At 54.4% G+C, this 57,433-nt stretch carries 53 protein-coding genes and 1 pseudogene (1 of these 54 running past the window's edge); 43 read left to right on the top strand and 11 right to left on the bottom strand.

Going from position 1 to position 57,433, the window contains the following annotated elements:
- The 7 genes from FRY98_RS00520 to FRY98_RS00490 all read left to right on the top strand — a co-directional run.
- Nucleotides 1–323: the 3' end of a Gfo/Idh/MocA family protein gene (locus FRY98_RS00520; protein WP_148449691.1), read on the top strand. It extends 658 nt beyond the left edge of the window; the window shows 323 of its 981 coding nt (coding positions 659–981); the start codon falls outside the window, past its left edge; its stop codon occupies nucleotides 321–323.
- Nucleotides 310–1,182, top strand: coding sequence for a sugar phosphate isomerase/epimerase family protein (locus FRY98_RS00515; RefSeq protein ID WP_148449689.1), 873 nt, complete (start codon nucleotides 310–312; stop codon nucleotides 1,180–1,182). The genes FRY98_RS00520 and FRY98_RS00515 overlap by 14 nt, the downstream gene beginning before the upstream one ends.
- Nucleotides 1,183–1,199: 17 nt before the next feature.
- Nucleotides 1,200–2,537 carry a helix-turn-helix domain-containing protein gene (locus tag FRY98_RS00510; RefSeq protein ID WP_225040730.1) on the top strand — a complete coding sequence of 446 codons (1,338 nt, stop codon included), beginning with the start codon at nucleotides 1,200–1,202 and terminating at the stop codon, nucleotides 2,535–2,537.
- On the top strand, nucleotides 2,530–3,714 hold the full coding sequence (locus FRY98_RS00505; RefSeq protein ID WP_148449687.1) for a M20 metallopeptidase family protein: 1,185 nt from the start codon (nucleotides 2,530–2,532) through the stop codon (nucleotides 3,712–3,714). The genes FRY98_RS00510 and FRY98_RS00505 overlap by 8 nt, the downstream gene beginning before the upstream one ends.
- An 86-nt stretch (nucleotides 3,715–3,800) precedes the next feature.
- Nucleotides 3,801–5,114, top strand: coding sequence for a hypothetical protein (locus tag FRY98_RS00500; RefSeq protein ID WP_148449685.1), 1,314 nt, complete (start codon nucleotides 3,801–3,803; stop codon nucleotides 5,112–5,114).
- A gap of 85 nt (nucleotides 5,115–5,199) precedes the next feature.
- A complete protein-coding gene (locus FRY98_RS00495) occupies nucleotides 5,200–6,198 on the top strand; it encodes a dihydrodipicolinate synthase family protein (RefSeq protein WP_148449684.1) in 999 nt (332 codons plus the stop codon).
- Between the two features lie 79 nt (nucleotides 6,199–6,277).
- Nucleotides 6,278–7,120, top strand: coding sequence for an aldo/keto reductase (locus FRY98_RS00490; RefSeq protein WP_148449682.1), 843 nt, complete (start codon nucleotides 6,278–6,280; stop codon nucleotides 7,118–7,120).
- Between the two features lie 298 nt (nucleotides 7,121–7,418).
- Here FRY98_RS00490 and FRY98_RS28740 read toward each other — a convergent pair whose 3' ends face one another.
- Both FRY98_RS28740 and FRY98_RS00485 read right to left on the bottom strand, forming a co-directional pair.
- A complete protein-coding gene (locus tag FRY98_RS28740) occupies nucleotides 7,419–7,589 on the bottom strand; it encodes a hypothetical protein (RefSeq protein ID WP_249043370.1) in 171 nt (56 codons plus the stop codon).
- A 99-nt stretch (nucleotides 7,590–7,688) separates the two neighbouring features.
- Nucleotides 7,689–8,644, bottom strand: a pseudogene (locus tag FRY98_RS00485) (IS110 family RNA-guided transposase); the annotation flags it as partial.
- 322 nt (nucleotides 8,645–8,966) lie between these two features.
- Between FRY98_RS00485 and FRY98_RS00480 the strand changes: the two are divergent.
- The 4 genes from FRY98_RS00480 to FRY98_RS00465 all read left to right on the top strand — a co-directional run bounded on the left by FRY98_RS00480 (nucleotide 8,967) and on the right by FRY98_RS00465 (nucleotide 12,618).
- A complete protein-coding gene (locus tag FRY98_RS00480; protein ID WP_148449680.1) occupies nucleotides 8,967–10,184 on the top strand; it encodes an MFS transporter in 1,218 nt (405 codons plus the stop codon).
- 288 nt (nucleotides 10,185–10,472) lie between these two features.
- Complete coding sequence (locus FRY98_RS00475; RefSeq protein WP_148449678.1) at nucleotides 10,473–11,306, top strand: DUF817 domain-containing protein; 834 nt, start codon at nucleotides 10,473–10,475, stop codon at nucleotides 11,304–11,306.
- A complete protein-coding gene (locus tag FRY98_RS00470) occupies nucleotides 11,306–11,704 on the top strand; it encodes a hypothetical protein (RefSeq protein WP_148449676.1) in 399 nt (132 codons plus the stop codon). The genes FRY98_RS00475 and FRY98_RS00470 overlap by 1 nt, the downstream gene beginning before the upstream one ends.
- Before the next feature lie 29 nt (nucleotides 11,705–11,733).
- On the top strand, nucleotides 11,734–12,618 hold the full coding sequence (locus FRY98_RS00465; protein ID WP_148449675.1) for an NAD-dependent epimerase/dehydratase family protein: 885 nt from the start codon (nucleotides 11,734–11,736) through the stop codon (nucleotides 12,616–12,618).
- 37 nt (nucleotides 12,619–12,655) lie between these two features.
- On the opposite strand, the gene FRY98_RS00460 is transcribed toward FRY98_RS00465, so the two are convergent.
- Nucleotides 12,656–13,465, bottom strand: coding sequence for an alpha/beta fold hydrolase (locus FRY98_RS00460; protein WP_148449673.1), 810 nt, complete (start codon nucleotides 13,463–13,465; stop codon nucleotides 12,656–12,658).
- 742 nt (nucleotides 13,466–14,207) lie between these two features.
- Nucleotides 14,208–15,467 (bottom strand): chromate efflux transporter, encoded by a 1,260-nt coding sequence (chrA, locus tag FRY98_RS00450; RefSeq protein ID WP_148449669.1) that lies wholly within the window; start codon nucleotides 15,465–15,467, stop codon nucleotides 14,208–14,210.
- Between the two features lie 209 nt (nucleotides 15,468–15,676).
- On the opposite strand from chrA, the gene FRY98_RS00445 reads away from it, so the two are divergent.
- From FRY98_RS00445 to FRY98_RS00375, 15 genes are all read left to right on the top strand, one after another.
- Entirely contained in the window at nucleotides 15,677–16,939 is a 1,263-nt protein-coding gene (locus tag FRY98_RS00445; RefSeq protein ID WP_148449667.1) for an MFS transporter, read from the top strand.
- A 98-nt stretch (nucleotides 16,940–17,037) separates the two neighbouring features.
- A complete protein-coding gene (locus tag FRY98_RS00440) occupies nucleotides 17,038–18,330 on the top strand; it encodes an arsenic transporter (protein WP_148449665.1) in 1,293 nt (430 codons plus the stop codon).
- Nucleotides 18,331–18,594: 264 nt separating this feature from the next.
- The gene (locus tag FRY98_RS00435; RefSeq protein WP_148449663.1) at nucleotides 18,595–19,530 is read left to right on the top strand and encodes a Gfo/Idh/MocA family protein; all 936 of its coding nucleotides are present in this window, start codon (nucleotides 18,595–18,597) and stop codon (nucleotides 19,528–19,530) included.
- Between the two features lie 9 nt (nucleotides 19,531–19,539).
- A complete protein-coding gene (locus FRY98_RS00430; protein ID WP_148449661.1) occupies nucleotides 19,540–20,100 on the top strand; it encodes a hypothetical protein in 561 nt (186 codons plus the stop codon).
- 32 nt (nucleotides 20,101–20,132) lie between these two features.
- On the top strand, nucleotides 20,133–21,065 hold the full coding sequence (locus FRY98_RS00425) for a hypothetical protein (RefSeq protein WP_148449660.1): 933 nt from the start codon (nucleotides 20,133–20,135) through the stop codon (nucleotides 21,063–21,065).
- Between the two features lie 43 nt (nucleotides 21,066–21,108).
- A complete protein-coding gene (locus tag FRY98_RS00420) occupies nucleotides 21,109–22,896 on the top strand; it encodes a sensor histidine kinase (protein WP_148449658.1) in 1,788 nt (595 codons plus the stop codon).
- Nucleotides 22,871–24,109, top strand: a complete 1,239-nt coding sequence (locus FRY98_RS00415; protein WP_148449656.1) for a response regulator transcription factor — start codon at nucleotides 22,871–22,873, stop codon at nucleotides 24,107–24,109. Before FRY98_RS00420 ends, FRY98_RS00415 begins: the two co-directional genes overlap by 26 nt.
- A gap of 136 nt (nucleotides 24,110–24,245) precedes the next feature.
- Nucleotides 24,246–25,529: an ABC transporter substrate-binding protein gene (locus FRY98_RS00410; RefSeq protein WP_148449655.1), complete on the top strand. Its 1,284-nt coding sequence runs from the start codon at nucleotides 24,246–24,248 to the stop codon at nucleotides 25,527–25,529.
- Between the two features lie 48 nt (nucleotides 25,530–25,577).
- The gene (locus tag FRY98_RS00405) at nucleotides 25,578–26,480 is read left to right on the top strand and encodes a carbohydrate ABC transporter permease (protein ID WP_148449653.1); all 903 of its coding nucleotides are present in this window, start codon (nucleotides 25,578–25,580) and stop codon (nucleotides 26,478–26,480) included.
- Between the two features lie 2 nt (nucleotides 26,481–26,482).
- A complete protein-coding gene (locus tag FRY98_RS00400; protein ID WP_148449651.1) occupies nucleotides 26,483–27,325 on the top strand; it encodes a carbohydrate ABC transporter permease in 843 nt (280 codons plus the stop codon).
- 45 nt (nucleotides 27,326–27,370) lie between these two features.
- Nucleotides 27,371–28,519 carry a rhamnogalacturonan acetylesterase gene (locus FRY98_RS00395; RefSeq protein ID WP_148449649.1) on the top strand — a complete coding sequence of 383 codons (1,149 nt, stop codon included), beginning with the start codon at nucleotides 27,371–27,373 and terminating at the stop codon, nucleotides 28,517–28,519.
- 40 nt (nucleotides 28,520–28,559) lie between these two features.
- Entirely contained in the window at nucleotides 28,560–29,594 is a 1,035-nt protein-coding gene (locus tag FRY98_RS00390; protein ID WP_148449648.1) for a glycoside hydrolase family 88/105 protein, read from the top strand.
- Nucleotides 29,587–29,973: a sensory rhodopsin transducer gene (locus tag FRY98_RS00385; protein ID WP_148449646.1), complete on the top strand. Its 387-nt coding sequence runs from the start codon at nucleotides 29,587–29,589 to the stop codon at nucleotides 29,971–29,973. The genes FRY98_RS00390 and FRY98_RS00385 overlap by 8 nt, the downstream gene beginning before the upstream one ends.
- Before the next feature lie 168 nt (nucleotides 29,974–30,141).
- Entirely contained in the window at nucleotides 30,142–32,088 is a 1,947-nt protein-coding gene (locus tag FRY98_RS00380; RefSeq protein ID WP_148449644.1) for a BglG family transcription antiterminator, read from the top strand.
- A gap of 123 nt (nucleotides 32,089–32,211) precedes the next feature.
- Entirely contained in the window at nucleotides 32,212–34,176 is a 1,965-nt protein-coding gene (locus tag FRY98_RS00375) for a PTS fructose transporter subunit IIABC (protein WP_148449642.1), read from the top strand.
- 411 nt (nucleotides 34,177–34,587) lie between these two features.
- On the opposite strand, the gene FRY98_RS00370 is transcribed toward FRY98_RS00375, so the two are convergent.
- Nucleotides 34,588–34,905, bottom strand: a complete 318-nt coding sequence (locus FRY98_RS00370) for a DUF3021 domain-containing protein (protein ID WP_148449640.1) — start codon at nucleotides 34,903–34,905, stop codon at nucleotides 34,588–34,590.
- A 148-nt stretch (nucleotides 34,906–35,053) separates the two neighbouring features.
- On the opposite strand from FRY98_RS00370, the gene FRY98_RS00365 reads away from it, so the two are divergent.
- From FRY98_RS00365 to FRY98_RS00345, 5 genes are all read left to right on the top strand, one after another.
- Nucleotides 35,054–36,742, top strand: a complete 1,689-nt coding sequence (locus FRY98_RS00365) for a glycoside hydrolase family 13 protein (protein ID WP_148449639.1) — start codon at nucleotides 35,054–35,056, stop codon at nucleotides 36,740–36,742.
- A gap of 23 nt (nucleotides 36,743–36,765) precedes the next feature.
- Nucleotides 36,766–37,278: a metallophosphoesterase family protein gene (locus FRY98_RS00360; RefSeq protein WP_148449637.1), complete on the top strand. Its 513-nt coding sequence runs from the start codon at nucleotides 36,766–36,768 to the stop codon at nucleotides 37,276–37,278.
- Between the two features lie 180 nt (nucleotides 37,279–37,458).
- Entirely contained in the window at nucleotides 37,459–38,532 is a 1,074-nt protein-coding gene (locus FRY98_RS00355; RefSeq protein ID WP_148449635.1) for an ABC transporter substrate-binding protein, read from the top strand.
- Between the two features lie 38 nt (nucleotides 38,533–38,570).
- Complete coding sequence (locus tag FRY98_RS00350) at nucleotides 38,571–39,485, top strand: ABC transporter permease (protein ID WP_148449634.1); 915 nt, start codon at nucleotides 38,571–38,573, stop codon at nucleotides 39,483–39,485.
- Nucleotides 39,485–40,282, top strand: a complete 798-nt coding sequence (locus tag FRY98_RS00345; protein WP_148449632.1) for an ABC transporter ATP-binding protein — start codon at nucleotides 39,485–39,487, stop codon at nucleotides 40,280–40,282. Before FRY98_RS00350 ends, FRY98_RS00345 begins: the two co-directional genes overlap by 1 nt.
- Nucleotides 40,283–40,374: 92 nt before the next feature.
- On the opposite strand, the gene FRY98_RS00340 is transcribed toward FRY98_RS00345, so the two are convergent.
- On the bottom strand, nucleotides 40,375–40,731 hold the full coding sequence (locus FRY98_RS00340; RefSeq protein WP_148449630.1) for a DUF2512 family protein: 357 nt from the start codon (nucleotides 40,729–40,731) through the stop codon (nucleotides 40,375–40,377).
- Nucleotides 40,732–40,905: 174 nt separating this feature from the next.
- Here FRY98_RS00340 and FRY98_RS00335 point away from each other — a divergent pair, with 174 nt between their 5' ends.
- The 5 genes from FRY98_RS00335 to FRY98_RS00315 all read left to right on the top strand — a co-directional run bounded on the left by FRY98_RS00335 (nucleotide 40,906) and on the right by FRY98_RS00315 (nucleotide 44,629).
- The gene (locus FRY98_RS00335; protein ID WP_148449628.1) at nucleotides 40,906–41,805 is read left to right on the top strand and encodes an NAD(P)/FAD-dependent oxidoreductase; all 900 of its coding nucleotides are present in this window, start codon (nucleotides 40,906–40,908) and stop codon (nucleotides 41,803–41,805) included.
- Nucleotides 41,806–41,832: 27 nt separating this feature from the next.
- Nucleotides 41,833–42,126: an antibiotic biosynthesis monooxygenase family protein gene (locus FRY98_RS00330; protein ID WP_148449626.1), complete on the top strand. Its 294-nt coding sequence runs from the start codon at nucleotides 41,833–41,835 to the stop codon at nucleotides 42,124–42,126.
- Nucleotides 42,107–42,664: a GNAT family N-acetyltransferase gene (locus FRY98_RS00325; RefSeq protein WP_148449624.1), complete on the top strand. Its 558-nt coding sequence runs from the start codon at nucleotides 42,107–42,109 to the stop codon at nucleotides 42,662–42,664. The genes FRY98_RS00330 and FRY98_RS00325 overlap by 20 nt, the downstream gene beginning before the upstream one ends.
- The gene (locus tag FRY98_RS00320) at nucleotides 42,648–43,265 is read left to right on the top strand and encodes a TVP38/TMEM64 family protein (protein ID WP_148449623.1); all 618 of its coding nucleotides are present in this window, start codon (nucleotides 42,648–42,650) and stop codon (nucleotides 43,263–43,265) included. Before FRY98_RS00325 ends, FRY98_RS00320 begins: the two co-directional genes overlap by 17 nt.
- Nucleotides 43,266–43,402: 137 nt before the next feature.
- Nucleotides 43,403–44,629, top strand: coding sequence for an MFS transporter (locus FRY98_RS00315; protein ID WP_148449621.1), 1,227 nt, complete (start codon nucleotides 43,403–43,405; stop codon nucleotides 44,627–44,629).
- A 69-nt stretch (nucleotides 44,630–44,698) separates the two neighbouring features.
- Here the strand turns inward: FRY98_RS00315 and FRY98_RS00310 are convergent, their stop codons facing one another.
- The 3 genes from FRY98_RS00310 to FRY98_RS00300 form a co-directional block, all read right to left on the bottom strand.
- Nucleotides 44,699–45,394 carry a metal-dependent hydrolase gene (locus FRY98_RS00310; protein ID WP_148451131.1) on the bottom strand — a complete coding sequence of 232 codons (696 nt, stop codon included), beginning with the start codon at nucleotides 45,392–45,394 and terminating at the stop codon, nucleotides 44,699–44,701.
- 91 nt (nucleotides 45,395–45,485) lie between these two features.
- Complete coding sequence (locus FRY98_RS00305; RefSeq protein WP_170286987.1) at nucleotides 45,486–47,786, bottom strand: Ig-like domain-containing protein; 2,301 nt, start codon at nucleotides 47,784–47,786, stop codon at nucleotides 45,486–45,488.
- A 226-nt stretch (nucleotides 47,787–48,012) separates the two neighbouring features.
- Complete coding sequence (locus FRY98_RS00300; protein WP_148449619.1) at nucleotides 48,013–48,918, bottom strand: hypothetical protein; 906 nt, start codon at nucleotides 48,916–48,918, stop codon at nucleotides 48,013–48,015.
- Nucleotides 48,919–49,313: 395 nt separating this feature from the next.
- Here FRY98_RS00300 and FRY98_RS28335 point away from each other — a divergent pair, with 395 nt between their 5' ends.
- The 3 genes from FRY98_RS28335 to rpoD all read left to right on the top strand — a co-directional run bounded on the left by FRY98_RS28335 (nucleotide 49,314) and on the right by rpoD (nucleotide 51,335).
- Nucleotides 49,314–49,469 carry a hypothetical protein gene (locus tag FRY98_RS28335; protein WP_170286986.1) on the top strand — a complete coding sequence of 52 codons (156 nt, stop codon included), beginning with the start codon at nucleotides 49,314–49,316 and terminating at the stop codon, nucleotides 49,467–49,469.
- 63 nt (nucleotides 49,470–49,532) lie between these two features.
- Nucleotides 49,533–50,177 carry a DsbA family oxidoreductase gene (locus tag FRY98_RS00295; protein WP_148449617.1) on the top strand — a complete coding sequence of 215 codons (645 nt, stop codon included), beginning with the start codon at nucleotides 49,533–49,535 and terminating at the stop codon, nucleotides 50,175–50,177.
- A gap of 261 nt (nucleotides 50,178–50,438) precedes the next feature.
- Complete coding sequence (rpoD, locus tag FRY98_RS00290) at nucleotides 50,439–51,335, top strand: RNA polymerase sigma factor RpoD (protein WP_148449615.1); 897 nt, start codon at nucleotides 50,439–50,441, stop codon at nucleotides 51,333–51,335.
- A 57-nt stretch (nucleotides 51,336–51,392) separates the two neighbouring features.
- On the opposite strand, the gene FRY98_RS00285 is transcribed toward rpoD, so the two are convergent.
- Nucleotides 51,393–52,487 (bottom strand): chymotrypsin family serine protease, encoded by a 1,095-nt coding sequence (locus FRY98_RS00285; protein WP_148449613.1) that lies wholly within the window; start codon nucleotides 52,485–52,487, stop codon nucleotides 51,393–51,395.
- Nucleotides 52,488–52,648: 161 nt separating this feature from the next.
- Here FRY98_RS00285 and FRY98_RS00280 point away from each other — a divergent pair, with 161 nt between their 5' ends.
- The gene (locus FRY98_RS00280) at nucleotides 52,649–53,974 is read left to right on the top strand and encodes a voltage-gated chloride channel family protein (RefSeq protein ID WP_148449611.1); all 1,326 of its coding nucleotides are present in this window, start codon (nucleotides 52,649–52,651) and stop codon (nucleotides 53,972–53,974) included.
- Between the two features lie 68 nt (nucleotides 53,975–54,042).
- Here FRY98_RS00280 and FRY98_RS00275 read toward each other — a convergent pair whose 3' ends face one another.
- A complete protein-coding gene (locus FRY98_RS00275; protein ID WP_148449609.1) occupies nucleotides 54,043–54,456 on the bottom strand; it encodes a DUF4183 domain-containing protein in 414 nt (137 codons plus the stop codon).
- A 316-nt stretch (nucleotides 54,457–54,772) separates the two neighbouring features.
- Here FRY98_RS00275 and FRY98_RS29150 point away from each other — a divergent pair, with 316 nt between their 5' ends.
- From FRY98_RS29150 to FRY98_RS00260, 3 genes are all read left to right on the top strand, one after another.
- Nucleotides 54,773–55,735, top strand: coding sequence for a DUF4183 domain-containing protein (locus FRY98_RS29150; RefSeq protein ID WP_170286985.1), 963 nt, complete (start codon nucleotides 54,773–54,775; stop codon nucleotides 55,733–55,735).
- A 71-nt stretch (nucleotides 55,736–55,806) separates the two neighbouring features.
- On the top strand, nucleotides 55,807–56,226 hold the full coding sequence (gene fosB, locus FRY98_RS00265) for a metallothiol transferase FosB (protein WP_148449605.1): 420 nt from the start codon (nucleotides 55,807–55,809) through the stop codon (nucleotides 56,224–56,226).
- 102 nt (nucleotides 56,227–56,328) lie between these two features.
- Nucleotides 56,329–57,213, top strand: coding sequence for a radical SAM/SPASM domain-containing protein (locus FRY98_RS00260; protein WP_148449603.1), 885 nt, complete (start codon nucleotides 56,329–56,331; stop codon nucleotides 57,211–57,213).
- Nucleotides 57,214–57,433: the final 220 nt, after the last annotated feature.

The raw sequence follows: 57,433 nt of genomic DNA, 5'->3' as shown, positions 1-57,433 counted from the left end.
CGGACAGCGGCCTGTGCGCCGTCATCTTACAGTCGGGGTATGAGGGGGTGGCGCGGGACGAGACGGAGCTGATCTTTACCCGGGGGATGGCGAAGCTGGTTTCCTCCGAAGGACTTTGGGTGAGCGTAGGCGGGAAATACGAACAGGTGCAGCCTCTCCCTGAGGAAGACCCGTTTATATTGCAGTTCGAGGATTTGCTGCGGGCCATCGAACTGGGCGTGGAGCCGGACAGCAGCGGCGAATACGCCAGGTCCGTGATCGCGGCGTTGGAGGCCGTTTATACATCGGACCGGACGGGGGTGGAGCAGGATGTTGGACCATAGCGAGGCGGATGGCTGGAACCGGGGGAAAGAGCCGGACCTGAAGTTCAGCTTCTGTTCTACGGGGCTGAAAGAAGAACCCTTGGAAAACGTGCTGAACTTGGCGGAGGAAATCGGGCTGCAGGGGGTCGAACTTTGGGCCGGGCATATCCGGGGCTTCCTGGACGGCGGCGGTTCCCTCAGCCAACTGCGCACGCTGCTGGAACAGCGCCGGCTCCACGTTCCGGCGATTAGCGAATACACCTGTTTCTCCAAGGGGAAGCAAGAATCGGCAAGTGAGCTCAGACGTATCCGAACGGCCGCCGTCTGGGCGCGGGAGCTCGGCTGCCCGCGGATCCGGAGCTTCGCCGGACATCGGCCGTCCCGCTCCGTCCTCGCGGAGGAATGGGACGCGGTCGTCTCCGGCCTGACGGAAGCGGCCAAGATATGCCGCTCCGAGGGAGTCCGGCTCGCGGTGGAGATCCACAACAATACGCTGGCCGATACGGCCGAAAGCCTGGCGGCGCTCGTCCGCGACATCCCGGCTCCCGGCATCGAACTGATTTACGACGGATTTAATCTGTTCGTCGACCATCTGGACCCGGTGCCGGTCCTGAAGCGTTTTTTTACTGACATCGGCCATGTTCACTTCAAGGATTACCATTGGAATCATGAGGACTGGAGCCGGAGCGAGCCGGTGCCGATTTTTCAGGGAGACGCCGACCATAAAACGATTTTTCGGACGCTACTGGAATTGGGGTATGGCGGCTTTATTTCTTTCGAGTACATGGGAAACACGGACCAGGTGGTCAGCAACACGAAAAGGTCATTGGCCGAAATTCGACACTTTGCCATGGAGCAACAACCGGAACGGAACGGATAAGAAGCGGGAGGTGGCGGATGATGACGATCAAGCTGCGGGTCGCGGTGATCGGTCCCTTGGATTTGGTGGAAACGGTGTTGGAGTTCGGGTATTTTTTTGCGGAGCTGGCGATGTTTCCGGCCCCATACCGGCATGAACGGGAAACGCTCGAGATCATCGACCGGGTGAGGGACAAGGCGGATATTCTGCTGTTTACCGGGCCGATACCTTACCGGATCGCGCTCGCGGCCGCCCCCGATAAACCGATGGTGCATGTGTACTATTCCGGAACCGCCCTTTACAAGGTGCTGTTCGACTTATACCGGCACGGGGTTCAGGGGCTGGAAGACCAATTGCGTATCAGCGTGGACGTCCTGCAGCGCAAGGAGGTGGAGGAGCCGTTAAACGAACTCGGTCTGCCGGCCCGAGACCTGCACGTCATTCCGTATGAATTCGGCATGAGCAACGAAGAGCTGGTGGCTTATCATCACGGGCTGTGGGAACAGGGGCGGGTGTCGGCGACGGTCACCTGCGTAACCTCGGTCTATCACCGTTTAAAAGAGCTGGGTGTGCCGGCCTACCGGGTGGTACCGACCCATTCGGCGATCCGCGACTGTCTGAACCGGGCTCTTCTTGAGGGAAAAAGCCTGCGTTTTTGCAGTTCACAGATCGCCGTCGGCATTATGAATATCGACAATTTTGCCAAAGTGGCCAAGGAGGCTTCCTCCGAATACGAAATTCAGCGCAAGAAGATCATCCTTCAGCAAATTCTCGTGGACTTCGGGGAAGAGACGCAGTCGCTGATCAAATGGAGCGATTCGAATGAGGTTTCTTTCGTGACGACGCGAGGCATCATCGAGCAGGTGACCCGCAAATTTCAGGACGCCCCCCTGCTCCTGGAAATCCTGGAACGGCTGCAGTGGCATGCCAGCATCGGAATCGGGATCGGACGCACCGCAAACGAGGCCGAGGGGAAAGCGCGGGAAGCGCTGATGAAAGCCAAATCGGGAGGGGGCGGCAACTGCTACTTGATCATGCAGGACGGAATCGTATACGGTCCGATGGGTTCCGAAATGACGCTGGAATATTCGGCCCGTAGCGAGAACCCCGAGCTGATTTCGATGGCGAAAAAAGCCGGGCTCAGCGTCGGAACGATCAACAAGCTGATGTCGCTGTGCCGGCGTTTGGGAACGTCCACTTTCACGGCCTCGCAGCTTGCCGAGGGGTTCGGCATTACCCTTCGCAGCGCAAGGCGCATCATGGCCGCGCTGGAGCGGTATGAAATGGCCAGCATCGTCGGGGAGGAGCAGCCGGCGGGCCGGGGACGGCCTAGGCAGATTTATACTCTGAATCTGGAGGAAGCGCACTATGATTGAAAGTAATTTTCGAGAGCTGGCCGTCGCCCATAGGGATGAAATCATCTCGGTGCGCCGGCATCTGCACCAGTATCCCGAGCTGGGCTTCCGGGAACAGCTCACCTCCGCGTTCGTCGCCGACGCTTTGACGCGGCTGGGATTGAGCGTGCGGCAGGGCGTGGCCGGGACAGGGGTCGTCGCCCTGCTGGAAACGGGACGGCCGGGTCCCTGCCTCGCCGTGCGCGCCGATATGGATGCGCTTCCGTTAACGGAGGCGACGGGCCTGCCCTTTGCTTCGCAGCATGACGGCGTGATGCACGCCTGCTGCCATGACGGGCATATGGCCATGGTGCTCGGCGCGGCCCGGATGCTGACCGCCGCCCGGGAGGAGTTGTGCGGGACGGTCAAGTTCATCTTTCAGCCGGCCGAGGAAATGCTGGGCGGAGCCCGGCATATGGTCGAGGCCGGCGTGCTGGAGTCGCCGCGCGTGGACGGCATCGTCGGCCTCCATCTGTGGCCGGACCTGGCGACCGGGCGCTTCGGCGTCCGGCCCGGGACCGTGATGGCGAGCATGGACCATGTCGACATCACGGTCCACGGCAAAGCCGGGCACGGCGCCGCCCCGCATCAGGGCGTCGACGCCATTCTGGCGGCCGCGCATGTGCTCGCGGCGCTGCAGGCGCTGGTCAGCCGCGAGAGCGATCCCGCCGAGCCCGTGGTGCTCAGCATGGGCTCGATTCGCGGCGGCAGCCTGCCCAACATCATCGCGGATCGCGTCGAGATCCGCGGCACCGTGCGCGCCGTCAGCAGCGAAGCGCGCGAGCACATGCAGCGCCGGATCGCGGCGCTGGCCGAGGCGGTCGCCGGCGGGCTGAACGCCCGGGCCGAGGTCGCTTACGAGCTCGGCTACCCGCCGACCGTCAACGACCCCGGCCTGATCCGGCGCGCCGAAGCCTCCCTCCTGAACCTGTTCGGCCAGGAGGCGGTGGCCCCGCTGGACCGGTCCCCGATGACCAGCGAGGATATGGCGTTTTACATGGAGCAAGTGCCCGGCGCTTTTTTGCTCGTCGGCGCCAAAGGGGCGGGGGAAGGAAACTACCCGCTTCACCACCCGCAGATGACCATCGATGAGCGGGCGCTGGAGTACGGCGCGGCTTTTCTGGCGGAATTCGCCCGGGATTTTTTGCGGACCCGCTGAAAAAACGGGTCTTTCGGGCAGGACAGTTCCAAGCGGCTGTTGAATAAACTCTTCATGGGGAACCATCTCCAGGGAGGATGAGCCGCATGGGAGGGATGAAGATGCGCAACAGCCTGATACTGCCCGACCGTCCCTTGCTGGACAGCAGGGACGTTTCCCGGATCCGCGAGGACTACGAACGTTTCCGCGAGGGACTGCCGGAGCGGATCGAAACTTATTTGCTTGAAACCTATGGCCTGGACGTCTCTGCCCGCTACGGTCTCCGCGCGATTCGGAATCCGTTCGGCAAGGCGTCGGGCCAATTGTCGTTGAACGTCCGGCAGGTTCAGGAGGACTGCCGCGCCCGGCTCGGGTTTGTCGTACTCAAGACGGTCATCGCCGAGGATGCCGACGGAAGAAGGTCCATGGAAGAATGGGCCGTGAAAGAGACCCGGATGGTGGTCGGAAAGATCACCGGCAAGGAAACGGGGGAAACCGGCTGGAATGTCACCTGGCAAGGACGCGGGTGGCACGGCTCGTTCGGGGATTATCTCGCTTTTTTTCGCAAAGCTCTGGACATCGGGAGAGAGCATGGCACGGTGATCGTCCCCTCTTGCAAATACCATTTGCCCGGCGGAGAGGCGGAGGAATTCCGGCTGGAAGAGTACGAATATACGACCCGCCGGCTGCATGGCGTCTGGAGGGAATCCGGGGCGGAGGGGCCGCTGCAAATGGAAAAAGACTTTAGTCCGACGCTGGCCGGTTCGGGACGGGCCCGGCAGCAATGCGCGGTCCTCCGCTGGCTGCGCGAGGTGCCGGTCAAGATCAAATCGTCGCTTCCTCCGGGGGAGATCGTTCTCGGAATCAAGCTGATGAACGCGATGTTTGCCGACGAGTTCCAGATTGGGGCATTGCGAACCTTGATCGAGGGCAGCTTCACCCCGCCGGACTATATCATCTACGCAAACCGGCTGTACGATCAAACCCGTGAATTTGCCGGGAAAATCGGGGCCGCATACGGCGGACCCGACTTAAGCCGGAGAAATCTGCGGATGCTTACCCTGCTTCGCAAGCTGGAGCTTGCGGAGGGGCTCGCCCGCCCGATTCCGCCGCTGTCCGGTACGGGAAACGTCTGTACGGGAAAAATGGCGCTGGAATACGCGCTGCGCGGCGTAAAAAGCTTGCAGATGCACACGATCTTCCAAAAACCGGCCGGCGCTTACGGTATGCGCAAAGGCGCAAAAACAGAGCGTGCGCTGCATGATCTGTATTTTCACCCCGAACACGGGCTAGTCCCTTGGATGCTGCATTTGCGGCACGCGGAGGAGATTCGCAACCCGGAAGGAGTCACCTCCTTTATGGATATTACGGAATGGTACCGGGATCGGGGGAAAAACTGGTTTTTGGAGCAAGAGGGATAATTAAAATATGAGGAAAAGAGAGGGAAAATAGAAGGAAATAGAGCGAAAATAGAGGGAATACATAAACGGGAAAGGGGAAACGGGAATGACGGAGATCACGCACAAGGTTGTCCGGGTGAAAGAACGGCTGCATGGCGGCCTGGTTCCGGCGGTTCCGGTGACCAGATACCGGAATGGCGTCGTTCACGCCGAGGCTCAGCGCAGCTACGCGGCGTATCTGTGCGCCCAAAACATCGCGGGCGTTTCGGTATGGGTTCATACCGGCCGGGGACTGCATCTGTCACGGGATGAAAGGGCGATTGTCATCGATTCGTGGAAAGAGTTCTTGAAGCCGGATCAAATCCTGGTTGCCGGAGCCGGGGCACTACCCGACCCAACGCTCGCCGGGCCCCGCCGAAGGGAGGTTTGGCGGCGGGACAGCCGGCTTATGGCCGAAGAGGCAAGCCGGGCGGGAGCGGACGCGCTGCTGGTGTTCCCGCCGGTCATTTTTGGCGACCTGGGAGAACGGGAACGCAACGACGCGATTGTGGAGTACCATCGCGAGCTGGCGGAGGCGGGCTTGCCCCTGATTCTTTTTTATTTATACGAGGAAGCGGGGGGAGTCAGATATTCGGCCGAGGTGCTCCGGGAACTGCTGGCTTTGCCTCAGGTGGCCGGGATGAAAATGGCTGCGCTCGATAGCGTGATGACGCTGCAGGATGTGGCGTCTCTGATCCGACGCGAGTTCCCCGACAAATTGCTGATTACCGGGGAAGACCGGATGTTCGGTTATTCCCTGATGTGCGGAGCGGCCGGAGCGCTTGTCGGCTTGGGGGCGGCCTTTCCGAATATCCAGAGCGACATGATCACGGCTTACATGGCAAAGGAGTACGCGCGGTTCGTGGAGCTGAGCGCCAGAGTGGACGGGTACGCCCAGGCGGTCTTTACAGCCCCGATGGACAAATATGTGCTGCGGCTGCTGGCTTGCCTCGGATCGGAAGGCATCCTCCCGGAAGAGGCGGTCCACGATATCGCCGGCTTTGAAATGCGAGCGGACGAGATCGAGCGGCTGCGCTCGGCCATTCAACAATACGGAATATATTAAGCGGCTTTCCATTTGTAACAAAGTCATTCATAATATATAGTTGGAAAAACGAACCCAAAACCCAAGGAGGAAATGATCCATGCCCAAAAATTTGCAGGATACTGTAAAGCTTAATAATGGTGTGCATATGCCGTGGTTTGGTTTAGGGGTCTACAAAGCCCAAGAAGGCGATGAAGTCGTTTCGGCGGTCAAAGCGGCGATCCGCGCCGGTTACCGCAGCATCGACACCGCCGCAGCCTACAACAATGAAGAGGGCGTCGGACAAGCGGTAAGAGAAGCGATGGAAGAGAACGGCCTTCGCCGCGATCAATTGTTCATTACATCCAAAGTATGGAATTCGAATCAAGGGTATGAGACGACGCTGCAGGCGTTCGAAACGAGTTTGAACAAACTAAACCTGGAATATATCGACCTTTTCCTCGTTCATTGGCCTGTCAAAGGCAAGTATAAAGAAACCTGGCGCGCCCTCGAAAAGGTATATAAAGAAGGGAAGGTACGCGCCATCGGCGTCAGCAACTTCCAAATCCATCATTTGGAGGACCTGCTGTCGGAGGCCGAAGTGGTGCCCGCCGTCAACCAGGTGGAACTCCACCCGCAGCTGACGCAAAAAGAACTGCTGACCTACTGCCAGGGCAAAGGCATCCAGTTGGAGGCCTGGTCCCCGTTGGGGCAAGGCCATCTGCTTAAGAACGATACGCTGGTCTCCATCGGCAAAAAATACGGCAAAACCGCAGCCCAGGTCATTTTGCGCTGGGATTTGCAAGTCGGCGTCATCACAATTCCAAAGTCGGTCAACGAAGGGCGGATTATCGAAAACGCCGATATTTTCGATTTCGAGCTGAGCGCGGAAGATATCGCGGCCATCGATGGCTTGAATCAAAATAAACGCTTCGGTTCAGACCCGGATAATTTTAATTTTTAAAATTTCTAAGGTTATCGTATGAGATGGTTTTCTTAATTAACGGGAAAATCTCCCGTTATTTTACCGCTATAGGCCCATGGATCGGATTTAGCTGGAAAAACTCCATCTATTTCGCGGCGTTATTGCTAATATACTCAATTTCAGTCGAATTAGCGGGAGGTTCTCCAGCTAATTGGCCTCTACAGTAGCATACGTGCCAAATTTATACGAAAATGAATTTGTTGCTTCACAGCGCGAAATTAAAATTGACTTTAAAGCATCCCTTAAATGATTTTTGCCTTTTTTTAAAAACTAATATTTAAGCAGTCTCGGTTAGTTCGACGTGGTAACCTAGCTTTTGTAGCTTCTTCACAAGGGACTCTGCTACTTTTTTGTCGGAAACTAAATACTCGCGCCCTAATTCTTCATAAGGCACTTTATCACGAAGCATTACATAAATGATTCGTATCATCAAATGGGCGATCGCCATGTTAGCCTTCTGTGTGCCTGCCCTCTTTGCAATTCGGGAGTACACTGCTGTAAACCGGCTATCCTTCTTTTTTATCGCTGCCCATGCCGCTTGGCATAACACGGACTTTATATGCTTGTTTCCGCGGTTGTTCTTTTTTCTTTTTTTTTACCGGCACTCTCATGGTTGGCTGGACAAACGCCTGCCCAAGAGGCTAAGTGAGCTTCACTTGGGAAATGCGCCATATCGGTACCTATTTCCGCTACGATGCTCGCCGCAGCATCGAAGTCAATTCCCGGAATCGTATCGAGCAACTGTATTTCCCTCATGTGAGGCTCTACTGCCGATTCAATCTCAGCCTCGAGTTCCTGAATCTGCTTTTCTAAATAATGTATATGTTCCAAGTGCCGCTTGATCATGTTTCGGTGATGCAAGCGCAGGCGACCATTCAGTGCTTCAACCAGCAACGGGACCTTCATCTTCAGCCGGGTGTGTACCATTTTGCGTACCTCATGTACGTCAAGGACTTCCCCGTTGACGATGGATCCCAGTAAGGCACGTCCAGAAACACCGAACAGGTCCGAGATGAACGTGGTTAGTTTGATATTTGCATCCTGAAGAATTTTGTGGATTCGGTTTTTTTCCTGAGTAAGGTTTTGAATGAGTTTTCGACGGTAGCGAGTAAGATCCCGCAAATCTCGTATGGATTCATCCGGGACGAAGCTACCATCGATGAGCCCACAACGGTGTAATCCCGCAATCCATTCCGCATCGTTTACATCCGTCTTCTTGCCAGGAACGTTTTTGATATGTTGCGAATTTGCCAAGGTTAAAGTACAGGTGCCCTCAAGTATGTTCCACACCGGCTTCCAATAAACTCCTGTGCTTTCCATGGCAACCTCTGTGCATTCGTGCTTTACGAGCCAGTCTTGTAACCGCAAGAGCTCTCGTGTAGTGGTACCGAATGTTTCAATAACAGACTTGGGCTTCTTATGAAGCGGCCCGCTCAGCAGGCAAGCTACTACAGTTTCCTGGTGGACATCCAGTCCAGCACAACATTCGCGTATGGCGTCCATATTATCCCTCCAGTTGCAGTATGGGTGTGAATCATGCAACCTTTTGAGGAGAAAATTTATACACGTGCTCAAGGCAACACTCGGCGATCCTCATGGCTGCAGTTGGTCCGATTAACGGACGGGGTAGATCCCCAATATTTGGCCGACCTATGACTCACACTTTAAATGTAACAGAAAAGTAGGTGAATGACCGTACCATTTTCATTACTGGCGGTGGCCGCTAGGCCATGTTTGATTAACGGGAGAAATTCCCGTTAATTGCGTTAATAGGTGCCGGGCGCGACCGCGTTCAACTTATATAGAGACGGATGGGGAGATAAAAATGAGTCAAACAACAGCAGGCAAGTCCATACCGCGGACGGCAACGGTATTTCCCATTCTGTTTGCCATCAGCATGGTGCATTTGCTGAACGATACGATGCAGTCGGCCATTCCCGCCTTGTTTCCGATTTTGCGGGATTCGCTGACGCTCAGTTACGGACAGATCGGTTGGATTTCGTTCGCTATGAACATCACGGCATCCGTGTTTCAACCGCTGGTCGGACTGTATTCGGACATACGTCCGCGTCCCTACATCTTGCCCCTCGGGGTCTGTTTTACGCTCATCGGGATCGTCATGCTGGCTTTTGCGCCCGCTTACAGTATCATTCTGCTGGCGGTTACATGCATCGGGCTCGGCTCTTCGATCTTTCATCCGGAATCGTCCCGCGTCGCATACCTTGCGGCGGGGGAACGTCGGGGGCTGGCCCAGTCGATTTTTCAGGTCGGCGGGAATATCGGGACCTCGCTCGGACCGCTGATGACGGCGTTGATTTTTATCCCGCTCGGCCAGCATAGTGTCGTCTGGTTCGCTTTAGCGGCGATTGCGGCGATCGTGATCCAGTTTTATGTAGCCCGTTGGTATGCGTCGCTGGACATTCGCCCGCGGCCGCGGAAATCGGCGGTTCACCCCGGGGCGGAAGTAAGATCCGGTTTAAGCAGGGGGAAGATCGGCCTGGCAATCACGATTTTGGTGCTGCTGTTGTTTTCGAAAAATGTCTACTCCATCAGCATCTCCAGCTTTTATGCGTTCTTCATGATCGATCATTACGGCGTCGGCAAGAGCGCGGCGCAATGGTATGTGTTCGCGTTTCTCGCGGCGGCCGCCGTCGGCACGTTTTTCGGCGGACCGATGGCCGACCGGTACGGACGCAAAAATATTATCTGGCTGTCGATTCTCGGCGCGGCCCCATTCTCGCTGCTGCTGCCTTACGCCAACCTGTTCTGGTCCGGCGTGCTCGTCGTGTTGGCCGGCTTCATCATGTCTTCGTCGTTTTCGATTATCGTCGTCTACGCGCAGGAATTGCTCCCCGGCAAAGTGGGGCTGGTCTCCGGGCTGTTTTTCGGCCTTTCCTTCGGGCTTGGCGGACTCGGTTCGGCCTTGCTCGGCCACTTTGCCGACCAATGGGGAATCCGGTTCGTCATGCAGCTTTGCTCGTATTTGCCGCTGCTCGGTCTGTTGACCGTGCTGCTACCGAAGGATGAGGCGCTGAGGGCTTGAGTCAAGTAGAGAGTTAAGCGCGGAGAGTCAAGGAACCAAAGAGTCACACATGCTGTGGCTCTTTTTGCTGTATGATAGCAGCCTAATGATGTAACTGAGCCAGCCGGTTACGCAATTGAGGTTACGGCAGAGCCCCTTGTTCACAGACCGGAGTGTTTTTCTGAAGCGGGGTTAATGACAAAGCCTGGTTAGAGATAGGTCTCGTCTTACCCTGCTATAGTCGCTTGCGGCGAAGATATGATATCTTAGAAAAAGAACCGCGAGCTTAGCGGAATACGGGGAGGTCCTATGCGTTTCATCCGCAGTTTGCTGCAATTCGCCTGGCTTCAGGCGCTGTCGTGCATTTTTCCGGTCATTATTTTCGGGACTCTCGGTTTAACCAAAATCGTGGAAATTCCCGGCGTGCCCCGTTATGACTTGATTCTGGTCGTGTGCCTGCTGGCTCAAGTCGGTATGGTCGCCTTTAAATTGGAGACGATCGATGAGCTGAAGGTCATCTGCGTGTTTCACTTGATCGGATTGGCTCTCGAACTCTACAAAGTTCATATGGGTTCGTGGTCTTATCCCGGGGAAGGCTGGAGCAAAGTGTTCGGCGTTCCGCTTTACAGCGGGTTCATGTACGCCAGTGTGGCCAGTTACATTTGCCAGGCTTGGCGGAGGCTTGACCTGCGGATGACCGACTGGCCCGCGGCTTATTATGTCGTTCCGCTTTGCGCGGCCATTTATTTCAATTTTTTCACGCATCATTATATCGGGGACTACCGCTGGGGGTTGACGGCGATTTTGATTATCGTCTTTTTCAAGACCCGGGTTCATTTCACCCTGCTCGGGAGAACGTATTGGCTGCCGTTGACCCTGTCCTTTTTGCTGATCGCTTTCTTTATCTGGGTTGCCGAAAATATATCGACCTTCCTGGGGGCTTGGAGCTATCCCGACCAAGAGCAAATCTGGCGGGTGGTGCATCTCGGCAAAATCAGTTCCTGGTTTCTGCTGGTGGTGATCAGCATCATTATCGTCGCACAGTTAAAGCGGGTTAAAGCGGGAATCGGGGCAGGCCCCCAAAACGCGAACCCCGATCCGAATATCGATAATCCGAAAACCATAGATAGAGGGGCTAAATGATGAATAAATCCAAGGGGTATTTTTACTATGCGCTATGGACGTTGGGGGCGCTTGTACTGCTCTATTACGGAAATCGCTTCGTGGGGATGATGGAGCAAAATCCGGACAAATTTCTTAAAATCAGCTACAAACAACTGGGCAATATGCTTTATGGGTTGGTGCTCGGCGCCTACGTAAGCTTGCTGGGCGGATTGCCGAACCGCCGGGCGTTTACGCGTCCGTTGTTTTTTTTCGTATTTCTCCCGGCGCTCCTTCTGCTGCTTTACCCGGTGGCGGACCTGTATCTAAATATGCCCTATTCCTCGTTATATAAAAGTATAGCGGCTCATGAAGGACAGTTTTACATTGCGATGCTGTGCGGGCTCAGCCTGATGAAAAGTCTGTTCGACAGCCGCTGATAAAAGATGTATACAGGAGGTCGAAACGTATGGGCAAAGTGTTGGTGCTTGGCGGAACGCGATATTTCGGCAAAAGATTGGTTGATCTGCTCCTGCAGGATGGCGTTCACGAGGTTACAGTGGCGACCCGGGGAACAACGAAGGCGGCGTTTGACCACCCCGTGATCCGGAGAACCGTGGACCGGACGGATGAAGGCTCGCTTCGCAGCGTGGCCGCGGCCGGACCTTGGGATGTGGTGTTCGATAATATCTGCTATTCGCCCGGTGAAGCCGAAGCGGCGATTCGGGCATTTGACGGGCATGTGGGGCGATACATCCTGACGTCTACCTTGTCGGTTTACGGGTTTGGGGCGTCCCCGCTGGTTGAGGAGGACTTTGATCCTTATACCTATGAACGGAAGAGCGGGGATCGGGATGACTTTGATTACGGGGAAGGAAAGAGGCAGGCGGAAGCGGCCTTTTTTCAACTGGCGGAATTTCCGGTGGCCGCCATGCGGATTCCGATCGTTCTGGGGCCGGATGACTACACCCGGCGGCTCCATTTTCATATCGAACGGGTAATGAAGGGGACGCCGATTGGCATGCCCAATCCGGAGGCGGCGATGTCGTTTATTTCCTCGGCCGAGACGGCCTCCTTTTTGCGATGGCTCGGCGGCTCGGAACTGCGTGGACCGATCAATGCGAGCTCGGAAGGGACGATTACTTTGCGCAGCTTAATGGAGCTGATCGAGCGGGAAACCGGCAAGCCGGCGCTGCTCCAAGCGGTAACGGATCCGGGCGACGCCTCGCCGTTTGGGGTCGGCGCCTCCTGGTATATGGATATTTCCAAAGCCCGGGCGGCGGGTTACCGCTTTAGTTCCCTGCAGGAATGGCTGCCGGACCTGATTCGGAATATAGCCCAAGGTCGGGGTTGAACTGGAAGGGGGGCTTTGCGTGGCAAAGCACCCTTTTTTAGTTCAGCGGGCATTTTGACAGAAAATCAAGAACCGCTTGATTAAATTCATTCGATGCCTCAATAAATGGGAGGTGACCACAGTCTTCCAGGATTATTTTTGAGGATGATTTAATATTTTTATGTAAAGTTTCCGCAGACTTCTTGTTGAATGAATGATCCTGATCCGAAATGATGATGAGAGTCGGTATGTTTATTTCATGCAATCGATGAAAAGCATAAGGCTTAACTGCAACTGAAAGACTGGGGGAGAACCTGCAGAAGTTGTTGGGATTACTGACATTGTTGATCAATTTTGTTCGGGCTTCTTTTTTTCTTGCGGAAGGAAAGAAGTATTGCCAGTAAGGATTAGCTATGAATGAATCAATGGCCTTCTTCCGTCCTTTCAAACGAAGGTTGATAAAATTCTTAGTTCCTTGCCACATCATCATTTTTGGATATGGAATGCCGTTTATGGAAGGCGCCACCAAAATCAGGTTTTTGACTAAATGAGGATAAGTCAGAGTAAAGTCTGTAGCAATGCCGCCCCCCATGGAAGAGCCAACCAATGTAACGTTACGGAGCTTCAGAAAATCAATCAGTGTCTTTAAATCTTCTATATTGGAGAAGGAGGTATTTGGCGTACTGGAAAGACCATATCCTCTTAAATCATACCGGACTAATTTGTAATGTGCGGCAAAAGAGTCAGCTTGTTCATTCCAGATGTGATGATCATTAAAATTTCCATGGATCAGAACAACGGGATCACCTTCTCCGGAAACCTGGTAAAAAAGGTGTCCACCATCCATGTTTAAAGTGTCTTCTGCCATAACATGAACCTCCTCCTACAACCACGAGTTCATAATAGATCGGCTTTATGAAGGTTGTCTTCGATAATGGATCGCAATACTTCGGAGACAGAATAATCTCCTCTGTGACAGTACCGGTCTATTTCTTTCCAGCATTCCTGCGGTAAAGTCAATGAAATTTTTCTAGTTACGCCTATGGGCTTGCGGCCCGCTCCTTTCCGGTTACCTCCCCTATTGCTAGCGGAACGATCCGTATTTTCCGTATTCACCAACTTCGTCATTTCATCACCCTATTTCATGATTTCATAATCACAATTCATAGTCAATTTGTGTTACTTTAATCAAACCTCATTTCTTCGAATCCATCACTTCTATATAGGTCCGCCGGAGTCTACACCATTAACGGGAAAATATCCTGTTAATGTACCGATCTTGGCTCTTCCATCGGATTTAGCTGGAAATATTCCAGCTATTTATCGGCCCTATTGCCGATATACACCATTTCAGGCGAATTAGCGGGAGGTTTTCCAGCTAATTCGCCTCTGCAGCCGATTACGCACCAAATTAACGGGAAGAATTCCCTTTAATTCGAACCAAACCCTTAGTTGCAGGTCAAGAGTGTGATAAGAACTCTTTATACCGCTGTCTAATATGCAAATCAACAGTTCAACCTGTATGGTTATAAAAACACGTTCGTGACCGGCGCCCACCTGGTGGTGGACGGCGGCATGACGCACAAGATGATCTATGAGGAGTAAAGGGATCAAAGGGAAGTCAGCAGGCCTAGCAGCAGGCCGCCCGCGGCGCCGGCCACGACGGCGGTCCAGGGCGGCAGCTTCCACCAGGCCAGCATGGCGAACAGCAGCAAAGCCAGGCTGAAATCGCCGGCATTCCGGACCGAGGTCGTCCAGATCGGATCATACAGCGCGGCGAGAAGTAGGCCTACCACGGCGGCGTTAACGCCGTGCAGGGCGCTTTGGGCCCGCGCATGCCGGGACAGGCGGCTCCAGAACGGGAGTGCGCCGAGGATCAGCAGAAACGCGGGCAGGAAAATCGCCAGGGTGGCGAGCATCGCACCCGGGATGCCGCCCCACACGGCGCCGAGATACGAGGCGAACGTGAACAAGGGGCCGGGCATGGCCTGCACCATGCCGTACCCGGCCAGGAAATCGTCCCCGCCGATTACACCGGCGGGGACGATTTCGCTTTCCAGCAGCGGCAGGACGACATGACCGCCGCCGAACACGAGCGAGCCCGCGCGGTAGAAGCTGTCGACCAGCCGCAGCGATTCCCCGCCCGCGCCGGCTCCCGCTCCCGCCAGCCGCGTGAAGAGCGGCAGCAGCAGGAGCAGGGCGAAGAACAGCGCCAGGCTGAACAGGGCGGCTCCGCATTGCAGCGGCGGTTGAGGCGCGGGCGCATCGGCGCCGCCGCTTGGGCCGGCGGCCTCGGTCCCGCCGCCGCGGAACAGCCACAGCCCGGCCAGCCCCGCCGCGGCGATCGCGGCCACCTGGCCGAAGGCCCCCGGCCAGAGCAGCGCCAGCGCGCAGGCCAGCACGGCGATCGCGGCGCGGCTCGGGCCTGCCGCGAGTTTGCGGCCCATGCTCCACACGGCATGGGCCACGACCGCCACGGCGGTCAGCTTCAGGCCGTGCAGCCAGGCGGAGCCGCTCACGTCCATCCCCCGCAGCGCCAGGGCGAACAGGGCCATCGCCGCCGCGGACGGCAGGGTGAAGCCGAGCCAGGCGGCGACAGCTCCGGCCAGCCCGCCGCGCTGCAGGCCGATGCCGATGCCGACCTGGCTGCTCGCCGGTCCCGGCAAAAACTGGGCCAGCGCGACCAGCTCGGCGTAGCTTTGTTCGCTTATCCATTTGCGTTTGTTCACGTATTCTTCGTGAAAGTAGCCCAAATGCGCGATCGGCCCCCCGAAGGAGGTCAGCCCCAATTTGGCGGAGACCGCCAAGATTTCACCGAAGCGGCGGATTCTCCGCGGTAACGGGATACGGGTTGAAGTGTGTTTGTTCATGAGACACTCCCTTAAGGTCAAGATTCGAGTTATTATAGCATTGGACTGTAAACGCAGATCCACGTTATAGTAATATTAATATCATTAATATAATTTGAATGAGTAGGAAGGGTTTAAACGATGAGACCGATTTGATGTTCTAGCTGCAACTCTTGGCCACTGGACTTAGGAAATTGGATAATTGAAAATGCATAAGGAGAAACAAAGAGATGTTCAAACGATCTTTTTACGTATTATGGGGTTCACAGACGCTGTCGAACAGCGCCGACGTGCTTTATTTGGTTGCGCTGACCACCTTCGTGCTGGAACGGACGAATTCGGTCGTGTTCGCCACGCTGGTTCCTTTTTTGAGAGTCACCTCGCAATTGTTTAGCGGGTTCATCGCCCCGCTGATGATCGACAAGTATAGGCTGCCCTTTTTGCTGACCTTGTCGCAGTTCGGGCAATTTGCCCTCTTCGGCTTGCTGGCGGGCTATGTTTCTCCATGGTTTGGCGGGGAAGAGATGCTCCCGGTATATGGGCTCATCATCGGCATTTCGTTTCTGGACGGCTGGACGACACCGGCTCGGAATGCGCTGATTCCGCGGCTTACCGACGACCGGGTTCTTATGAAAGCCAACGGTTTGATCGCCACGACCGATCAGATCGTTCAGTTCGCGGGTTGGGCGATCAGCGGCGTCCTGGTCGCCTCATTCGGAGCTTATCCGGTTCTGCTTGGCGTTGCGGTATGTTACGGGGCGGCAATGTTAGCTACGATCTGGATCGAGGATCCGACTGAACCCGCCCGTCGAAGTCTCTGGGATATCCGAACAGGATCCCGTTCGAATGGGGGAGCCGATAACGGCTCCGCTTCCCGGTGGGATACTTTAAAGGAAGGATGGGTGACGCTGTGGAAATCTCCGCGGCTTCGTTCGCTGACTTTTATGGATGCCACGGATATGCTGGGAGGTTCGGTTTGGGCCGGCGCGTTTCTGCTGGTGTTCGTTAACGAAATTCTGATGAAGGATGAGAAGTGGTGGGGCTATATTAACGCGAGTTATTTTGCCGGGGCCGTACTCGGCGGGCTGGTCGTCGTCGCTCTCGTGGAGCGGCTGGAGAAGCGGATATTTCCGGCGATGCTGGCGGGAATGCTGGGTTATGCCGCGTTTACGGCATGGTTCGCGCTCAATCAGTATGCCCCGTTGACACTGCTGATCGTTCTGCTGACCGGGCCGTTTACGGAGCTGGCCGCCGTGTCCCGGAGAACGCTCATTCAGCGCAGTGTGGGAGCGGAGATGCTGCCCAAAGTTTTTTCGGCGCAATCGACGCTGCTGAATACGATTTTTGGCCTGTCGCTGCTGTTTATGAGCGGTGTAGCCGAATGGTTCGGCATCGTGAATATGTATCTGTTCGCTGCGGTCATAAGCTTGCTGGCGGCCGGAGTGGGCTGGATGCATCGAAAATCCTTTGAAACGGCGGTGGAAGCTAAGTAGGGTTGGTGCGGGCATGCTGCGGCAGGCCCGTTTTTAGGGTATAAGTTGGCCTTTAAATAATTGTTTACTGCTGTATTTGATGGGAGAGAGAAATTGGAGTGGAGTATATTGCAGGGGGCGTATTTTTAATTACTTTGGTGTTTGTCATCTGGCAGCCGAGAGGACTCGGCATCGGCTGGTCTGCCGCCGGAGGGGCCGCACTGGCTTTGATGTTTGGGGTTGTCAGTTTCGCCGATGTCGGCGACGTGACCCGGATTGTCTGGAATGCGACGCTGGCCTTTGTGGCCATTATCATCATCTCCATTTTGCTGGATGAGATCGGGTTCTTCGAATGGTCTGCGCTCCACATGGCAAGGCTGGCTCGAGGAAGCGGGCGGCGTATGTTTATTTATGTCATTCTGCTTGGGGCGGCCGTCGCGGCACTGTTTGCCAACGACGGGGCGGCTTTGATCCTGACCCCGATCGTCCTGGCGATGGTTCGGGCCTTACGCTTCGATGAACGCAAAGTGCTGCCGTTTATCATGGCGGGCGGATTTATCGCCGACACAACGTCCTTGCCGCTGGTGGTCAGCAATCTAGTGAATATCGTATCCGCCGATTATTTCGGCATCGGCTTTACGGAATATGCCTCGCGCATGATTGTGCCGAGCTTGGTTTCTTTGGGCGCAAGTATGCTGGTCCTGTATTTGTTTTTTCGGAAAGACATTCCGGCTGACTATGATCTGCGGCAATTGAAAAAACCGCGCGAAGCCGTTAAGGATCCGGCGATGTTCCGGTTGTCGTGGTTTATCCTTGGATTGCTGGTGGCCGCCTATTTATCCGCCGAGTTCATCGGAATTCCCGTGTCTTTGGCGGCAGGGGCCGTAGCCTTGTTGTTCATCCTGGCAACCCGGCGCAGCCCCGCGGTCCATACCCGGCGCGTGATCAAGGAGGCGCCTTGGTCGATCGTCGTGTTCTCCATCGGGATGTATGTGGTGGTTTACGGGCTTCGGAATGCAGGTCTGACCGATTATCTCGGCGCCGCGATTCAGCGGGTTGCCGAGGGCGGAATGTATACCGCGACGGTAGGAATGGGTTTTCTGGCCGCCATTCTGTCATCCGTAATGAATAACCTGCCTACCGTGATGATCGATGCGCTGGCTATCGACAGTACCCCTACCGAAGGTCTAATCCGAGAAGCCTTGATCTATGCCAACGTGATCGGTTCGGATCTCGGGCCGAAGATTACGCCGATCGGATCGCTGGCGACCTTGCTTTGGCTGCACGTTCTGGCCAAAAAAGGAGTCCGGATTACATGGGGCCGTTATTTTAAAACCGGCATTTTGCTGACGGTCCCGACACTGTTGATAACACTATCGGGACTATACGCGTGGCTGCTGATCGCTTCTTAAAGTTCTGCCCGGTTGTTTCCAACCCGAACGCCACCCGCTGGCATTAGGGATTTGGGGGATCCGTAACGGAAAGCAAATAAATCCTATAGCCGGAAATAACGGAAGGCGTTTATAATTCCAGTTATTCCGGCTTTTTTCATCCCTATTCTTCATTGTTATGCTCACCCGAATACTTCACGATGATTTCCATGCGAGTTTACACGGATTCACCCGTGTGCCAAAATGAAAGGGACTTGGAATTTTTTACATAGGAGGAGAATCTTCATGCGAATCGGAATTATCGGGCTCGGCGATATCGCCCAAAAGGCGTATCTGCCGGTTATTGCGGCAATGGAGGACATCCAGCCGGTACTCTGCACGCGAAATCGGGAGACGTTGCGGAGGCTTGCGGCCAAGTATCGGGTAGCGGAGGCCGTTCAGAGCGTGGAAGAGTTAATCGGCTTAAATATCGATGCGGCGTTTATACATGCGTCGACCGAGTCGCACGCCCTTATTGCCGAGCAATTGCTGCGGAGCGGAGTTCACGTTTATATCGACAAGCCGATATCTTATGATTACGAGGAGTCCGAACGGCTTACGGCGCTCGCGGAGCAGGCCGGCCGCATCCTGATGGTCGGGTTCAACCGCCGTTTTGCACCGATGCTTGCCGCGTTGGAGGAGCAAAGGGACAGGCACGCGATTTTGCTGCAAAAGAACCGGCTGTTCTCGCCGGACTTCGCCCGCCGCTTCATATATGACGATTTTATCCATGTCGTGGATACGATCCGCTTCCTGGCCCCCGGCCCAATTACCGAAGAGCCCGGGATTTTCACCCGCGTCCGGGAAGGGAAGTTGGTGCATGTGCAGCTGCAGCTTCAAGGGGACGGCTTTATTTGTACGGGGATCATGAACCGGGATTCGGGAGCCAACGATGAAATTGTGGAGGTCATGAGTCCGGGGAATAAATGGGTGGTACATGGGCTCAACACAACCGTGCATTTTTCGGCGGGAGGGGAGCGGCATCATCACTTCAAGGATTGGGATTCGGTTTTGTTCCGCAGAGGATTTGTTGCGATCGTCGAGCATTTCATCGCCTGTGTACGCGAGAACAGGCCGCCAGCCATTTCTCCGAAGGATGCCCTGGAGAGCCACCGGGTTTGTGAGCTTATCGTTAGGCAGGCAGAGGCGGTCGGCGCTTTTGCGTTTGATCAACAGGCGTAGGGGCGGCTAATGAAGCTGGTTTTTTACCGGATCGCCTTCGGCATGCTGCTTGTGTTGCTGGATTTGCACGCCCCCATTGATGTGCTTCCGGACCCTCTCGGATATCTGTTAATTTTCCACGAGTTGAAGGCCCTTCGCCGGAAGGAAAAGGTGTTTCGTTGGGGATGTTATGCTGCGGGTTTGCTTGTCGTCATTTCGGCAGTCACTTTTTTTCGTCCACTTTACTTCAAAGCGGACGCATCCGGTTTGTTGCCGAATGACGATCCGGTTCTGGATTATGCCTCCGGTTTACTGCAGCTTGTGTTGTTCTATAGCCTTTGCTTGGGAACAAGGGAACTAGCGTTGCTGAGGGGAAGAAGCGATCTGGCTTCATCGCTGCGTTTCCGCTGGCGTCTCTATTTCGGCAGCACCGCCGCGTATTTGGCGGCTGTGCCGGTTGCACGCTATGTCGATATCGAACCGTGGATTCAACTTATGACGATGTGTTCCATCGTGGCTTATTTCTTGATCTTTATGGTGATGCGAAGAGCGGGGAGAGAGTTGGAACATCCGTTTAATCCAAGAAGTTAAATTTTATTTTTCCGGACAAGAGGGGGATCCCAATGTTTGAAAATCTGAACGAGCGTTTGGCGGAAGTGAAGGAGAAGGGGCGCCGCAAAGAAAAATGGGAGCATCGACTCCAAAAGCTGCAGGAAGAGTTGTCCGGCTTGGAGCAGGCCAGAAAGGCCGCGGCTGGCCGGCTTGCGGGCGAAGAGGAGGATGTGGCCCGTTTAACGGGAATGTCCTTGACCAATTTGCTGTTTACGATGACGGGTAAAAAAGCGGAGAAGCTCGACAAGGAGGAGCGGGAGGTGATCTCGGCCCGGCTGAAATACGAGGAAGCCGATCGGGCCGTTCGGGATACGCGGGAACAAATCGCCTTTCTCGAACGCCAGTTGGGGGCAGTCCGTAACTGGAAACGGGAATACGATGCGATTTTTGAAGCCAAAGAGAAGATCGTTCTTGAGAACAACGAGCCGCTTCGGGAGTCGGCCGAACGGCAGGCTGTTCTGACCGTGGAGTTGAGAGAGCTGGAAGAAGCGATTCGTGCGGGGCAATCCGTACGGCACGACCTGGAGCTGGCGGAGGAAGACTTGCGGTCAGCCAGAAATTGGGGAACCTATGACATGCTTGGCGGGGGCATGCTGTCCACGCATCTCAAGCATAGCCGGCTCGATGAAGCCCTAGAGCATATGTATGCGGCCCAGACGAACTTGCGCCGCTTCGAAAAGGAACTCCAGGATGTAGGCGGCAGCGATTTTACTTCAGGGCTGGAGATTTCGGGAGTTCTCCGCTTCTCCGATTATTTCTTTGACGGACTGATCGCCGATTGGCTCGTCCAGGGGCGGATCCATGAACTGCATGATCAGGTGAAGCTGCGTTTGGCCGAGGTAAATAAAGCGGTCAACGGGCTGGAGTCGGCCACACGTCGGGTCGAACAAGAATTGGGTGATGTGCGGCGGAAATACGTGCAGGAAGTGGAGAATTATTTGTAAGCAGCAGTTGTTTTCATTTCAATCCTTCGAAGGAGCCATTGGGATGAACAAAGTTAAAAGCGCTTTCAATCGTTTGCCGATTCATCGTAAGATGATCCTTCTTATTTCGCTTTTAATGCTGTTTTGCTTTGGCTTTTACTTGTCCGTGCTTCAATACGTATTCCAGATTTACGACAGACAAATCTACGAGAAATCCTCCCAGGTTTTGAATCTGTCCTCGGTGGGGATTGAAAACCAACTGCGGGAAATGGCGAATCTCTCGTTTAAAGTGATGTCCGACGAACAACTGCAGAGGTATTTGCTGGAGCTTGCGAAAGCAGACACGGCTTATGCCAAAACGGCCCTCCGCAAAAAGATCACCAACCGCCTCGTCGCATACGCCGGATCGGAGAAATACGTTTATTCCATGCTGCTGATCGACAATGAGAATACGGTTATGGCCGCGGGCAACCGGGAAGGGCTTCCGGTTTCCATGCTCCCTGAGCTCGTATCGCTCGGACAACAGCACGCCGGCTCCAATTCCTGGTACACCGGGGGAGACCGTCAGGCCCGGCTGCTGTCGGTCCGGCAAATCCGGTCATTTACGGAGGGAGCCTTTACGCTGGAGCAGCTCGGCACGCTGGTGATCCGCATTCGGGTCGACCGGATCGTGGAGGACCAGATGCAGGAGCCGGGGGAAGGCTCCCGGCTGGTCATCAGCGACGGCACGGAGGTGGTCTACCCGTCGGATTCCCCGGTGGATCAAAGGGAGATTTTGTCCGAGATGAACCGGACGGAGCCTTACGGGATCGCGCATTTCGCACAGGGGCGCTACTTCGTGGCGCGGACCTTCTCCACGTATACGAATTGGGTGTATTTTTACATGACGCCCTTCGACGAAATGTTCAAGCAGACTCAATGGGTGAAGCGGCTCGTGATCGTCATTTTCGTGGCGATTCTGTTGACGGCGCTGACTGTCGGCGCCCGATTTGCCCGCAGCATCACCAGCCCGATCGCGCTATTGATCAAGAAGATGCGCAAGATCGAAAAGGGGGATCTGGACAAACTCGAGGAGGCGGCCCTCGGTCCCCTTCCCGGCTCCCTCCAGGACGAAGTAGGCCAACTCTACCGTACTTTTATGATGATGATGCAGCGGATTCGCGAGCTGATTTACGAGAACTACGCCAAGCAGCTGGTGATCCGGGAGACGGAGCTTAAGGCGCTGCAGGCGCAGATTAATCCGCATTTTTTGTACAATACGCTGGAATCGATCAACTGGTTGGCCAAAATGCATAAACAGCGCCAAATCTCCGAAATGGTGGAGGCTTTAGGTTTCCTGTTAAGGAATTCCTCCAATATGTCTGAAAAATGGATCACGCTGGAGAAGGAGCTGGATATCGTGCGAAATTATGTGATCATTCAGCGTTTTCGTTATGAGGAGAGGCTGGATTTCGAGATGGAGGTGGACTCCGCCTCCACCGCCGCCCTTATCCCTAAGCTTATCCTGCAGCCGCTAGTGGAAAATGCGATCCATTACGGATTGGAGCCCCGGGTCGAGCCCTGCCAAATTCGAATTCGGGTGACGACCGAAGGCAAGCGGGTCATTTTAGAGGTGAAGGACAACGGCCCGGGAATGACCGCCGAATTTTTGGAGCAGCTGCGTGTCGGAAACGTCCGGACCCGGGGACAGGGAATCGGCCTGACCAACATTCGGGAACGCCTCAAGCTGGCCTACGGCGAAGCGGGGGTGTTTCACATCGAAAGCCGCTCTGGAGAAGGAACGACCGTGACAATCCGCATACCTTGGATCGAGGAGGGAGTGACCGATGTACAAAGTCATGTTGGTGGATGACGAGCGTGTTATTTTGGAGGGGATGTCCCTGGTGGTCGACTGGGAAGCCGTCGGCGCCGAGCTGGTGGATACGGCCAAAAACGGTCTGGAAGCTTTGGACAAGATGAGCCATTCCCGGCCCGATGTCGTAATCACGGATATTTCTATGCCGGGCCTGGACGGTCTCGGCCTGATCGAGCAAGCTTCGGCCGCATATCCTCGAACGCGGTTTATCATGCTGTCCGGTTACAGGGAGTTTGATTACGCCCGCCGGGCGATGCGGTATGGGGTTAAACATTATTTATTGAAGCCCTGCAACGAGAACCAGATTCAGAGTGCTTTAGCGGAGCTCCTTCAGGAAAGACGGCGAATGGAGCGGCAGGAGATGGAGGAAGGACAGATCAAACAGCGCTTCCAGCGCGTTCTGCCTCATGTGAAAGAACAGGTTTTGCTCGAGTTCATTACGAACCGGACGTACGGTCCCCTGGAAGTCAAGTACTATCAGGAAATGTTCAATCTGGAACTGGAGGACCATCCGATTCGGCTGCTGCTATTGCGGATTGCGGGCGGCTACGACTTCAGCCATCTGTTCGCTCTAAAAAATATCGCCGGCGACTTCCTGCCAAACGCGCTGATGAGTACGACCCTGGAGGGAAATCTGCTGCTCCTGTTGTCCGATCACACCGACCTGGACCGGCTAAAGGCCGAGGTCGATCTGGCCAGAAATACGTTCACCCGGCTGTACAAACTGGAAGTGACGGCGGTTCTAAGCGAAGCCGACCGTATCGTCCATTCCCGGCAGCTGTATAAACAGGCGCTGCTGTGTCTGGACCGTTCATACGGACTCGGCGGGGGGCAGCTGATCGTACAAGAGGATACCATGTCAAGCCGTCATACCTCGGTCGTGGAGAAGATGATCGAAATTGTAACCCGCCACTATCGGGAGGCGAACCTGACCCTGAACGGCGTAGCCCAACAGATGCTCTATATGAACCCGGATTATCTCGGAAAGATGTTTAAAAAAGGGACGGGCGAGAACTTCTCCCATTACTTGAACCGATACCGGATCGAACGGGCATGCGAGCAGATTCGCAGAGACGGGGATGTAAAAGTGTTCGAGTTGGCCGAAAACTACGGGTTCGGCGGAAATGCCCAATATTTTAGCCAGGTCTTTAAAAAATGGACGGGAATGACTCCGACGGAGTACCGAAAGTGCGAAACGGAGGAGAGGTGAGTCTCCTCTGTTTTTTGAACGATCAAGCCGGTTTTTTGTATTCAACCGGAAGCGTACTTTTGCGAAAATGACGGTATAGCCAATTTGGAAGCGCTGTCATAATATTCGCGAAATCAACGTGAAAGGGAGAGATGGCATGAGAAAGAAGGGAAAATGGATCGTACTTGCACTTTTGTTGGCGATGGCCACGGCCTGCAGCTCGGGCGGAGGAAAGGGGGGCTCGTCGGCCGATGGTCAGACTACCCTGCGGATCGCCTGGTGGGGTTCGGATACGCGGCACGAGTACACGCAAAAAGTCATCGATCTGTATATGGAGAAGAACCCGAACGTCAAAGTGGACGTGGAGTACGCTTCGTTCGATGATTACTGGAAGAAGCTGGCCCCTCAAGCGGCGGCCAACCAGCTGCCCGATATCGTTCAAATGGATATTTCCTATATTAGCCAGTACGCCAAAAACGGCCAGTTGGAGGATTTGGCCCCTTATGCCGGCAAGCAGATCAATCTAGGCGATGTCAGCGAGAACGTGATCAGCACGGGGGTGGTTAACGGCAAACAGTACGGTATCCCTTCCGGGGTAAATGTGCTCGGTTTCCATTATGACCCGGCCACTCTGAAAAAGGCGGGGATCGACTCGCTGCCGGAGGAGATGACCTGGGATACCTACGAGAAGACCGCGCTTCAAGCGGCCGCGAACAAGATTTATTTTGACAGCGGTGTAGCCCCCGATATCTTCTTCCATTATTATCTCCGCACCAAGGGACAATCCTTGTATAACGCCGACGGGACGGCTCTCGGGTATGAGGACGACGCTTTGTTCGTGGATTTCTTCGGGCGCATGGCCCGTCTAATCGAGAAGGGAGCCGCTCCGTCGCCGGATCTGACCAACCAGACCAAAGGCATTATTGAAGAATCGGAACTGGTTAAAGGCAAGGGAATCGGGATCTGGCAGTGGTCCAATCAATTCGTCGCCCTGCAGCAGGTGGCGAACCGTCCGCTTGAAATCGCGCCGATGCCGGGACCGGATATGGAGAAAGGGCTGTATATGCAGCCAAGTATGTATTGGGCCGTGACTTCCAATTCCAAGCATAAGGAAGAGGCGGCCAAGTTTATCGATTTTTGGGTGAATGACGTGGAAGCCAACAAGCTGATTAAGGGGGAACGCGGGGTGCCGATTTCCGGCAAAATCAAGGAGGCCATTGCTTCGGAGTTAAGCGAACCGACCCGTCAGGTGTTCGACTTCGTTGCGGCCATGGAGCCGAAGGCTTCGCCGATGAGCCCGCCGCCGCCGGTCGGTTCGCCTGAGGTGATCGCTTCCCTGACGGATATCGTGGAGGAACTCAACTTCGGAAAGATTACGGCGGAGCAGGCGGCCAAAACCTTCCGCGACAGCGCGAACGCCGTCCTGGCCAAAAACAAATAGCGCAGCGGCTCCCGGAAACGGGGGCTTTCCGCAAGGGAGGGATTCGACTTGAGGCGGTATTCTTCTTTGCGAAGCGAGCTGACGGGATATGCTTTCATCAGTCCGTTTATCATCGGCTTCATCGCGTTCACGCTTATTCCGATGTTCGTTTCGCTGTATATGTCATTTACCAGCTACAACTTGTTTACCGCGCCGGAATGGATCGGCCTGGAGAATTTCAAGAAGATGTTTTTCGGCGACCCGAAGTACTGGAACTCGGTCCGCGTCACGCTGCTTTACGTTTTCATCGGCGTCCCGCTCAGGCTGGTATTCGCCTTGTTTGTGGCCATGATTCTGAATACGGGCTCCAGGATGGTAGGCACGTACCGAACGCTCTATTATCTGCCGTCGATCATCGGGGGAAGTGTGGCCGTATCCATCATGTGGCGGAATATTTTCAGCAACGAGGGAGTGATCAACCATGTCCTGACGATCATCGGCATCGGGCCGGTCAGTTGGTTCGGCGATCCCGACGCGGCGCTGGTGATGCTGATCTCCTTGTCGATCTGGCAGTTCGGCTCTTCCATGCTGATTTTTTTGGCGGGGCTAAAAAATATTTCCCCCGAGATGTACGAGGCGGCCAGCGTCGACGGCGCGAACCCGGTGCGCAAGTTTTTCCGCATTACGCTGCCGCTGCTGAGTCCGATTATTCTGTTCAACCTGATTATGCAGACGATAAGCGCCTTTATGACGTTCGTTCCGGCCTACATTATTTCCAAAGGGGAAGGCGGACCGATGGAAGGTACGATGCTGTATTCGCTGTATTTGTTCCGGCAGGCCTTTATGTTCAACAACATGGGCTACGCGTCCGCGATGGCATGGGTAATGTTGTTGATCGTCAGTTTGTTGACGGCGGTTTTGTTCCTGACGTCCCGGTTCTGGGTGTTCTATGAAAATGAGGGAGGGAAGTGACGATGCGAACCTGGAAAGCTGCAAAATGGCCGGTATATCACGTGTTCGTTGCCGCGCTAGCCTTTCTGATGCTGTACCCCGTGCTGTGGATGTTGTTCAGTTCTTTCAAAGAAAGCCGGACGATCTTTGTAACGGCCAACCGGTTGATTCCGGACAGCTGGATTTGGAGCAATTATGCCGCAGGCTGGGCCGGAACGGCGGGATATCCTTTTTGGCATTACATTGGCAACTCCATGGTCATCGTGGTCATCTCGACGATCGGGGCGGTCCTCTCTTCCTCGCTGATCGCCTTCGGCTTCGGCAGGTTGAAATTCCGGGGGCGCGGCCTCTGGTTCGCCCTCATGATGATGACCCTGATGCTGCCGCATGATGTCGTACTGGTGCCGCAGTATATCATTTTCACCAAGCTCGGCTGGCTGAACACGATTTTACCGATCGTGGTCCCTACCTTTTTCGGCATGCCGTTCTTTATATTTCTGATGGTGCAGTTTATCCGGACGATTCCCAAGGAACTGGACGAAGCGGCCACGATCGACGGGTGCGGGAAATTCAGATTGTATCTGCAAATCATTATGCCGCTCATTAAATCTTCTTTGGCGACCGCCGCCATTTTCTCGTTCTACTGGCGTTGGGAGGATTTGCTCGGCCCGGTCTTGTACCTAAATTCGCCGGAGAAATATACCGTTTCGATGGCTTTAAAAATGTTCCTGGACAGCGAGTCCGCCTCCAATTGGGGCGCCATGTTCGCCATGTCCATCGTGAGTCTGGTTCCGGTCGTGATGGTATTCTTTATCTTCCAAAAACAAATTGTGCAAGGGATGAGCACCAGCGGGCTGAAGGGATAAAACGGGGAGTTCCCGCGTCTATATTATAGGGGGTGAATATGCAGCATGGCGCTATATGAACGACCGCTCAGCTTCAAGTTCGATTTCGGCCCGGGCCCCTGTGCGGAAGGATATGTCAAAGTCGATCCGGGGACCCGTTACGACCCCCAACTGGGGTACGGCTTTGAAACGCATGCCCGCGTTTACGGGAAACAAAGGACGGATGTTCCGGGGGGATATCCGGGGGCGGCGGATCCGTTAAAGCAGAGCTTCTGCATTCCGCTCGGCGCCAGCTTTGTCGTGGACGTTCCGGGCGGTACATACCGTGTCAAACTGTTGGCGGGGGATGCTCTGGCCGAAACCGTGACGAACGTCAAGGCGGGGGAAGGAAGGCAGATGCTGCCGCCGGTGCACGCCGCGGCGGGACAGTGGCTGGAGGCCATGTTTTCGGTTGTTGTCCGGGGAGATGGCCGGCTGCGGCTTACTTTCACGGGCCCGGCGCCCAGAATCAACGCGCTGGAAATTTGGCCGGCGAACGGGACGCTGACCGTGTTTTTGGCCGGGGATTCCACGGTGACGGATCAGCCGGAGAGCGGGTATCCTTACTGCGGATGGGGACAGATGCTCCCGGCCTTCTTTAAGCATGACGTCGCCGTCGACAATCATGCCCGGTCGGGCCATAGCTCCTTGAGTTTTGTAAAGGAAGGCCTCCTTGATCCGATCATGGAACGGATCAAGCCCGGGGATTTCCTGTTCCTCCAATTCGGCCACAACGACGAGAAGCCGGACGCGGCCCGCCGAACGGAACCGTTCAGCACCTTCCAGGGCCAGCTGAAATTGTATTTGGAGGCCGCCCGGAGCAAACAAGCGACTCCCGTGCTGGTTACCCCCGTGCATCGGCGTTACTTCAAGGAAGACGGTACGCTGCAGGATACGCACGGGGACTATATCACGGCGATCCGTGAGCTGGCCGCGCAGGAAGCGGTCCCGCTGATCGATCTCGCCGAGCGCAGCCGCCGCCTGTTTGAGCAAGCGGGAGTCGAGGGAACTAAGGACGACTTTATGTGGGTGCTTCCCGGGGAATTTATCCATTTCCCGGCGGGTGTGGAGGATAATACGCATTTTCAGGAGCGGGGAGCCCGGCGTTTGGCCGCCCAGGTGGCGGAAGCCATCCGTGAGCTGCAATTGCAGCCGTTACAAATGTTTTTGCGGTAATTCGGCTTTTGAATCTTTGACTTAGGGAGGAGAAGATAGGATGCCTGCACTTCAATTTGACGAAGAGGAAATCAAGCAAATCATCGATCGCGTCGTAGACCGTACCTTTCGGATGGACTTCAGCTGGGATTGGCCGGGGGGCGTCGCATTTTACGGGGTGTGCGAAGCTTATGACGCAACGGGAAATAAAGCCTACTTGGATCAGCTCAAAGCCTGGGTGGACGAGAATATCGAGGACGGTTTGCCGAAATTGTCGGTGAACGGCGTGTCCATTGGACATTGTTTGCTGACGCTTTACGAGGCGACGGGTGAAGAGAAGTACATGGAAATCGCCAAAGAGATGGCCGAATTTCTGACGCATCAAGCGGAGCGGTTCGCCGAGGGGGTTTTTCAGCATACCGTGAACTCGCTGCATGATGTTTTTCCGCAGCAGGCCTGGGTGGACACGATGTTTATGGCCGGTTACTTTTTGCTGCGAATCGGGAAGCGTCTGGGCAATAAGGAGTATTTCGAGGACGGATTAAAGCAGTATCACGGGCATGAGAAATACCTTCAAGATCCCGATACCCATCTGTATTATCACGGGTGGGACCATGTGAATCAGAACTGGATGTCCGGCATTTATTGGGCAAGGGGAAATTCCTGGGCCGCGCTGACGATGTCCAAGGCACTGCGATTGATCGAGGTCCAGCATCCGTCCTATATGGTGATCGACGGTTCCCTCCGGGACCAATTAAGCGCGCTTGTAAGGCTGCAGTCGCCGGAAGGGCTGTGGCATACCATCGTCAATGACGAAGACTCTTACCTGGAAACCTCCGGCTCGGCCGGGATTGCGACCGCCTTGCTGATGCAGGGACGTTTGTACAACAAGTACGCCCAAAAGGCGATCGACGGCATCCTCGCCCGGATCAAGCCGGACGGTACGGTTACCGGCGTATCCGCCGGCACAGCGGTCATGCATGATGCGGAAGGTTATCGTAATGTGCCGTGCAAACGCATTCAGGGATGGGGACAAGGGCTGACGTTGGCTTTTCTGGGCCAATTGCTGCGAACCAAGGAGAATCCGTATGGATAACGGATACAGGGCAATCGGTCACACGTACTGGGTCATCCCGGACGGGTACATCCCGCCGGACAGCAGCGGCCGCCTGGAAAGTCATGAAAGCGTATGCGTGCTCAATACGGGAACGGAGGAGGCCGAGCTGCAAGTAACGGTATACTTCGAAGACCGCGAACCTCTCGAAGGAATCGTATGCCGGGTCCCGGCCCGGCGTACGAAGCATATTCGAACCGCCTCCCTCCAAGCCGGAGATGAACGGATTCCAGCGGGGGTACCGTACGCTATGACGATCACCAGCAATGTTCCGGTGATCGTGCAGTACAGCCGGCTCGATACGACACAGTCCGAGTTGGCATTAATGAGCGTAATGGCTTATCCGGCGGAAGAAGGATAGGGCGAAGGGTTTGCATGAATTTCTTAAAACAGGTCGCTGCAGGGAAGCTGCAGCGACCTGTTTTTTTGCGTCCGGCGGGATTGACTTTTTGGCAATTGTGCTATAATAAGAGCGATTTTTCATTGACATCATAAGAATACATAATCGTGAAGGTGCTGATGCTACGCTATGAATACCCGTCAAAAAGAAATCCTTCGCATGCTGCTGTCCGCTCCCCGTACCCCTTTCGTAGTACGGGATATCGCCATGCGGTTAAATTGTTCGGAGAAGACGATCCGCAACGATTTCGATGAAATCGAGCGGGATTTATCCGAGGTCTCCCAGGCCAGACTCGTCCGGAAGCCCGGGATCGGGGTCGTCCTGAATGCGGAGGAACAAGAAAGAGCGAAAATTGCAGATCACTTCCTTTGGTCCGCTCGGGAGAAGGATGACCCGGAGGATAAAGACCGGATGGCCGCGATCGCATACCGGCTATTGATGGAAACGAAGCCCGTGACTCTGCAAGAGCTTGCTGACGCACACTTTGTGAACAAAGCGGTCATTAAGAAAGAATTGGACAGCCTGGGTCCCTGGTTGGAACAGTATGGCCTTACCGTCGTTTCCAAACAGAAGGTAGGGATTACGCTAGAAGGGAAGGAATGGGATAAGCGTGCCGCGTTGTCCAAACTTACCCTATTAACCACCGATTCGGGACATTCCTATATAAAAAAGCAGTTTTCCCCGCATGAAGTCGAGCTCGTCGCCCGGGAACTCAAGGAGCTGGAACAGCGTGTTCAGCTGTTTTTTACGGATGAAGCGTTCGACAATTTGCTGATCCATACCTTGCTGATGATCCGGAGAACCAAGCTGAAGCAGCCGATCCATTTTTCCGAACAGGAGAAAGGGTTTGTCCGCGGCAAACCGGAGTACGGCAGAATGAAGGAGTTTACCGGGGAGTTGGAACGCAGGTTTGCCGTTCGCTTCAACGAGGATGAAGTCGCCTATTTGACGGCTCATATGATGGGCGCCAAAATCCGGTCCCAGGCTCGGATCGACGCTGTGGACTCAGGCGAGGACCAGGCCCAGGACAGAACCCGGGCGAGAGAGTTTGCGGAGAGGTTAATCCGAAGAGTATCCGCCTTAACCCTGGTCGATTTTTCCAGTGACCCCGATTTGGCGGAAGGGTTGAGTATTCATTTGTACTCCACGATCAACCGGCTGCTTTACGGGCTTACCGTTTCCAATCCGATGCTGCACGACATCAAAAAAATGTACCCTTACATGTTTGATATGGTCATTTACGCGGCGAAAGAGGCCGGTGCCGACTACCCCTTCGTTCTTCCCGAAGAGGAGGCGGCTTATTTGACGCTCCATTTTCAAGCGGCTGCCGAACGTATGAACAAGCCGGCGGATCGCACGAAACAAGTCATCACCGTATGTCATATGGGCGTGGGCATGTCGCAAATTCTGCGGAGCAAGCTGGAGCGCAAGTTCCCCGACTTGCACGTATTGGATTCCGTACGCAAGGCCGACTTGCCGAAGTATTTGCCCCGCCGCCGGGTGGATTTTATCGTATCGACGACACCGTTGGAACAGGTCGGTGTGCCGTACATTCAAGTGTCTCCCCTGCTGGAAGCGGGTGAGGTCAAAAAAATAGCGGAATTTATCGAAATGTTGGAGGAGTCCGCGACTCCCGCAAACGCGTCGGGTTCCATATTGCAAATGTACACCTCCCCCTCGCTGATTTTCCCGCATGTGAAGGTGGACCACCGCTATGAGTTGATTGAGATGCTGGCGAACGAGCTATATACCCAGGGATTCGTCGAACAGGACTATGCCCATCAGGCGCTGCTTAGGGAAAGGCTTTCATCCACCTCCATAGGGGGAGGCATCGCGATTCCGCATGGAGATCCGAACTTGATCAGGGAGTCGCGGATCGCGGTCGCTACTTTAAAAGAGCCGTTGGATTGGAAAGAAGAGAACGTGTCCGTCGTCTTCATGCTGGCGCTGGGGCCTGGAGATCAAGAGCATCTGAAGAAGCTGTTTCAGCGTCTATCCCTGCTTAGCGAACAGCCCTCGACGATCGAGCGGTTGGTTCAGGCGGCCACGCCCGAGGCGTTGCTGCGTTCCCTATAAACATCCGGCAAATAATCCGTTTTTTCCGGAGCTGCGGTAATAATAAAAGATTTTCCGCCGTCTTATCCGCGTTAATATAAGAATGCAAGCGGTTACTACAATTCAGAATAAGGGGATAGAGCTATGAAACTGTTGGCCATTACCTCATGTCCGAATGGGATTGCCCACACGTATATGGCGGCGGAAAATTTGCAAAAAGCCGCGGATAAATTAGGCGTCAGCATGAAGGTCGAAACGCAGGGTTCGATCGGCGTGGAAAATCAATTTACCGCAGAAGAGATCCGCGAGGCGGACGGTATCATCATCGCGGCGGATAAATCGGTTGACAAAAGCCGGTTTATCGGCAAGAAGCTGTTGGTCGCCGGCGTGCAGGAGGGGATCCGCAACCCGGAAGGACTGATTCAAAAAATGATCACCGGCGAGGCGACGGTGTATCGCGGTCAAAGAGACGGGGAGAACGGCAGTACCCCGCAGCCAGCCGCGAAACAACAAAATACATTTTATCGCCATTTGATGAGCGGCGTGTCTTACATGATTCCGTTCATCGTGGTCGGAGGGCTGCTGATCGCGATCGCGCTCTCGATCGGCGGCGTACCGACGCCGGGCGGATTGCAAATTCCGGAGGATTCGTTCTGGAAAACGATCGAAAGGTTGGGGGCGGCGTCCTTCACATTCATGGTTCCGATACTGGCGGGATTTATCGCTTTTAGTATCGCGGACAGACCGGGTCTGGCGCCGGGGATTGTCGGCGGTTACATCGCCGCGAACGGCAGCTTCTACGGCAGTGAGGCCGGAGCCGGATTTCTCGGCGGGATCGTCGCCGGTTTTCTTGCGGGCTATGTGGCGCTTTGGATCAAGAAATGGAAAGTTCCAAAAGCGATTACCCCGATTATGCCGATTATCATCATTCCGGTTCTGTCTTCGTTAATTGTCGGTTTGGCTTTCATTTACCTGCTCGGCGGTTCGATCGCGCAAGTTTTTGAGATGTTGACCAACTGGCTGGCTGGGATGCAGGGAACAAGTTCCATTCTGCTGGCTTTGATCTTGGGGGCGATGATCTCGTTCGATATGGGCGGACCGGTCAATAAGGTAGCGTTCATGTTCGGCTCCGCCATGATTGCGGAAGGCAACTACGAAATCATGGGTCCGATCGCCGTAGCGATCTGTGTCCCGCCGATCGGGCTGGGGCTGGCTACGTTCCTGTTCAAACGCAAGTTTCACAATGCGGAAAGAGAGTCCGGCAAGGCGGCGTTTACGATGGGCTTATTCGGGATTACCGAGGGAGCGATTCCGTTTGCGACGCAGGATCCTTTGCGCGTGATCCCGAGTATCATGATCGGGTCCATGACCGGCTCCGTCATCGCCATGTTCGGGAATGTCGGAGACCGGGTGGCGCACGGCGGACCGATCGTTGCCGTCCTGGGAGCGGTGGATAACGTAACGATGTTCTTTGTGGCGGTAATCGTCGGCTCCATCGTGACGGCTTTGATGATTAAGTTGTTGAAAAAAGACCAGGCGGCGCCCCGGTTGGCCGGGAATCAAGGAGCCGAGGTTGAAGCGGCCGCCGCGGTGGAACCGGTACTCACAAGCCGTGCAGTATCATCCCCATCCGATGAGTCCCACCGGACGGTTAGAAAACTGACGGACATCATCAACCTGGACTTGATCGATACTTCGCTTGCGGGAAAAACCCGAGATGAAGTGATCGATGCGATGATCGGAAAATTGGATGCCCAAGGGGTGCTCACTTCGCCTGGCGAATTTAAAACCGCCATTCTGAACCGTGAAGCAGAGAGCTCTACGGGGATCGGGATGAATGTGGCGGTCCCTCACGGGAAATCGGCCGCCGTGCTGAAGCCGCGGGTCGTATTCGGGCTGAAGCCGGAGGGCGTCGATTGGAACAGTGCGGACGGCGAGCCCGCCAAGCTGATCTTTATGATCGCTGTTCCCGCAGAGAACAAGGGCAACGAGCATCTGAAAATTTTGCAGATGCTGTCCCGCAAGCTGATGGATGATAATTTCAGAGAACAGCTTATGAAAGTGAAGTCCAAACAAGAGGCCTTCAGCCTGTTGGATCAGATTCATTAATAAAGAAGGACCGTGCCAAGCCGCAAAAGCGGCCGAGCGCGGTCCTTTTTGGTCGCTGAACTAGCTGGTGCCCCCGTCAAACCAACTTGATAACAGCGAATTCCTGCAAATATGCATGCTTTTTTCTTGTTCGGAACACAAATTTGCAAATTCCTGCGATTCTGCAGGAATTTTCGACGAAACCGGCTCGTTTCTCTAAAATCGCTGGAAATACCTGCAGATTTGCTTCTTTTCATCGAATTCCCTTGGGGATCTGCTTAAAAACCTGCAGATTTGCATCTTTTTTGAGTTGGGCGTGTTGGGCGTGTTGGTCGGGAGCTTCAGAAGTCTAAACGTTGTGTTCCGACAGGAAAATCAGGCAACTATCCGGGAAGAATTCTTCATAGAGCGAGGCGATTATTTGACGGTACACTAGTCATTGGCGTTAAATTTATGATCTTTCAAGGACTCCAATGCCGTCTTCGTTTTCCGCTTCGCCGGGGCGGCCGGGCGGGAGACGGGCGGCTCCGGTTGCTCCGTTCGTTCCAGCAGAACTTCAAGGTAATACCGGTTTTCGTCGGTTCGGTCAAGTATTTCGGCCAAGGCCAGAAATACGATACCCGCCAAGAAGCCGCTTAGAATAGAGGCAAGGGCGGGAATCCAGCCGTCTCCGTAGATCGCACTAAAGATAGCCCATAGCAAGCCCCCTATAAAAAACACCGTTCCTATGATTTTTAACAGTTTGTTCAATGTTCGTCCCTCCTGTAGCTGGTTGTACATCCATTATAAACCGTTATTTTGTTGCGGACACCGTTCTGTTTCCAAAGAAATGCAGGATATCGCGCGGTTTCGGGTATGTTATACATATGGAATCCGAGACAAAGGAGGCGTCGCAGCAATGAATCCCAAATGGTGGAAGGAGAGCGTGGTCTACCAGATTTATCCGATCAGCTTCATGGATTCGAATGGAGACGGGATCGGTGATCTTCGCGGCATTATATCCAAGCTGGATTATTTGAAAGACCTTGGCGTCGACGTAATCTGGGTATGCCCGATCTATAAATCCCCCAATCATGACAACGGTTACGACATTAGCGATTATTGCGACATCATGAAGGAATTCGGCACCATGGAAGATTTTGATCTGATGCTGAAGGAAATCCATCTCCGCGGCATGAAGCTGATGATGGATCTGGTGCTGAACCACACGTCCCATGAGCACCCGTGGTTTCAAGAGTCCCGGAAATCCAAGGATAATCCGAAACGGGATTTCTACATATGGCGCAAAGGGAAAAACGGGGGCCCGCCGAACAACTGGGAATCTTACTTCAGCGGCTCGGTATGGGAGTATGACGAAGCGACCGACGAATACTACCTGCACCTTTATTCCAAATATCAGCCCGATTTAAACTGGGAACATCCCGAGGTTGTCGCGAAACTCCACGATATGGTCGAGTGGTGGCTGAAAAAAGGCGTGGACGGTTTCCGTTTCGACGCCATCGCGCACATTGTGAAGCAGCAGGGGCTTCCAGACGCCGACAATCCGCATCAGACCACGACGGTAAGGGCGTACGAGATGTTTTCCAATCTGGACGATGTGCATACCCTGCTGCAAAACTTGTATGACAAGGTACTCTATTTTTACGATATTATGACGGTGGGAGAAACTTCGGGACTCGGTCCCGAACAGGCGCTGGATTACGTGGGCGACGGACGACGCGAGTTAAACATGACCTTTCAGTTTGAGCATATGTTTCTCGACGCCGCTTCCGCGGGCAGCGGAAAGTGGGACACCGTGCCATGGAATCTGATCGAGCTGAAAAAAGTGATGAGCAACTGGCAGACGGTTCTCCATAACCGCGGATGGAACGCCAATTATTTGTGCAACCATGATCAGCCGCGATCGGTATCCCGCTTCGGCGACGATGTGACCTGCCGGGTACCTTCGGCAAAAATGCTCGCGACCTTTATTCATACGCTGGAAGGTACGCCGTATATATATCAGGGAGAAGAAATCGGCATGACCAACGTGGCCTTCGATTCCATCGACGAATACCGGGATGTGGAAACGCTGAATTACTATGAGGAGAAGCGGACAAGCGGAGTGCCGGAAGCAGAGATCATGCGGGCGATTCACAAGAAAAGCCGGGATAACGCCCGGACGCCGATGCAATGGGATGCCACCGAACACGCCGGTTTTACCGAGGGGACCCCTTGGATTAAAGTGAATTCCAATTATATGGAGATCAACGTGGTCCAAGCGATGAAGGACCCTGACTCGATTTATCATTATTACAAAAGGCTGATTCAACTGCGCAAGAAGTTCAAGGTTATCGTTTACGGAGAATATAGGCTGCTGCTACCGCTTCATGAGGAGATTTATGCCTATACCCGTACGCTTGATAATGAGGTTCTGCTTGTTATTTTGAATTTCTTCGGCAAAGAGCCGATCTTCGAAATGCCCGAAGGGCTCGATCTCCAAGGGATGGAACTGCTTATCTCCAATTACGAGCCGAGAAAGGGAGAGGACTTGGCCCGATTGAAACTGCGCCCGTTCGAGGCGCGGGTCTATTTGAAAAAGCTATAAGGGGTTAAGAAGGGGGCGTGCGTATGAGAATCGGAGTTGTGTCCGACACGCATATGCCGAAAAAGGGGAAGGAACTTCCGCCCGCGCTTTTGGCGGCTTTCCGGCGGCTTGATTTAATTATTCATCTGGGCGATTGGACCTCGCTTCTGGTGTATGACCAGTTGGCGGCTCTGGCCCCTGTCGAGGGAATTGCCGGGAACAACGACCCTGGGGAGATCGTCAGGCGGTTTGGTTACCGGAAAATATTGACCTTGGGCCACGGCCGGGTGAGAGTCGGATTAACCCACGGCCATTTGCCGGAAGGGCGGGGGACGGCCCGGGAAAAAGCGGGGCGGGCTTTCCCCAACGAACGGCTGGACGCGATTTTGTTCGGGCATTCCCATAAGCCGCTATTGGAGCGGGAAAACGGGATTTTGCTGTTCAATCCGGGATCCCCGACAGACAAACGGAAGCAGAAGTACTACTCGGCTGGAATCCTCGATGTGACGAATTCGGGGTTAACGGCCAAGCATCTCTATTTTGAACGAAGCAACTGAGCCCGGGCGGGGCTCTTTTTTTCTTATAACTAGGAGGGTCAAACCCGTTGACGTATAATTGACCACCATTTAATATAGGAATAATACTTGCTTTAATACTTTCATCTATAAAAGCGGTAATAGGTTCGCGGTCTAAACAGTTGAAGCGACAAATTACTAAAAGGGAGAGGGGATCTAGAAATGAAGTTCAGGAAGAAGGTCAGTATGTTTTTGGCGGTATCGGCTTTATTGGTAGGTGTTGTAGGCTGCGGTAACAACGGGGGAAACAACGCGGCATCGGGAGCTAAGGGCGGTGAAGCCGCTCCGGCCAATTCCGGGGCCGCGGTGGAGACGGAAGGCAAAACGTACAAAATCGCGATCTCGCAATATGTGGAGCATCCGTCTTTGGACGCGACGCGCGAGGGTTTCATGGCGGCGCTGAAGGATGCCGGGCTGGTAGAGAACGAAAACCTGAAGGTGGATTACAACAACGCGCAGGCCGACCCGACCAATAATATGTCCATCGCGCAAAAAATCGCCGGCGAAAAATATGATTTGGTGCTTGCCATCGCTACGCCGCCGGCCATCGCGGTAGCGAGTCAGGTCAAAGAATCGCCGATCCTGTTTGCGGCGGTCACCGATCCGCTCGATGCTAAGCTTGTTAAAAACTTGGAGAAGCCGGGCGGCAACATCTCCGGCGCTTCCGATACGAACCCCGAGGCGATTTCCAAGCTTATGGATTTTATCGCCACCAACTTCAAGGATGTCAAAAATGTCGGCGTCGTCATGAATCAAGGGGAGCCGAACGCCGTCGTTATGACCGGATTGGCGGAAAAGGCGCTCGAGAAGCACGGGATTAAGCTTGTGAAAGCTTCCGTCACCAACACGTCCGAAGTGAAGCAGGCGGCCGAATCGCTCGTGGGACGCGTGGACGCCATTTACATTACCCTCGACAACACCGTTGTTGAAGCGGTTAATACGGTGATTCAGGTCGCTAACGAGCATGATATTCCTTTCTTCTCCAGCGACCGTGACACGGTAGAGAACGGAGCTTTTGCCACCGTCGGATTCAAGTATTACGATCACGGCTACCAAGTCGGCCAAATGGCGGTCGAGGTCTTGAAGAACGGCAAGAACGTCGGCGATATGAAAGTGACGATGCCGGATAAGCTGGATGTGATCATGAACCTGAAAGCGGCCTCCGAACAAGGCATTGAAGTAACCGACGCGATGAAGGACCAGGTTCAGGACAAGGAGAACAACATCATCGAATAGGTGCGGACGTTTTGCTGAATATTTAGGAGGTAATCACCATGATGAACTCATTACTCGGGGCCGTGGAATCGGGCTTGATTTATGCGCTGATGGCACTTGGCGTATACATTACTTTCCGGATTCTGGACTTTCCGGATTTGACCGTTGACGGGAGCTTTACGACCGGGGGCGCGATCGCCGCGGTTATGATCTCGGGGGGGAGCTCCCCCTGGATCGCTTCGATCTGCGCCATGTTGGGGGGATTTGTTGCCGGCGCCGTGACGGGCCTGCTGCATACCAAAGGCAAAATTAACGGTCTGTTGTCGGGGATCTTGATGATGATCGCCTTGCATTCCATCAATATGCGGATTATGAATAGTCCGAACGTCAGCTTGCTAGGGGAAAGTACGGTTTTCGAATCGATCAAGCCGCTCGTTCTCATGCCGATCATCGTCATCCTCGTCAAGGTGCTGCTCGACCTGTTTCTTCGCACGGAGCTGGGGCTTGCTCTCCGCGCGACGGGCGATAATCAGCGGATGATCCGCAGCTTCGGCACCCACACGGACAATACGATCATTTTGGGTCTCAGCCTTTCCAATGGCCTTGTCGCGTTGTCCGGCGCTTTTATCGCCCAGCAGTCCGGCTTTGCCGACATCTCTTCGGGGATCGGCATGATCGTCATCGGCTTGGCGTCGGTCATCATCGGAGAAGCGATTTTCGGCGCGAGAACCGTATTTTTCGCCACGCTTGCGGCGGTACTGGGCTCGATCGTATATCGCATCGTCGTGGCTTTGGCCTTGCGGATCGAATGGATGGAGCAAACCGACTTGAAGCTGATTACGGCCGTCATCGTCGTATTCGCTCTGGTGGTACCGACCGTCCGCCGCTCCTGGAAACAGAAAGGTCTGGCCCGCAAAAGAACGCTGGAGATTGTGTCCGGGGCCGAGCAGAAACAGATTGGAGGGGGTCTCTGATGCTGAAGCTATCGAGCGTATCCAAGCTGTTTCATCCCGGTTCGCCGGACGAGAAGATCGCCTTGGTCAATGTGAACCTGCATTTGCAGCCGGGTGATTTTGTGACCGTCATCGGAAGTAACGGGGCCGGCAAGTCGACGCTGATGAACATGATCTCCGGCGTCCTTAAACCGGATGCCGGGCAGATCCTGATAGGCGGCCGGGATATCGGCCATCTGCCGGAGTACAAGCGGAGCCGCTGGATCGGCCGCGTCTTCCAGGATCCGATGGCCGGGACGGCCCCGCACATGACCATCGAGGAGAATCTCGCGATGGCCTATTCCCGGGGGAAATCCCGCGGCCTGCGGATCGGCGTCTCGGCCAAGCGCCGCGGCATGTTCCGCGACGAACTCAGCCGCCTGGGCATCGGCCTGGAAGGGCGGCTGAAGGCGAAGGTCGGTACGTTGTCCGGCGGTGAGCGCCAGGCGCTAAGCCTGCTGATGGCGACGTTTACGAAGCCGGAAATTTTGCTCCTTGACGAGCATACGGCCGCGCTCGATCCGGCCCGGGCCGAACTGGTCACGCGCCTGACGCAGTCGATCGTCAGCGAACTGAAACTGACGACTTTGATGGTCACCCATAACATGGAGCAGGCGATCCGACTCGGCAACCGCCTGATTATGATGGACCGCGGCCGCATCATTCTCGACATCGACGAGAAAACGAAGCGCGACCTGACCATGGAACGGTTAATCGGGGAGTTTGAGCGGATCAGCGGTCACAAGCTGTCCGACGACCGGGTCGTCCTCGGCTCCTGACCACATAAAACAGCCTATTGTATGCGTGGCGTTTCCCTATCGCATACAATAGGCTTATTTTATTTCCTTATAATGAGGAATCCATAAGGAGATTAACGGACCCTCATATTCTCATCGCGGCGGATTCCGTCCTTAAGCAGCCAAATATGGAATGCGTATTCAAACAGCCCCAAGACCAGAGCGATCAAGAATATTTCACCCATGGAGAGCGTCCAGCCGGCATTGGCGGAGATCGCCCAAATGAACGCGAAGGCCAGGACAAAGTCGGAGAGGCTGGCGACGATATTGTTGGTTCGAGGCAGGATGAACAAATCGCCCAACAAATAAGCCAATGCGGACAGCGCAACGGCCGTCAGAAGCGAACCGATAAAAGAGGCATTGCTGAGAAGCATCATCATAGCGACGACGATGACCCCGTTCCCGAGCAGCTTTACCAAAATTTTATCCATGATTTCACCTCCTTTGAATTGAAACCTGATTTTACTGTTTATATAGAACCTAGGCTTCCCTGCTACATTACCTCATATGCGGGATGCATGAAACAGGAGGGAGATAAACAATATTAGTAAAGGCGCAACGGGTTTAAAAACGACAATACGAAATTATAAGGAGCGGAGATAAACATGGTACAGGATTGTATCATCGTAGGTGGAGGGATAGCCGGGCTGCAGGCGGCGATTCAGTTGGGACGGTATGACGTTCACCGAATTCTCGTGCTTGACGCTGAGCGGGGGAGGTCCGTGCTCTGCCGGAATTACCGGAACATTCTCGGATTTCCGGAAGGGATATCGGGCCCGGAGCTGCGAAAAAGAGGGCGGTTGCAGGCCGAATCCCTGGGAGTGCTCTTTCAGACAGCGGAAGTGGTCAAGGCGGAACGGGCGGAGGAGACGTTTAAGCTGACCGATCAGGCGGGGAACACCTATATTACGCGAACGCTGCTGCTCGCCACCGGAATCACCGATCGTATTCCCGGGATTGCCGGTATGGCCGACGTGCTGGGCTCCACGGTCTATATTTGTCCAGACTGCGACGGCCATGAGATTCAGGACCGGGACACGGTGTTGATGGGCGCCGGAGATGCGGGAGCGGACATGGCTCTAGTATTGGCGGAACGCGCCCGTTCCTTAGTGTACATTAACCATGAAGCCATCCGGGTCACGGAGGACCGAATGGCCAAGCTGCGGGCAGCCGGCATACGATACGAAACCGGGATCATTTCTGAAGTCGTGGCCAAGCAAGGCGACCGGATCGATGCGGTTATTTTGGAAGATGGGCGAACCTTTGCCGCCGAGCGGGGATTTATCGCGTTTGGAGGCAACCGGGTTCATTCGGATCTGGCGGGGCAGTTAGGCGTTGAACTTAGCGGAAACCGGCATGTGCTGACCGATCCGCGGAGCAAAAAAACAAATGTGGAGGGCGTGTTTGCTGCCGGAGATCTGGGAGTTCACGCGGAGCAGGTGACCGTCGCCATGGGCGAGGGATCGCTCGCGGCGATTTGGATACATAAAGCGCTCCGTCCGTGATATAATCAGAAATCGGAGGGGATGACCATGATATTGGAAGTAGCCGAGCTGAATGTCAAGCCGGGTTTAATCAATGAATTTGAGAGCAATTTCCGCCAAGCTTCCAAAATCATTTCGCAAATGCCCGGGTACATAGAGCATGAGCTCCACAAATGCGTGGAAACGGCGGATAAGTATCTGCTGCTCGTCAAGTGGCATTCGATTACCGATCACGAAGTAGGCTTCCGCAAATCGCCGCAATATGAGGAGTGGAAGGCTTTGCTGCATCATTTCTACGATCCTTTTCCAACGGTCGAGCATTATGTCCAGATCCGAATTTAAAGACTATATGATCGATGACGCGACGTTGGAGGATTTGAAGGAGATCGTGGAGATCTATAACGAAACGATTGCGGGCCGGATGGTTACCGCCGATTTGGAACCGATTACCGTGGAGAGCCGGCTTGGCTGGTTTAAGGAGCATTCGCCCGATTTTCGTCCACTGTGGGTGATGAGAGCGAACGGAAAGGTCATCGCGTGGCTTAGTTTTCAATCCTTCTACGGAAGGCCGGCTTATTTGGCAACGGCTGAAATCAGTATTTACATCTCGGGCGAATACCGTTCCCGGGGAATCGGCAGTATCTTGCTGAGGAGGGCATTGGCGTATTGTCCGCGAATTGCCGTCAAGACGGTTTTGGGATTTGTGTTTGCCCATAATGGACCTAGCCTGGCTCTTCTGGAGAAGCACGGCTTTGAGAAGTGGGCCTTTTTGCCCCGCGTAGCCAATATGGATGGGGTGGAACGAGATTTGGTCATTCTGGGGAGAAGAGTCGAACCAGGCGACGGAATGGGGAACGAAGGCGTTGAACGAGCTTATTGAACATTTCACCGGATGGCTGTTGGAAATTACCGGACTTACGGGCTTCGGTATTCTGTTGATTACGCTTCCCCTGGCCCTGATTCAAGGGATCGTGGGAGTTTTTCCTTTTGCTACTTTAGTTATGCTGCATATTTCCGTGCTGGGTGTCAAGGAAGGATTGCTGGCCAGTTGGGTTGCCGGATCTTTCGCCGGCATGGTGGTATATCTGCTCTGTAAATTTTTGTTTGCCGACCGGTTTCACCGCAGATGGTTGTCCAAACTGAACAAATACGAAAAATGGCAAAAAAGCCTGGACAGATACGGCGTATGGGCCGTTATTTTTCTTCGTACTATCCCGATCATGCCCAACAACCTGATCTCGTTCATGTCCGCCATTTCCAACATCAAAACGCGTTCGTACACCTGGTCGAATATCGTAGGCAATTTGTCGAGTATTTGGCTGTTCGGCATCCTCAGCGCTTCCATCGTTTTTCCCGGCATGGATTTGCGAATCCTGATACTTTCCTACCTTGTTTTCTTGATCGTCCTGCTGGCGTTGTTCTTTGTCCGGCAGCGGCTGCTGATTAAGAAAGACCGGGGAATGTCCGCGCAAGCGAAATAAAAGCTGCGTTTCCCTATCAGGGAGGCGCAGCTTTTTGGTGTAAGCTTATTTTTTGTGAAAAGATTAGCATTATTTGCTAAAATAAGTAGCAAGCTATACATACGTGTATAACATGCTGACAAGTGGGGGAGACATTTATGAATTCTGCGGAAACGCCGGCTAAGCCGGGGCAGCGAAAGCTGCTCTTCAGCGCCGGACTCAGCTGGATGTTCGATGCGATGGATGTCGGCATCATTTCATTTATTGCGGCCGCTCTGGCTACCGAGTGGAGCTTGACGCCGCAGCAAACCGGGTTATTCACCAGTATGAACTCCGTCGGGATGGCTGTAGGGGCCGCGATCGCCGGAATTATGGCCGATAAATACGGAAGGAGAGCGGTGCTGCTTTGGACGCTGCTGATCTTCTCCATCGCCAGCGGATTATCGGCCGCGGCCACCAGTTTTGCGGTGTTGCTGCTGCTTCGCTTTATTGCCGGTTTTGGGCTCGGCGGAGAGTTACCTGTGGCCTCCACGCTCGTTTCCGAATCCGTCCCGGTGAAAGACCGGGGGAGGGCGGTGGTCCTGCTGGAAAGTTTTTGGGCCGCCGGATGGATCGCCGCCGCTCTAATCGCCTATTTCGTCATCCCGAAATACGGCTGGCAGACCGCCTTTATCATCGGTGCCGTTCCAGCGCTCTATGCGCTCTATTTGCGCAAATCGATTCAAGACCCGCCGCGGTTTAAGGAGCAGGCCCGCGCCGGCGCCGCGGCAAGACTGTCCGTCCGGGAGCGCTTCGTATCGGTATGGGCAAGCCCGCACCGAAAATCCACGATCATGCTGTGGGTTCTCTGGTTTACGGTGGTATTTTCCTATTACGGCATGTTTCTGTGGCTGCCCAATGTGATGCTGCTTAAAGGCTTCAGTTTGGTAAAAAGCTTCGAGTACGTGCTGATTATGACGCTGGCCCAATTGCCGGGCTACTTTACGGCGGCTTACTTCATCGAGAAGTTTGGCCGTAAATTCGTCCTGGTCGTCTATTTGCTCCTGACCGCGGCCAGTGCCGCATGGTTCGGCAATTCGACCAGCGAGGGAATGCTGATCGCCGCCGGCATTTGCCTTTCCTTCTTCAACCTGGGAGCATGGGGCGGCATGTACGCTTATACCCCGGAGCTGTATCCGACCCGCGTGCGATCCACGGGAGTGGGCTTGGCCGCCTCCTTTGGCCGGATCGGCGGGATTATCGGGCCTTATCTGGTGGGCATGCTCGTCGCCCGGGAGGTCGCGATCGGGGCGATTTTCTGGATTTTCTTCGCCGCGATTCTCATTGGGGCCGCGGCGGTGTTGTGGCTGGGAACCGAAACCAAAGGCCGGGAATTAACCGACTGAAAAAAGCAATGCTAAAAAGTCTCCATCGCTCATATAAAAAGGAGCGTGGAGACTTTTTAGCATGCCGTGTCAGCTCCAGGAATCGGTGTCGAGACTCTCGCCCGGCTTCAGGGCATGCCCTTGAATTTGGAGCTTGCCGAGGCGGTTCACGAATTGTTCGCCGTCTTGGGCGATCAACCCGAACGTGTTGTAATGGACGGGAACGACGTGTTTAGGCTCCAGCCATTCGGCCGCAATGAGCGCTTCTTCCGGCCCCATGGTAAAGTAATCGCCGATCGGGAGAAACGCGAGATTGATCGAATGGCGCATCTTGATCAGCTTCATGTCGCTGAACAGAGCGGTATCTCCCGCGTGATAAATAATAAAGCCGTTCAGGTCAAGCACGATGCCCGCCGCAACGCCAAGGTAAACATTCGTTCCGTTTATCACTACGGAGGAACTATGCAGGGCGGGGGTGAATGTCAAGCGGCCGAAGGGAAACTGAAACGATCCGCCGAGATTCATCCCGACCGTGGTCAATCCCTTCGCTTTAAAGTAGTCCGCCAGCTCCACGATGCCCACGATCGTAGCCCCGGTGTGTTTGGCGATGGCCTCGGCATCCCCGAGATGGTCGAAGTGACCGTGAGTGAGCAGCACGTAATCCGCTTCGATCTCGTCAGCTTTCGCTGCGGCGGCAGGATTTCCGGTCAGGAAAGGATCAATAATCAACCGGTACTGGCCTGTGTCGATGTGTACGCAGGAATGTCCCAAATAGGTCAATTTCATCATGGATCGCTCCTTTACTCATTGGAATTACACTCTTTTCCATTATAAACGGAGCGATCCAAACTCTCAAAATCTAGGATTACCCCCCCGGTCAGTTTTCCGGCCAGGATACCGTAGCGATGTGCGGGCGGTCATAGGCGGAGGCCCAATAATATCCGCCGGCCACGATCCGCTGAGGCCAGAAACCGACCATGCCGGAGGCAGGCGGGAGTGCTTCGGAGGTCGCCGTGGCGTAGCCGTCGGCATCGGTCTGCAGATCCACGTATTTGCCGCCGTTATAAACAAAGCGGCCATGCACCTCTGCGGGGATGCCTTCGCCGGTTTCCAGATCGATCACCTGCAGGGTGACTTTCGCCCGGGTACCGTCAAACGTAACGTTCATGTCGCCGACGATCATCGGGCGCAGATAGGTGGAGGTGGTGACGGATGCCACCTCGGCGGAAGCCGGGCCGATATTTCCGCTGATGTCCACCGCCGCCACTCTGTAGTAATAAACGGTATCCGGAAGCAGCCCGGAATCCCGGTAAGACAAATCGCGGGATCTGCCCCCGATAAGAGAGTCGTCCGGTACGAATCCGGGCTCCGTGCTGCGATAAATGATATATTCTTCGATATCGGAATCGTCGGTGGCGCGGCCGTAATTCAAATCGATGGAGCTATGATTGACCGTCGAAGCCGTAGGGTCTCCGTTCAAGGGAGAAGGCGGCGAAACGTCGGGCGGATCCATCGTCCACTTGAAGCCGCCGGGCCCCCATTCGGAGGGAAGCCAGCGAATGGAATCGTAATGGTGCATGGCGATACCGCCAAACGCCGGATGCTCCGCAAATGCGGCGTACACCTTATCCAGCTCCGCTTCCATATAGGTTCTGCCTTCCTCGCGGAACGTGATCGTTTCGGGATCTCCGCTGTTGGCGATATCGAGCGTTTCCACGCCGACGACGACCGAACCGGGTTTCCCGATAGAAGCCGCGTAATCCAGTTCGCCTTGCGCCTGAACGATAATGCCCGCGCTGCCATCCGCGGTGTCCCGGTAATCCATGATCGAGATGTAATCGCTCATATCCTGAACATGCTCGGAGAGCCATTTGGTTTCACCGTTCCAGGTGATATCCTGGGCGACATCGCTGCTGTCGAACCAGCGGGGAATAGCGGGACCGAAGGGAAGGTGAATCCCGGCCGTATCCCTGCGTTCAATCATTTTTTGCAGAATGTCCAGGTATTGAAGCTGTACTTCCGGTTTTTGCGCACGGAATTCGGGCAGAATATAAGGCTCGATATCGACATTGACCCCGTCAAACCGCTCTTCGGGTGCGGAGGACAGATTGTAGTTGATCACCTTCTCCATCTCGCGGATGGCATAGCCGTGAAAGGGAGCGAGCGCGCCATAGTAGGGAGGAACGGTCCCCCCGGCGATACAGGCATGCACCTGATAACCGTTGTCGTGGGCCCATTTCACAAATTCCCGGACCCGTTCCGGCTCATCTTCAAGAATATCCACGCCTTCATACGGGAACACTCCGATGTAAAACGTGGTGATCGGATCGGACCCGAAGGTGTCCGTATCGTCCGCAAGCGCTTTCAATGCATGTTTCGAACCGGGATTCAAAAAGAGATTATACGCGGCTTTTTCCCAAATCCAGATCGCCCGGTCTTGAGGTTGGAGCGTATTAGGCTCCACATTCTTCAGTCCCGTGTAAACATACGAGGTCGTGCTGCGGCCTTCGTTTCCGTATTCATCGATCGCTCTGGCTTCGATGCTGAAGGTTTCGTTCTTGGATTTCTTGGTGTTCCAAATGTACTCGTACTGCCCTTTTCGGGGCAGAGCCGTTGCCCAGGGACCGCCGTTGATCCGGACCTCGACACGATCGATGTCGTTTTTGGCGTCTACCCGGACTTTGACGGGAAGCTTCGTGGATCTTTTGATTTTTGACCCGTCTTCGGGACTGACAATTTGCACCTGCGGGATGCTAACCTGCGGATTATCCACGTAGACGGCAGTGGTGGCACTGGATACGCCGTAACGGGTGGAGGTCTGGGTGCCTTTGGCCACAAGGGAGATCGTTCCATCGAACCTGGAGGTGTCGAGATCGGCAAACCACGTGCCGCTTTCCGAGCCATAGGTGGCTTCCATGACGGTGGGGATTTGCCGGAGCCCGTTCACGACCAGCTTGATATCATAGGTTTCGGAATACTGCCCGCTAATCCTGACTATACCCGGGGGAAGCTGTTCACCCTCCGCAGGGGAATCTAGAGTCAGTCTGGATTCGGCAAAAGCGCTTGGAGCCGGTATTGCGATCAGAGGGACGAGACAGAGGAAGATACAAGCAAACAACCACCTGAACCGAAAGACGCCGGAGAAACGGTGAAGCACAACCTGTTCACGTCTTGGCATAGGGAACCCTCTCTTTCCGGAGCGGCAGCATCGGTCGTTTCCGTTTAGGGGATATGAAAGATAGTGGATACGCTCCAACATCTAATTTTGTAATATTGTGATGCACTTTTTTTGCAGTTGCAATAACCTTAAATTGTCCTTTTTTTGTCAAACATTGATAAAAATATAAAACCCCGTTCCAGCCGGAAGATCAGGACTGAAGATCGGGGTTTTGTTAACCTATTGCTTATTGCGCTACTTTTTGAAGGGCGAGGTCCATCCAACCGACGAGGTCATGGACGGCGATCCCGCCGAAGGAGGAATGTGAGCCGCCCATTTGTTCCAGCAGGACGAGCTGTTCGTTCAATACATCAATGCCTTCTTCGTAAAAAGTAATGGAATTCCCTTCTTTTGAAGGTTTGGTTTCGACACCGGTGTAGATTTTCTTGTTCATGCCTTCACCTTCGGCAAACTCCGTTTTGGCCGTATCGTAGATCGCTTTGGCGCTGTCCCGGTAGGACATGAGAGTGACGCTATCGAATTTGGAGATCATCCAGGAACTTAACGATTGCTCGCTGTCCGGCACTTTGTAATTATCCAGCCAGAAAGGAAGCGCGGCCGAAAGCGGAAGACCTATGTCCGAAGCCTGGGCGACCAGTTGATTGATATTATTCTGCCACTGGTTCACCAGGGCGGCGTAATCCGTTTTCCAGATCGGCAGCAGATAAGGTTCGATGTCTACTTGGATTCCTGCCAGCTTTTCTTCCGGGGCTGCACTTCGTTGATAATCGCGAATCCATGTCATAAACGCGTCCAATTTCGGACGGCTTGTTTCGAGCGCCCAATCCGGGGCGCCGTTCAAGGCATGAATCTCAATGCCCATTTCCGTGGCCTGGCGAATAAAAGAACGGTAGGAGGCAAGATCCACTTTCGTACTGATTTGCAGATACAGGATTCCGACGCCTTGGGACTTTGCAAAGTCAAGCAATTCGGACGAGTCAGTCTGGATAAGAGCGGTGTGCCACAACCAGGTCGTTCTCGCTTTGGAGACGCTCCCGGATTCAGCGTGAACGAACGGGCCGACCAGAAGCGAGCAAAGCAGAAGAGCAGCAAGCAGCACGGCAAATTTGCGGGGGGTAGCGATAGTTTTCACGGAAGATGTACACTCCTTTATTGATCTTCGAGTTGTGGAATTGCGACTAGGAGTAGCGGACGACACAAAAAGGGAACAGATGGAACTCCAGGCCTTACCTCCCGCAAAAGAAAGTCCTCCAGTCTTTAGGTCGAATATCCCTGAATGTCGAGGGAATTATGACTTAAGAAAGGGTTATGCTCATATTTTCGTCAGGATTGTCGAATTTTGACATAGGTCAAAAGGATTATTTTTGCTAAAAAAATAGAAATATTAACAGGGGTATCCAGTTTTCGACGGGTTCACCGGGAACTATAGGCCGGTGGTCCGGTTTATGCGATATAATGAAAAGAAGCTTCAAAGGCCTACAGGTCGGTTATCATAGAAATAAAGGATTTTAAAAGGAGCGGGGCGAAATGAAAATTATCATCACCCAAAGCGAAGCGGTGGAAAGAGGGATCTGGAAACAGGTGATGGAAGCGTTCGGCATCTCTTCCGAAGACGAGATTTGGGAGACGGAACAATTCATTCTGACGGAGGATCAGGCCAGGGAGATGGGGCTGATTCGGTAACACAACGACACTCCCGCATGAAAATAAGGAGTACGCTGGGAAAACATAAGGAGGAGCTAATGCATGAAGGTGGAAATTTGGTCGGACTATGCTTGTCCGTTTTGCTATTTGGGGAAAAGACGATTTGAAAAAGCGCTTGATCTCTTCAAACATAAAGACGAAGTCGAAGTGATCTTCCGCAGTTTTGAGCTTGATCCCTCCATGTCCAAGGAGGTTCAATCGAGCATGCAGGAACTGTTGGCGGCCAAATACGGAATGTCGCTGGAGGAGGCCAAAGCCGCCAATGACCGGGTAGCGGAACAGGCGGAGCAAGAAGGGTTGGTATACAGATTTGCCACGATGATCCCTACCAATACCTTCGATGCGCACCGTTTAACGCAGTATGCCAAAAAGCAAGGGAAGATGGCGGAGATTTCCGAGCGGTTGTTTAAAGCGTATTTTACGGACTCCTTGCATATCGGAGATACCGAAACGTTAATTTTCCTGGCGCAAGGGGCAGGTCTAAACGGGGAAGAGGTGAGCGACCTGCTTAAATCGGACGATTACGGCGAACAGGTGCGTGCGGATGAGAGGCTAGCCGGGGAGTTGGGGATCCGTGCGGTGCCTTGCTTCGTGCTGGACGGAAAATATGCCGTGACGGGAGCCCAGCCCACAGAGGTGTTCCTGAATACGCTGGAACAGGTTTGGGCCGATCGCGAACCCGTGTAAATGGAGTTTCTTTCAGAGGAGTTTACGAAAGAGGGGAACAAAAAACGCTGGTCCCAGGGACCAGCGTATATTATCATTCATAAAAAATAATCTTGTAAAATAACATTAAATGTGTTAGAATGACGGATAGTCAAATAAAAGGCAAATCAATTCAACATTGCTTATATAATAGCATAATAGCACTAATTTGTCAAATAGGGTATGCCGTCGTTAGAAAAAAAATTGTTACTGTTTTCCATTACTAGGGTGGGGGTCTGAGCCATGACAGAGGATTTGACAAAAGGCAGTGAACTTGATTTTACAGATGACCTGAGTCTGCCGCCGGGCGTCAAAATTGATGATCCGGTTCGCATGTATCTTAAAGAAATCGGGCGCGTCCCCCTTTTGTCCGCGGATGAAGAAATTCAGCTTGCCCAGCGTATCGAGCAGGGGGACGAAGATGCCAAACGCCGTCTCGCCGAGGCGAATCTCCGGCTCGTTGTCAGCATCGCCCGGCGCTATGTTGGCCGAGGTATGGTATTCCTGGATCTGATCCAAGAGGGGAATATGGGCTTGATTAAAGCGGTGGAGAAGTTCGACTATTCCAAAGGCTTTAAATTCAGCACCTATGCCACCTGGTGGATTCGTCAGGCGATCACGCGGGCGATTGCGGACCAGGCAAGAACGATCCGGATCCCGGTTCATATGGTGGAAACGATCAATAAACTGATCCGGGTATCTCGGCAATTGCTGCAGGAGATCGGCCGCGAACCGACTCCGGAGGAAATCGCCAAGGAGATGGATCTTACGCCCGAGAAAGTGCGCGAAATTATGAAAATCGCGCAAGAGCCGGTATCGTTGGAAACGCCGATCGGCGAGGAGAACGATTCCAATTTGGGCGACTTTATCGAGGATCACGATGCTCCGGCTCCCGCTGAAGCCGCGGCTTACGAGCTGCTGAAGGAACAGCTGGAAGAAGTGCTGGACACGTTGACCGAGCGGGAAGAGAACGTGCTTCGCTTGCGTTTTGGCATGGACGACGGACGGACTCGTACGCTCGAAGAAGTGGGTAAAGAGTTTGGAGTTACCCGCGAACGGATCCGTCAGATTGAAGCCAAAGCGCTGCGGAAGCTGAGACATCCGAGCCGCAGCAAACGACTGAAGGATTTTATGGAATAAACCGCAGCTTGAAACAAAAAAGCTCCCTCCAGGACCCCGTCCTGGAGAGAGCTTTTTTTATTTTGTCTTTTTTCCAACGGTTCGGCATTTTCGGGGACGCAGAGATTTGATGATTTTCCCCGATAAGGGTTGTACGCACATAAACTTTTGCTTGCTTCCGCGTCCCGGGGAGTTAAGCTGGCATTTTCGGGCCGATGCGACGCGGGTCCCAAATACCCGCATGAACCAATCCACCGGGTAAGCGATCGACAACCGCCCTTCATCCGATCCGGCAAAATTGACCGCAGCGGCCAGGTTTCCGCACCGCGTCAGCCAGACGGACCCCGAATCCCCGCTTAAGGAAACAGGGCGTTTTCCGCGGATCACGCTTTGGTTTTTGAAAGTGATTGTCCCTAGCCCTCCGTAATCCCCGTAGTCAACCTGGATATCCGTATGGATCGACTCCACCGTCCCCGTCACGACACCGGTCGTACGGCCGACTTTTTTCAATTTGTCGCCGATTTTGTAGGTCCGCACATAGCCGGGAACGCGTCCGAACACGGCGTATTCCGGACGAAGCAGGCTGCGGCGAAACGGCTTGGAAGTAGCGGCGTCAAGGAAGTTGGGTTTCGTCTTCCGCAGCCGGACAAACCGGTCCATCACGCCGATTTGATCGCGTGGTAGCGTCCCGCCGTCGGCGCCGCCGGGCTGAAGCGTAAGGGAGCGGCGGTCCGTGTTCTCGTTTACGAGCACATGGTTGTTGCTGAGGATATATCGGCTCTTCGGACAGCCTTTGTCGCTAATGATGAGTCCCGCCGTTCCGGAAACATTCGGGGTTCCGACACTGTAACCGGCAATCACCGGGCGAATGCGCCGTCTAAATTTTAATCCGTCTAAGCCGTGTTTACGAAACTTGCCTGTTCGTACGATACGAACCGGGACTGCCGATTTTAATTTGGCCGGCAAAACCACCGCGCGAGTGGATTTGGCTTTTCCACGTTTTCGCCCGGCGGCGGCAGAGGTGGCGGCATCCGCATAAACGATGACCGCCGCCCCTTTCCGGGGCTTGGCCGGATCTTTGAAACCGACGCCGATCCCGTGAACGCCGAGCTGTTTAAGCATCCGTGCGGCGTAGCGCTGCTTGAGCAAGTAGGCCTTACGATAGCTGGACAATGGCATCACCTTTTCTTTGGAGTTGCTTTATTCTATGCGCGGAGGGCGAATAGGGGATGATGGAACCAAGTTTATTGACGGGCCTGATTGCATGGGATAAACTATTCTGGTTTACTGCGCTGAAATGTATTTATTTTGGAGGAAAAAAGGGGCGTTTACATATGAAACTAAACAAAGGGCGCGCCTGGAGAGGAAAATCGGCGGATCCGCTTTCGTATGCGGCTTATCCGGGCTCGTTTCTAAAATGGCTGCTGCTGGGGAGCGCGGTCGGCGTTATGGCGGGAAGCGCATCGGCGGTTTTTTTGCTAAGTCTCGATTTTGTTACGGGGCAACGGGTAAGACATGAGTGGCTGCTCTATCTGCTTCCGGCCGGGGGCGCGATGATCAGCTATTTGTATATGAAATTCGGTAACAATAGCGGCAAAGGTAATAATTTAATTCTTGAACGCATTCAAGACGGAACCGAACGGATCCCGCTTCGCATGGCCCCATTGGTGCTGCTGGGTACGCTTGGAACCCACCTGTTCGGCGGATCGGCGGGAAGGGAAGGAACCGCGGTACAGATGGGCGGGAGTCTGGCCGAGTGGTTTGGAAACATGATAAAGATTAATGAACCGGAACGAAAAATTCTCTTGATGTGCGGCATAAGCGGCGGTTTCGGCTCGGTGTTCGGCACTCCGCTGGCCGGAACCGTATTTGGGCTGGAGGTGGCCGCGTTCGGGCTGATCAGTCATCGCGCATTAGTTCCTTGTTTTGCCGCCAGTTTTGTAGGTGACCTGATTGCTACTGAGATCTGGGGAGTACATCATTTGCATTACGGGATGGGCCCCGTCCCGGCTTTGTCGGCTGCGGTATTGCTGAAGGTGGTGTTGGCCTCGATCCTGTTCGGGCTCGCCGCCTTAAGCTTTAGCGGGCTTACGCATGCTTTGAAGCGCCAGTTCACCAGGTTGTTGCCGAATCCGGTGCTGAAAAGCGCGGTGGGCGGTATTCTGATTATCGCGTTCGTTTACGTACTGGGAACCCGCGATTATTTGGGGCTGGGGACTTCCCTGATCGCGGATTCTTTTCAAAGTGAGGGTGGTGTTATATCGCCGCTCGCATTCCTTTGGAAACTTCTGTTTACCGCGTTGACTCTGGGCACCGGATTTCAGGGAGGGGAAGTGACCCCGCTGTTCGCTATCGGATCGACTCTGGGGCATTCCTTGGCGGGATGGCTGCATTTATATGCTCCTTTTCTCGCCGCGTTGGGATTTGTCGCGGTTTTTAGCGGGGCCGCAAATACGCCGTTGGCTTGTTTTATTATGGGGATCGAGCTGTTCGGTTCCGAAGGGGCGCTCTATCTTTTTATCGCCTGTATGGTCAGTTACGTCTTCTCGGGACACAGCGGGATTTACAGTTCCCAGCAAATCGGCTCCTCCAAAAGCGGCCGATGGCCGATGGCCGAAGGCATGACCCTGGCGGCGTGGAAGAATCGCAAAAATAAATAACGCCATAAAGAAGAAGGATCCGGTCGAGCCGGATCCTCTTTGCATTGCTGCATATTAGGGGGCATCCATTAAGTGATAATGGTGATCGACGGAGCCGAAATGGTCGGCTGCGTCGTAATCGCCGAGGTTACGCCGGCAAAGCTGGAGATTTCCAGTTGAACCGGGACTCCGGGAGTCAGGTCCGTCGTGGCCAATACCAGGCTTGCCGTAGTCAATGTCGAAAGGGAAGCTTGCTGAAGGACGCCGTTGATATACACGTTGAAGTAATCGCTGGCCGTCAACGCGGGGAGTGTCGTAACGGCCCCGTCCGCATCGTCGACAAAGCTGGCGGCGGGAATCGTCGTCTCCGTGGCTCCGATCATACCCGCCGTGATCGTGGCAAAAAACCGGCTGGTTTCGGGAGTTACCGTAGTGGTGACGGCTCCCCCGGTGGCAACCGGTGCCGTAGCTACGGCTGTAAATACGGGCTTGATTACAGGCATGCTGTTCACCTCCTTGTCGGAAGGGGATATCGAAACGATTTTCGACTCCATTTATTAAATGTTTCTTTCTCGGCGGTGAGACGGCGGTTTTCCCTTGCCAGTAGTCTCTTTTTCATAACAGAAGGTCACTCGCCTATCCCGCGGTTGGGTGAACGGCATATGATAAGGAGCAGAGGAATCAAACGGAGGTGGCAGCTTGATGGGAAAAACCGCAAGACGGAAAAGGATAAGACTTCTCAAGCGATGCCGGCGCCGCCGCCCGACACGGCCCCTGAAAAAAAGGAGAACTTGTCGAGTCAGGCGCTCCCGAAAACATTTGACGAATCCGGAAGGATCGCCGAATGGCGGAGGAGGACAGGGCTCGTCTGGGTACAGCTCTCCCCCCGGCACTCCGGGGAGCCCCGGGGCCGACGGGCCGCGGGGGAGCGAGGGAGCGATAGGGGCTGCGGGCCCGGATGGAAAGCAGGGTCCACCGGGGGAGAAGGGCCATGCGGGAGCGCCGGGTCAGCCGGGACCGCATGGCCTTCCAGGGCACGCGGGACCGGTAGGACCGGCGGGGATGGAAGGCAGGCAGGGTCCGCCGGGAAACGCGGGCCATGCGGGAGCGCCGGGTCAGCCGGGACCGCAAGGAGTTCCAGGGCACCCGGGATCGGTAGGACCGGCGGGGATGGAAGGCAGGCAAGGGCCTCCAGGGAACGCGGGTCCCGCGGGAGCGCCGGGTCAGCCGGGACCGCAAGGGCCTCCAGGGCCCTCGGGGCCGGTAGGACCGGCGGGGATGGAAGGCAGGCAAGGGCCGCCAGGGAACGCGGGCACCGCGGGGGAGCCGGGTCAGGCCGGACCGCAAGGACCGCCGGGAGCTGCAGGACCGATGGGACCGACGGGTCCGATGGGTCCGGTAGGTCCCCAAGGCACACCTGGCCCGGCAGGCCCTGAAGGGCCGGAAGGACCAACCGGTCCGCCGGGTCCACCGGGAGGCGACTTCACGGTTGTACCTGCCGTCTATCGATATTTTTATTTGCCGGAGGAGAATCTCCATTCCCAAATCACGATTCAGGCCAATCAATTTACGGATGATGAAGGGAAGACCGCAGCGGCTTTCGCCGGGTTATCCGAGAGCAGTTACACCAATTTATTCATCAATGGCGTTTTGCAGGAAAAACGTCTGTATTCCATCTCCTCCACGGCTTTGACGCTGGACCTTGGTTCGGATATCATACTCGCGGGGACTCCTGTTATTATAGAGAACGTGGAAATGAAAGTACTTATTAAGTCGGGGTAAATAGGCAATTTCCGGGGGCCGGGAATTTCCCGGTCCTGAAGACACCAAGGAGAAGGAGATTAGAGGCAGGCATGAGCATTCAGGGCATCAATCATTTTTGTTTTTCCGTTTCCGACTTGGAGAGGTCCATCACATTTTACCGCCAGGTTTTCGAGGCTAAGCTGCTTGCGAAAGGAAGGTCGTTGGCATATTTTGACCTCAACGGCCATTGGTTGGCGCTTAATCGGGAGGAGGTTGAGCGGAACGAAGCTCCCCGCACATACACCCATATCGCTTTTTCCGTTAAAGACGAAGATTGGGCGCATGTTCTGGAACGGCTTCGGACAGCGGGGGCGGAAATCCTGCCAGGTCGAACGCGGGACGAGCGGGACGGCAAATCGGTTTATTTTTTGGATCCGGACGGGCATATGTTCGAGTTCCATACGGGGACGCTCGCCGACAGGCTGGCCTACTACAAGGCGGACAAGCCGCATATCGAGTTTTTCGATTAGTTTACGATAAATTTTTCGGGTTGGGCCAAACGGAAAAATACGCTACACTGATAAGGATAGTAATCAAGCCACCATTATGAAGAGAAGCAGGTTATAGCCATCATGAAAAAGTTCAAGAAGTTCTACATCGAGACGACCAGCATTTGCAATTTGGCGTGCAGCTTCTGTCCGCCGACTCAGCGGCAAGCTCAATTTATCAAGCTTGAGGATTTCCGTAAAATTTTGGACGAGATTAAGCCCCATACCGACTATATTTATTTTCACGTGAAAGGGGAGCCGCTGCTGCATCCCAAAATCGATCAACTGCTGGATGTCAGCCATGAAAAAGGATTTAAAGTCAATATTACGACAAACGGAACGCTGCTGCATAAAGCCGCACATAAGCTGCTGGGCAAGCCCGCCTTGAGGCAGATCAACTTTTCGCTGCACAGCTTTGACGGACATGAAGGCTCCACGGACCGGGAAGAGTATATCACGAGCGTGTTGTCCTTTGTTCGCGAGGCCACGGCCATATCGGATCTGATCGTCTCTTTCCGGTTATGGAATCTGACGCAGGATAATGAGACGAATCTGCAGAGAAGCCGCAACCGCGCCACATTGGAGCTGATTGAACGGGAGTTTGGGCTGGATTTTCGCATTGAAGAAAAGGTCATCCCCGGCAGCGGCATCAAGCTGGCCGAACGCGTCTATTTGAACCAGGACCACGAATTTGACTGGCCAAGTCTAACCGCCCCGGAAGACGACGGCCGGGGGTTTTGCCATGCGCTGCGCAATCAGGCGGGGATTCTGGTGGACGGAACGGTCATTCCCTGCTGCCTGGATGGAGAAGGCGTGATCAATTTGGGGAATGTGCACAACATCCCATTCTCCGAAATTATCGAGGGCGAGCGGGCCACCCGGTTGTATGAAGGGTTTTCCCAGCGGATCGCCGTGGAGGAGTTATGCCGGAAGTGCGGATACCGTAAACGTTTTGGAGGGGCAGAGTGAAAGGGATTACTACCTTCGGCTGTGGCACCCGTATTTTGCTTTTAGTGCCAATCTGTATTTCCTTTGAAAGCTGGGCAGGGGAATCGTGATAAAAGCTTTTTAAACCGCGATTTTGTCGAATTCGGCTTAGCGCCGGGAAATAGCGGCTTTTTAGGGCCTTATTTTAGGGGAAAACGGGCCGAAAACCGATTTTTGGACTCGCATCAGAGAAATAAGGCCT

The sequence above is a fragment of the Paenibacillus faecis genome (assembly GCF_008084145.1).
Taxonomy (GTDB): Bacteria; Bacillota; Bacilli; order Paenibacillales; family Paenibacillaceae; genus Fontibacillus; species Fontibacillus faecis.
This window is presented reverse-complemented; position numbering and strand designations above follow the sequence as displayed.

Excerpts from the sequence above, each read along its gene's own strand:
- FRY98_RS00515 (WP_148449689.1), top strand. The coding sequence starts at position 310 with ATGTTGGACCATAGCGAGGCGGATGGCTGGAACCGGGGGAAAGAGCCG.
- FRY98_RS00510 (WP_225040730.1), top strand. The coding sequence starts at position 1,200 with ATGATGACGATCAAGCTGCGGGTCGCGGTGATCGGTCCCTTGGATTTG.
- FRY98_RS00505 (WP_148449687.1), top strand. The coding sequence starts at position 2,530 with ATGATTGAAAGTAATTTTCGAGAGCTGGCCGTCGCCCATAGGGATGAA.
- FRY98_RS00500 (WP_148449685.1), top strand. The coding sequence starts at position 3,801 with ATGGGAGGGATGAAGATGCGCAACAGCCTGATACTGCCCGACCGTCCC.
- FRY98_RS00495 (WP_148449684.1), top strand. The coding sequence starts at position 5,200 with ATGACGGAGATCACGCACAAGGTTGTCCGGGTGAAAGAACGGCTGCAT.
- FRY98_RS00490 (WP_148449682.1), top strand. The coding sequence starts at position 6,278 with ATGCCCAAAAATTTGCAGGATACTGTAAAGCTTAATAATGGTGTGCAT.
- FRY98_RS28740 (WP_249043370.1), bottom strand. The coding sequence starts at position 7,589 with ATGGCGATCGCCCATTTGATGATACGAATCATTTATGTAATGCTTCGT.
- FRY98_RS00480 (WP_148449680.1), top strand. The coding sequence starts at position 8,967 with ATGAGTCAAACAACAGCAGGCAAGTCCATACCGCGGACGGCAACGGTA.
- FRY98_RS00475 (WP_148449678.1), top strand. The coding sequence starts at position 10,473 with ATGCGTTTCATCCGCAGTTTGCTGCAATTCGCCTGGCTTCAGGCGCTG.
- FRY98_RS00470 (WP_148449676.1), top strand. The coding sequence starts at position 11,306 with ATGAATAAATCCAAGGGGTATTTTTACTATGCGCTATGGACGTTGGGG.
- FRY98_RS00465 (WP_148449675.1), top strand. The coding sequence starts at position 11,734 with ATGGGCAAAGTGTTGGTGCTTGGCGGAACGCGATATTTCGGCAAAAGA.
- FRY98_RS00460 (WP_148449673.1), bottom strand. The coding sequence starts at position 13,465 with ATGGCAGAAGACACTTTAAACATGGATGGTGGACACCTTTTTTACCAG.
- chrA (WP_148449669.1), bottom strand. The coding sequence starts at position 15,467 with ATGAACAAACACACTTCAACCCGTATCCCGTTACCGCGGAGAATCCGC.
- FRY98_RS00445 (WP_148449667.1), top strand. The coding sequence starts at position 15,677 with ATGTTCAAACGATCTTTTTACGTATTATGGGGTTCACAGACGCTGTCG.
- FRY98_RS00435 (WP_148449663.1), top strand. The coding sequence starts at position 18,595 with ATGCGAATCGGAATTATCGGGCTCGGCGATATCGCCCAAAAGGCGTAT.
- FRY98_RS00430 (WP_148449661.1), top strand. The coding sequence starts at position 19,540 with ATGAAGCTGGTTTTTTACCGGATCGCCTTCGGCATGCTGCTTGTGTTG.
- FRY98_RS00425 (WP_148449660.1), top strand. The coding sequence starts at position 20,133 with ATGTTTGAAAATCTGAACGAGCGTTTGGCGGAAGTGAAGGAGAAGGGG.
- FRY98_RS00420 (WP_148449658.1), top strand. The coding sequence starts at position 21,109 with ATGAACAAAGTTAAAAGCGCTTTCAATCGTTTGCCGATTCATCGTAAG.
- FRY98_RS00415 (WP_148449656.1), top strand. The coding sequence starts at position 22,871 with ATGTACAAAGTCATGTTGGTGGATGACGAGCGTGTTATTTTGGAGGGG.
- FRY98_RS00410 (WP_148449655.1), top strand. The coding sequence starts at position 24,246 with ATGAGAAAGAAGGGAAAATGGATCGTACTTGCACTTTTGTTGGCGATG.
- FRY98_RS00400 (WP_148449651.1), top strand. The coding sequence starts at position 26,483 with ATGCGAACCTGGAAAGCTGCAAAATGGCCGGTATATCACGTGTTCGTT.
- FRY98_RS00395 (WP_148449649.1), top strand. The coding sequence starts at position 27,371 with ATGGCGCTATATGAACGACCGCTCAGCTTCAAGTTCGATTTCGGCCCG.
- FRY98_RS00390 (WP_148449648.1), top strand. The coding sequence starts at position 28,560 with ATGCCTGCACTTCAATTTGACGAAGAGGAAATCAAGCAAATCATCGAT.
- FRY98_RS00385 (WP_148449646.1), top strand. The coding sequence starts at position 29,587 with ATGGATAACGGATACAGGGCAATCGGTCACACGTACTGGGTCATCCCG.
- FRY98_RS00380 (WP_148449644.1), top strand. The coding sequence starts at position 30,142 with ATGAATACCCGTCAAAAAGAAATCCTTCGCATGCTGCTGTCCGCTCCC.
- FRY98_RS00375 (WP_148449642.1), top strand. The coding sequence starts at position 32,212 with ATGAAACTGTTGGCCATTACCTCATGTCCGAATGGGATTGCCCACACG.
- FRY98_RS00365 (WP_148449639.1), top strand. The coding sequence starts at position 35,054 with ATGAATCCCAAATGGTGGAAGGAGAGCGTGGTCTACCAGATTTATCCG.
- FRY98_RS00360 (WP_148449637.1), top strand. The coding sequence starts at position 36,766 with ATGAGAATCGGAGTTGTGTCCGACACGCATATGCCGAAAAAGGGGAAG.
- FRY98_RS00355 (WP_148449635.1), top strand. The coding sequence starts at position 37,459 with ATGAAGTTCAGGAAGAAGGTCAGTATGTTTTTGGCGGTATCGGCTTTA.
- FRY98_RS00350 (WP_148449634.1), top strand. The coding sequence starts at position 38,571 with ATGATGAACTCATTACTCGGGGCCGTGGAATCGGGCTTGATTTATGCG.
- FRY98_RS00345 (WP_148449632.1), top strand. The coding sequence starts at position 39,485 with ATGCTGAAGCTATCGAGCGTATCCAAGCTGTTTCATCCCGGTTCGCCG.
- FRY98_RS00340 (WP_148449630.1), bottom strand. The coding sequence starts at position 40,731 with ATGGATAAAATTTTGGTAAAGCTGCTCGGGAACGGGGTCATCGTCGTC.
- FRY98_RS00335 (WP_148449628.1), top strand. The coding sequence starts at position 40,906 with ATGGTACAGGATTGTATCATCGTAGGTGGAGGGATAGCCGGGCTGCAG.
- FRY98_RS00330 (WP_148449626.1), top strand. The coding sequence starts at position 41,833 with ATGATATTGGAAGTAGCCGAGCTGAATGTCAAGCCGGGTTTAATCAAT.
- FRY98_RS00325 (WP_148449624.1), top strand. The coding sequence starts at position 42,107 with ATGTCCAGATCCGAATTTAAAGACTATATGATCGATGACGCGACGTTG.
- FRY98_RS00315 (WP_148449621.1), top strand. The coding sequence starts at position 43,403 with ATGAATTCTGCGGAAACGCCGGCTAAGCCGGGGCAGCGAAAGCTGCTC.
- FRY98_RS00310 (WP_148451131.1), bottom strand. The coding sequence starts at position 45,394 with ATGAAATTGACCTATTTGGGACATTCCTGCGTACACATCGACACAGGC.
- FRY98_RS00305 (WP_170286987.1), bottom strand. The coding sequence starts at position 47,786 with ATGCCAAGACGTGAACAGGTTGTGCTTCACCGTTTCTCCGGCGTCTTT.
- FRY98_RS28335 (WP_170286986.1), top strand. The coding sequence starts at position 49,314 with ATGAAAATTATCATCACCCAAAGCGAAGCGGTGGAAAGAGGGATCTGG.
- FRY98_RS00295 (WP_148449617.1), top strand. The coding sequence starts at position 49,533 with ATGAAGGTGGAAATTTGGTCGGACTATGCTTGTCCGTTTTGCTATTTG.
- rpoD (WP_148449615.1), top strand. The coding sequence starts at position 50,439 with ATGACAGAGGATTTGACAAAAGGCAGTGAACTTGATTTTACAGATGAC.
- FRY98_RS00280 (WP_148449611.1), top strand. The coding sequence starts at position 52,649 with ATGAAACTAAACAAAGGGCGCGCCTGGAGAGGAAAATCGGCGGATCCG.
- FRY98_RS00275 (WP_148449609.1), bottom strand. The coding sequence starts at position 54,456 with ATGCCTGTAATCAAGCCCGTATTTACAGCCGTAGCTACGGCACCGGTT.
- fosB (WP_148449605.1), top strand. The coding sequence starts at position 55,807 with ATGAGCATTCAGGGCATCAATCATTTTTGTTTTTCCGTTTCCGACTTG.
- FRY98_RS00260 (WP_148449603.1), top strand. The coding sequence starts at position 56,329 with ATGAAAAAGTTCAAGAAGTTCTACATCGAGACGACCAGCATTTGCAAT.